Source organism: Nonomuraea sp. B1E8, assembly GCF_039871515.1.
Taxonomy (GTDB): Bacteria; Actinomycetota; Actinomycetes; order Streptosporangiales; family Streptosporangiaceae; genus Nonomuraea.
The window spans coordinates 111,700-169,370 of the sequence record NZ_JBDPLS010000012.1 but is presented as its reverse complement, the minus strand read 5'-3'; the positions used below and the strand labels follow the sequence as shown (position 1 = coordinate 169,370).

The 57,671-nt window shown below is 72.0% G+C and carries 47 protein-coding genes (2 of these 47 only partly in view); 25 read left to right on the top strand and 22 right to left on the bottom strand.

The genetic code is table 11. The features are described 5' to 3' along the window. Window positions 1–532 carry the 5' end (the start) of a beta-L-arabinofuranosidase domain-containing protein gene (locus ABGA98_RS33770; RefSeq protein ID WP_347622475.1) on the bottom strand. Its footprint begins 1,346 nt before the window's first position, so 532 of the gene's 1,878 nt are visible here — the first part of the coding sequence; the start codon lies at window positions 530–532; its stop codon lies beyond the left edge, outside the window. Window positions 533–670: 138 nt separating this feature from the next. Here ABGA98_RS33770 and ABGA98_RS33765 point away from each other — a divergent pair, with 138 nt between their 5' ends. From ABGA98_RS33765 to ABGA98_RS33755, 3 genes are read left to right on the top strand one after another with little or no spacing between them, the layout of a single operon-like run. Next, window positions 671–2,389, top strand: coding sequence for a hypothetical protein (locus ABGA98_RS33765; protein WP_347622474.1), 1,719 nt, complete (start codon window positions 671–673; stop codon window positions 2,387–2,389). A 5-nt stretch (window positions 2,390–2,394) separates the two neighbouring features. Then, window positions 2,395–5,094: a family 78 glycoside hydrolase catalytic domain gene (locus ABGA98_RS33760; protein ID WP_347622473.1), complete on the top strand. Its 2,700-nt coding sequence runs from the start codon at window positions 2,395–2,397 to the stop codon at window positions 5,092–5,094. Next, a complete protein-coding gene (locus ABGA98_RS33755; protein WP_347622472.1) occupies window positions 5,091–6,311 on the top strand; it encodes a GDSL-type esterase/lipase family protein in 1,221 nt (406 codons plus the stop codon). The genes ABGA98_RS33760 and ABGA98_RS33755 overlap by 4 nt, the downstream gene beginning before the upstream one ends. A gap of 139 nt (window positions 6,312–6,450) precedes the next feature. Here the strand turns inward: ABGA98_RS33755 and ABGA98_RS33750 are convergent, their stop codons facing one another. Beyond that, window positions 6,451–7,359, bottom strand: a complete 909-nt coding sequence (locus tag ABGA98_RS33750; protein ID WP_347622471.1) for a DUF3800 domain-containing protein — start codon at window positions 7,357–7,359, stop codon at window positions 6,451–6,453. Between the two features lie 283 nt (window positions 7,360–7,642). Here ABGA98_RS33750 and ABGA98_RS33745 point away from each other — a divergent pair, with 283 nt between their 5' ends. Beyond that, a complete protein-coding gene (locus ABGA98_RS33745) occupies window positions 7,643–8,377 on the top strand; it encodes a hypothetical protein (RefSeq protein ID WP_347622470.1) in 735 nt (244 codons plus the stop codon). Between the two features lie 30 nt (window positions 8,378–8,407). On the opposite strand, the gene ABGA98_RS33740 is transcribed toward ABGA98_RS33745, so the two are convergent. Both ABGA98_RS33740 and ABGA98_RS33735 read right to left on the bottom strand, forming a co-directional pair. Next, window positions 8,408–8,935 (bottom strand): hypothetical protein, encoded by a 528-nt coding sequence (locus ABGA98_RS33740; RefSeq protein WP_347622469.1) that lies wholly within the window; start codon window positions 8,933–8,935, stop codon window positions 8,408–8,410. Window positions 8,936–9,106: 171 nt separating this feature from the next. After that, window positions 9,107–10,312, bottom strand: a complete 1,206-nt coding sequence (locus ABGA98_RS33735; RefSeq protein ID WP_347622468.1) for a helix-turn-helix domain-containing protein — start codon at window positions 10,310–10,312, stop codon at window positions 9,107–9,109. Between the two features lie 100 nt (window positions 10,313–10,412). On the opposite strand from ABGA98_RS33735, the gene ABGA98_RS33730 reads away from it, so the two are divergent. From ABGA98_RS33730 to ABGA98_RS33720, 3 genes are read left to right on the top strand one after another with little or no spacing between them, the layout of a single operon-like run. Further along, complete coding sequence (locus tag ABGA98_RS33730) at window positions 10,413–11,579, top strand: Xaa-Pro peptidase family protein (RefSeq protein WP_347622467.1); 1,167 nt, start codon at window positions 10,413–10,415, stop codon at window positions 11,577–11,579. After that, a complete protein-coding gene (locus ABGA98_RS33725; RefSeq protein ID WP_347622466.1) occupies window positions 11,576–12,793 on the top strand; it encodes a pyridoxal-phosphate dependent enzyme in 1,218 nt (405 codons plus the stop codon). Before ABGA98_RS33730 ends, ABGA98_RS33725 begins: the two co-directional genes overlap by 4 nt. Beyond that, on the top strand, window positions 12,790–14,109 hold the full coding sequence (locus tag ABGA98_RS33720) for an MFS transporter (RefSeq protein WP_347622465.1): 1,320 nt from the start codon (window positions 12,790–12,792) through the stop codon (window positions 14,107–14,109). Before ABGA98_RS33725 ends, ABGA98_RS33720 begins: the two co-directional genes overlap by 4 nt. Before the next feature lie 29 nt (window positions 14,110–14,138). Here ABGA98_RS33720 and ABGA98_RS33715 read toward each other — a convergent pair whose 3' ends face one another. Beyond that, complete coding sequence (locus ABGA98_RS33715) at window positions 14,139–15,788, bottom strand: acyltransferase (protein ID WP_347622464.1); 1,650 nt, start codon at window positions 15,786–15,788, stop codon at window positions 14,139–14,141. Beyond that, on the bottom strand, window positions 15,785–18,745 hold the full coding sequence (locus ABGA98_RS33710; RefSeq protein ID WP_347622463.1) for a glycoside hydrolase family 2 TIM barrel-domain containing protein: 2,961 nt from the start codon (window positions 18,743–18,745) through the stop codon (window positions 15,785–15,787). The genes ABGA98_RS33715 and ABGA98_RS33710 overlap by 4 nt, the downstream gene beginning before the upstream one ends. Before the next feature lie 223 nt (window positions 18,746–18,968). Between ABGA98_RS33710 and ABGA98_RS33705 the strand changes: the two genes are divergently transcribed. Genes ABGA98_RS33705 through ABGA98_RS33685 form a run of 5 tightly spaced genes read left to right on the top strand, consistent with a single transcriptional unit; the run spans window position 18,969 to window position 27,572 of the window. Continuing rightward, the gene (locus tag ABGA98_RS33705; protein ID WP_347622462.1) at window positions 18,969–21,044 is read left to right on the top strand and encodes a beta-galactosidase; all 2,076 of its coding nucleotides are present in this window, start codon (window positions 18,969–18,971) and stop codon (window positions 21,042–21,044) included. Next, window positions 21,041–22,537, top strand: coding sequence for an alpha-L-fucosidase (locus ABGA98_RS33700; protein ID WP_347622461.1), 1,497 nt, complete (start codon window positions 21,041–21,043; stop codon window positions 22,535–22,537). The genes ABGA98_RS33705 and ABGA98_RS33700 overlap by 4 nt, the downstream gene beginning before the upstream one ends. A 15-nt stretch (window positions 22,538–22,552) precedes the next feature. After that, window positions 22,553–25,105, top strand: coding sequence for a family 78 glycoside hydrolase catalytic domain (locus tag ABGA98_RS33695; protein ID WP_347622460.1), 2,553 nt, complete (start codon window positions 22,553–22,555; stop codon window positions 25,103–25,105). An 8-nt stretch (window positions 25,106–25,113) separates the two neighbouring features. Then, complete coding sequence (locus tag ABGA98_RS33690; RefSeq protein WP_347622459.1) at window positions 25,114–26,142, top strand: hypothetical protein; 1,029 nt, start codon at window positions 25,114–25,116, stop codon at window positions 26,140–26,142. 29 nt (window positions 26,143–26,171) lie between these two features. Next, window positions 26,172–27,572: a glycoside hydrolase family 28 protein gene (locus tag ABGA98_RS33685; RefSeq protein ID WP_347622458.1), complete on the top strand. Its 1,401-nt coding sequence runs from the start codon at window positions 26,172–26,174 to the stop codon at window positions 27,570–27,572. Here the strand turns inward: ABGA98_RS33685 and ABGA98_RS33680 are convergent. After that, window positions 27,569–28,204: a hypothetical protein gene (locus ABGA98_RS33680; RefSeq protein ID WP_347622457.1), complete on the bottom strand. Its 636-nt coding sequence runs from the start codon at window positions 28,202–28,204 to the stop codon at window positions 27,569–27,571. The two genes, ABGA98_RS33685 and ABGA98_RS33680, sit on opposite strands and share 4 nt — an antisense overlap. A gap of 114 nt (window positions 28,205–28,318) precedes the next feature. Between ABGA98_RS33680 and ABGA98_RS33675 the strand changes: the two genes are divergently transcribed. Beyond that, entirely contained in the window at window positions 28,319–28,474 is a 156-nt protein-coding gene (locus tag ABGA98_RS33675; RefSeq protein WP_347622644.1) for a LuxR C-terminal-related transcriptional regulator, read from the top strand. An 89-nt stretch (window positions 28,475–28,563) separates the two neighbouring features. On the opposite strand, the gene ABGA98_RS33670 is transcribed toward ABGA98_RS33675, so the two are convergent. Then, window positions 28,564–29,670 carry an FAD-dependent oxidoreductase gene (locus ABGA98_RS33670; protein ID WP_347622456.1) on the bottom strand — a complete coding sequence of 369 codons (1,107 nt, stop codon included), beginning with the start codon at window positions 29,668–29,670 and terminating at the stop codon, window positions 28,564–28,566. A 91-nt stretch (window positions 29,671–29,761) separates the two neighbouring features. Between ABGA98_RS33670 and ABGA98_RS33665 the strand changes: the two genes are divergently transcribed. The 3 genes from ABGA98_RS33665 (at window position 29,762) to ABGA98_RS33655 (ending at window position 31,586) form a co-directional block, all read left to right on the top strand. After that, window positions 29,762–30,112, top strand: coding sequence for a helix-turn-helix domain-containing protein (locus ABGA98_RS33665; protein ID WP_347622455.1), 351 nt, complete (start codon window positions 29,762–29,764; stop codon window positions 30,110–30,112). Window positions 30,113–30,133: 21 nt separating this feature from the next. After that, window positions 30,134–30,718 (top strand): hypothetical protein, encoded by a 585-nt coding sequence (locus ABGA98_RS33660; RefSeq protein ID WP_347622454.1) that lies wholly within the window; start codon window positions 30,134–30,136, stop codon window positions 30,716–30,718. Between the two features lie 76 nt (window positions 30,719–30,794). Continuing rightward, window positions 30,795–31,586: an alpha/beta hydrolase gene (locus tag ABGA98_RS33655; protein WP_347622453.1), complete on the top strand. Its 792-nt coding sequence runs from the start codon at window positions 30,795–30,797 to the stop codon at window positions 31,584–31,586. 38 nt (window positions 31,587–31,624) lie between these two features. On the opposite strand, the gene ABGA98_RS33650 is transcribed toward ABGA98_RS33655, so the two are convergent. After that, window positions 31,625–33,622 (bottom strand): endo-1,3-alpha-glucanase family glycosylhydrolase, encoded by a 1,998-nt coding sequence (locus ABGA98_RS33650; RefSeq protein WP_347622452.1) that lies wholly within the window; start codon window positions 33,620–33,622, stop codon window positions 31,625–31,627. Window positions 33,623–33,870: 248 nt separating this feature from the next. Between ABGA98_RS33650 and ABGA98_RS33645 the strand changes: the two genes are divergently transcribed. From ABGA98_RS33645 to ABGA98_RS33635, 3 genes are all read left to right on the top strand, one after another. Beyond that, a complete protein-coding gene (locus tag ABGA98_RS33645) occupies window positions 33,871–35,679 on the top strand; it encodes an ABC transporter ATP-binding protein (RefSeq protein WP_347622451.1) in 1,809 nt (602 codons plus the stop codon). After that, window positions 35,664–37,421, top strand: coding sequence for an ABC transporter ATP-binding protein (locus ABGA98_RS33640; protein ID WP_347622450.1), 1,758 nt, complete (start codon window positions 35,664–35,666; stop codon window positions 37,419–37,421). The genes ABGA98_RS33645 and ABGA98_RS33640 overlap by 16 nt, the downstream gene beginning before the upstream one ends. Before the next feature lie 72 nt (window positions 37,422–37,493). Next, entirely contained in the window at window positions 37,494–38,177 is a 684-nt protein-coding gene (locus ABGA98_RS33635; protein ID WP_347622449.1) for a TetR/AcrR family transcriptional regulator C-terminal domain-containing protein, read from the top strand. Window positions 38,178–38,269: 92 nt separating this feature from the next. Here the strand turns inward: ABGA98_RS33635 and ABGA98_RS33630 are convergent, their stop codons facing one another. From ABGA98_RS33630 to ABGA98_RS33620, 3 genes are read right to left on the bottom strand one after another with little or no spacing between them, the layout of a single operon-like run. Beyond that, the gene (locus ABGA98_RS33630) at window positions 38,270–38,938 is read right to left on the bottom strand and encodes a GntR family transcriptional regulator (RefSeq protein ID WP_347622448.1); all 669 of its coding nucleotides are present in this window, start codon (window positions 38,936–38,938) and stop codon (window positions 38,270–38,272) included. Further along, entirely contained in the window at window positions 38,935–40,182 is a 1,248-nt protein-coding gene (locus ABGA98_RS33625) for a CoA transferase (protein ID WP_347622447.1), read from the bottom strand. The genes ABGA98_RS33630 and ABGA98_RS33625 overlap by 4 nt, the downstream gene beginning before the upstream one ends. Further along, window positions 40,179–41,612: an aldehyde dehydrogenase family protein gene (locus ABGA98_RS33620; protein ID WP_347622446.1), complete on the bottom strand. Its 1,434-nt coding sequence runs from the start codon at window positions 41,610–41,612 to the stop codon at window positions 40,179–40,181. The genes ABGA98_RS33625 and ABGA98_RS33620 overlap by 4 nt, the downstream gene beginning before the upstream one ends. 64 nt (window positions 41,613–41,676) lie before the next feature. Between ABGA98_RS33620 and ABGA98_RS33615 the strand changes: the two genes are divergently transcribed. Then, a complete protein-coding gene (locus ABGA98_RS33615) occupies window positions 41,677–42,840 on the top strand; it encodes an acyl-CoA dehydrogenase family protein (RefSeq protein ID WP_347622445.1) in 1,164 nt (387 codons plus the stop codon). Window positions 42,841–42,851: 11 nt separating this feature from the next. On the opposite strand, the gene ABGA98_RS33610 is transcribed toward ABGA98_RS33615, so the two are convergent. The 6 genes from ABGA98_RS33610 to ABGA98_RS33585 all read right to left on the bottom strand — a co-directional run bounded on the left by ABGA98_RS33610 (window position 42,852) and on the right by ABGA98_RS33585 (window position 47,959). Further along, complete coding sequence (locus ABGA98_RS33610) at window positions 42,852–43,919, bottom strand: C45 family peptidase (protein WP_347622444.1); 1,068 nt, start codon at window positions 43,917–43,919, stop codon at window positions 42,852–42,854. Between the two features lie 126 nt (window positions 43,920–44,045). Then, a complete protein-coding gene (locus tag ABGA98_RS33605; RefSeq protein ID WP_347622443.1) occupies window positions 44,046–44,207 on the bottom strand; it encodes a lytic polysaccharide monooxygenase in 162 nt (53 codons plus the stop codon). A gap of 272 nt (window positions 44,208–44,479) precedes the next feature. Further along, window positions 44,480–46,186, bottom strand: coding sequence for a CocE/NonD family hydrolase (locus ABGA98_RS33600; RefSeq protein ID WP_347622442.1), 1,707 nt, complete (start codon window positions 46,184–46,186; stop codon window positions 44,480–44,482). A 226-nt stretch (window positions 46,187–46,412) separates the two neighbouring features. Then, window positions 46,413–46,709, bottom strand: a complete 297-nt coding sequence (locus ABGA98_RS33595) for an SDR family NAD(P)-dependent oxidoreductase (RefSeq protein WP_347622441.1) — start codon at window positions 46,707–46,709, stop codon at window positions 46,413–46,415. Between the two features lie 67 nt (window positions 46,710–46,776). After that, window positions 46,777–47,556 carry a glucose 1-dehydrogenase gene (locus ABGA98_RS33590; RefSeq protein WP_347622440.1) on the bottom strand — a complete coding sequence of 260 codons (780 nt, stop codon included), beginning with the start codon at window positions 47,554–47,556 and terminating at the stop codon, window positions 46,777–46,779. 166 nt (window positions 47,557–47,722) lie between these two features. Beyond that, entirely contained in the window at window positions 47,723–47,959 is a 237-nt protein-coding gene (locus ABGA98_RS33585) for a hypothetical protein (RefSeq protein ID WP_347622439.1), read from the bottom strand. 376 nt (window positions 47,960–48,335) lie between these two features. On the opposite strand from ABGA98_RS33585, the gene ABGA98_RS33580 reads away from it, so the two are divergent. Then, window positions 48,336–48,998 carry a helix-turn-helix domain-containing protein gene (locus ABGA98_RS33580; protein ID WP_347622438.1) on the top strand — a complete coding sequence of 221 codons (663 nt, stop codon included), beginning with the start codon at window positions 48,336–48,338 and terminating at the stop codon, window positions 48,996–48,998. A 488-nt stretch (window positions 48,999–49,486) separates the two neighbouring features. Here ABGA98_RS33580 and ABGA98_RS33575 read toward each other — a convergent pair whose 3' ends face one another. From ABGA98_RS33575 to ABGA98_RS33565, 3 genes are read right to left on the bottom strand one after another with little or no spacing between them, the layout of a single operon-like run. After that, window positions 49,487–50,194, bottom strand: a complete 708-nt coding sequence (locus tag ABGA98_RS33575) for a response regulator (protein WP_347622437.1) — start codon at window positions 50,192–50,194, stop codon at window positions 49,487–49,489. After that, window positions 50,155–51,282, bottom strand: coding sequence for a hypothetical protein (locus ABGA98_RS33570; protein ID WP_347622436.1), 1,128 nt, complete (start codon window positions 51,280–51,282; stop codon window positions 50,155–50,157). Before ABGA98_RS33570 ends, ABGA98_RS33575 begins: the two co-directional genes overlap by 40 nt. After that, on the bottom strand, window positions 51,279–52,433 hold the full coding sequence (locus tag ABGA98_RS33565) for an ATP-binding protein (RefSeq protein WP_347622435.1): 1,155 nt from the start codon (window positions 52,431–52,433) through the stop codon (window positions 51,279–51,281). Before ABGA98_RS33565 ends, ABGA98_RS33570 begins: the two co-directional genes overlap by 4 nt. Window positions 52,434–52,736: 303 nt before the next feature. Between ABGA98_RS33565 and ABGA98_RS33560 the strand changes: the two genes are divergently transcribed. Both ABGA98_RS33560 and ABGA98_RS33555 read left to right on the top strand, forming a co-directional pair. Then, window positions 52,737–53,540 (top strand): protein phosphatase 2C domain-containing protein, encoded by an 804-nt coding sequence (locus ABGA98_RS33560; RefSeq protein ID WP_347622434.1) that lies wholly within the window; start codon window positions 52,737–52,739, stop codon window positions 53,538–53,540. 320 nt (window positions 53,541–53,860) lie between these two features. Then, window positions 53,861–54,853 carry an endonuclease/exonuclease/phosphatase family protein gene (locus ABGA98_RS33555; RefSeq protein ID WP_347622433.1) on the top strand — a complete coding sequence of 331 codons (993 nt, stop codon included), beginning with the start codon at window positions 53,861–53,863 and terminating at the stop codon, window positions 54,851–54,853. A gap of 66 nt (window positions 54,854–54,919) precedes the next feature. Here the strand turns inward: ABGA98_RS33555 and ABGA98_RS33550 are convergent, their stop codons facing one another. Further along, complete coding sequence (locus ABGA98_RS33550) at window positions 54,920–55,108, bottom strand: hypothetical protein (protein WP_132503917.1); 189 nt, start codon at window positions 55,106–55,108, stop codon at window positions 54,920–54,922. Window positions 55,109–55,442: 334 nt separating this feature from the next. Here ABGA98_RS33550 and ABGA98_RS33545 point away from each other — a divergent pair, with 334 nt between their 5' ends. After that, complete coding sequence (locus ABGA98_RS33545; protein ID WP_347622432.1) at window positions 55,443–56,375, top strand: helix-turn-helix domain-containing protein; 933 nt, start codon at window positions 55,443–55,445, stop codon at window positions 56,373–56,375. A 307-nt stretch (window positions 56,376–56,682) separates the two neighbouring features. Beyond that, window positions 56,683–57,671, top strand: partial view of a winged helix-turn-helix domain-containing protein gene (locus ABGA98_RS33540; protein WP_347622431.1) — the 5' portion only. It continues 13 nt past the right edge of the window; only the first 989 of its 1,002 coding nucleotides appear in the window; the start codon lies at window positions 56,683–56,685; the stop codon falls past the right edge of the window.

The window sequence follows — 57,671 nt, the reverse complement described above, 5'->3', positions numbered from 1 at the left end:
CGGGGAGGTCCTTGGCCAGGTGGTCGGCGAAGCGGGCGGCGACCCGCAGCAACGTCTCGTCGCCGGTGGCGCGCCGGCCCGCGACGGCGGCCTGCATGAGGTGGCCCGCGCAGTAGAGCTCATGGCTGGAGGCCAGGTCGGAATAGCGTCGCCGGCCGGTGAGCTGGGTGTGCGTGTGGAGGTAGCCGTCGGCGCACTGCGCGGCGGCGACCAGCTCCGACGCCTGCGCGTACGACCGGGCGAGGCCGTCGTCCTCGTGCCTGCCCCGCTCCCAGGCCAGGGCCTCCAGCCACTTGTAGACGTCGGAGTCGGCGAAGATCTTCCCCCGGTGTTCTCCGGCGCCGCGGGCGGCCTGCCGCAGGTTGTCGAAGGCGCCGGACTCGCGCACCCGCTCGCCGCCCAGCGGGATCGTCACCTCGCGGTTGACCCGCTGCCTCGCCCCCCAGAACCCGTCCTGGAGGCGGGCTCCCGTCACGGGCCGCAGGGTCACCGCCGCACCAGCACCTGGCCGCACCACCGGATCAACGTTCATGCCACCATCCTCCCTCAGCGCTACATATCCAACAAGAGACGAATATTTATGCACACCTTGACGCGAGTCAACCGGCGAAGCAGGCTGAATGTGACATATATGCACACTTGAATATTTATGTGCGACGAAGGGATGGCCATGTCAGAGATCCCCGACACCGTGCTGCTCGAAGAGCGGGCCGAGCTGGCGATGAACGCGGTGGCCGGACTGCCCGACACGGACCCGGACACGGGCATGGACGGCATTCCGTACTTCAGCGCCGACCTGCTCGCCCGGCCCGCGGCACTGCGGCACGGCGACTGGGACTACGGCTCCAGCCACGGCCGGCTGCTCGACGCGTGCCTGCTCGCCAGGCACATGACGGGCAAGGACACCTGGCGGGAGGTCGAGGACGGCTTCAGGCGGCGGCTGACGAGCTTCTTCGGCCCCGACGGGCTGAGCTACCGGCGGGCCCGCCCCGACGCGGGCTGGGCCCCGAACGCCAACCTCATCGACCAGCGGGCCGTCCTCCTGTCACTCACCACGTGGTACGTCTCCGACGGCGACCCCAGGGCCAAGGAACTGGCCGACCGGCACGTGGCCGCGCTCAAACGGATCGCGATCAAGGAGCGGGACGTCTGGTTCTACCCCGCCTCCGAGTACACCCCCGACGGCTGGCCGTCCCCGAACGCCATCGCGCTGCACCTGGCCCCCGACCCGGCGTCGTTCAGCGGCCGGCTGATCATGCCGCTGCTCCGCTACCACCAGGCGACCGGCAACGAGGACGCGCTGGAGTTGTGCGGCTGGTTCGCCCGGCTGATCGTGCACAAGAGCGGCGTCTACCACGAGGACGGCAGCTTCAACGCCGCCCGCGCCTACCGCAGCGGCCACTTCCACACCCGCCTCGGCACCCTCGAAGGGCTGGCCCGCTACGCCCGCCACACCGGCGACCACGAGCTGACCGCGTTCGTACGCCGCTCCTACGACTGGGCGCTCACCCAGGCCACCCGGTTCGGCTGGACGCCCGGCGACCTCGAAGGCCAGCGCTACGAGCACGAGAGCTGCTCCCTGGTCGACCTGATCGGCACCGGCGTCACGCTCGCCCGGTCCGGGCACACCGCCTACTGGGGCGTGGTGGAGCGGTTCCTGCGCAACCACCTCGTCGAGTCCCAGCTGCTCGACCTGAGCTGGGTCGAGTCGGCCCCCGACACCTCGGGCGACGAGCCCGGCTGGGTGACGCACGTGCGGGTGGGCGAGCGGGTGCGCGGCGCCTTCGCCGGGTACGGCGCGCCCAACGACTACGTCTGCGACATCGAGCTGGGCCGCGGGCACACCGCCGACGTGCAGGCGTGCTGCGTCGGCTCCGGCCTGCGCGGGCTGTTCTGGGGGTGGAACTCCATCGTCACCGGCGACGACCGTGACGTGCGGGTCAACCTGCTGCTCACCCGGGCCACCGAGCGGGTCACCGTGCTCAGCCACCTCCCCCACGAGGGCCGCGTCGACCTCGACGTGCACCAGGACCTGCGCGAGCTGCGGATGCGGGTGCCCGAATGGGCCGGGTACGCCAAGGTGCGCGTGACCCGCGACGGCGACGGGTTCGGCGGCACGGAGACGGGGGCGTGGGCGCCCGACGGCTACCTGTCCGTCCGCGCGCCCAGGCGGGGCGAGCGGATCACCGTCACGTTCCCCGTGCCCGAGTCGACGAGCACGGAGGTCGCCTCCGGCCGGGAGTTCCAGGTGCGCTGGCGCGGCGACGACGTGATCGGCATCAGCCCCGAGGGCACCGCCCGGCCGATGTACAGCGGGCGCAAGATCCACCCCACCGCGCCACGGCGCGACTACACGCTGGCCCGGCCGGCCACGGAATGGGCCTGGTGAGCGCCATGAGCGGATGGTCCCTTCCCCCCGCTCCCGCCGGGGGCGCGCTGCACCCGTACGACCTGCGCTGCGAGCACCTCGCCACCCCGCAGGGCATCGCCATCCGCGCGCCCAGGCTGAGCTGGCGGCTGGCCTCCGACCGGCGCGGCGACGCGCAGGCCGCGTACCGGATCACGGTCCGCGCCGACGGCGCTCCGGCCTGGGACAGCGGCTGGATCGACGGCGAGGACACCAGCACCTGCTACGGAGGCGCACCACTGACGTCGTTCGCCCGTTACACCTGGCAGGTCCAGGTCCGCTCCGCGGATGGTGAGACGGCGGCGGCCGAGTCGTGGTTCGGCACCGGCGTGCTGCACCCGGACGAGTGGGCGGCCGCCTGGATCGGCCACGACCCGGAGACCCTGCCCCCGTTCGAACCGCCCGCCGACGACCGCGAGCCCCGCAGCGTACGCACCGGGTCGCTGCCCGCGCCCCGCTACTTCCGGCGCGTCGTCGACCTGTCGCCGGTGACCGCCGTACGCGTCGCGTGCACCGCCCGCGGCCTGTACGAGCTGCGCGTCAACGGCCACCGCGTGGGCGACGGCGAGCTGACCCCCGGCTGGACCGACTACCGCTACCGCGTCCCGTACCAGGTGTACGACGTCACCGGCCTGATCGGCGACGGGCCCGCCTGCGTGGGGGCGGTGCTCGCGGACGGCTGGTGGTCGGGCAGCCTCGGCTGGGACGGCCGGCAGCAGGCCCAGCGCTACGGCAGACGTCCCGAGCTGCTCGTCCAGCTCGTGGCCGACCACGCCGACGGCTCGCGCACGGTCGTCGGCACCGACGGGAGCTGGCGGGAGAGCACCGGGCCGCTGCGCTACGCCGACCTGCTGATGGGCGAGTGGTACGACGCCCGCCTGGAGCAGCCCGGCTGGGACCTGCCCGGCTTCGACGACTCGTCGTGGGCCCCCGCCCGCGTCGTCGACACCCGCCACGACGTCCTCGTGCCCGCCGCGGCCGAGCCCGTGCGCGTCACCGAGGACCTCGTGCCCGTCGAGACCCGGCGGAACGGCGACGGCCGTACCATCGTCGACCTGGGGCAGAACATCGCCGGCCGGGTGCGGCTGACACTGCGCGGCGCCCCGGCCGGCACCCGCGTCACGCTGCGCCACGGCGAGACGCTCGACGACGGCGGCGGCCTCTACACCGCCAACCTGCGCTCGGCCGAGGCGACCGACCACTACGTGGCCGCGGGGCGGCCCGAGGAGACGTTCGAGCCGCGCTTCACCGTCCACGGCTTCCGCTACGTGGAGGTCACCGGGCACGCCGACGTCGACCTGGTCGGCCGGGCCATGCACTCGGACACGCCGGTCGCCGGCGAGTTCTCCTGCTCCGACGACATGGCGCGGCGGCTGACGAGCAACATCCGGTGGAGCCAGCGGGGCAACTTCGTGTCCGTGCCGACCGACTGCCCGCAGCGGGACGAGCGGCTCGGCTGGACCGCCGACGCGCAGGTGTTCCTGCCCACCGCCTGCTACAACGCCGACGTGGCCGCGTTCTTCACCGGCTGGCTGGCCGACCTGCGCTGCGCGCAGACCGCCGAGGGCGCGGTGCCCGACGTGGTGCCGCACGTGATGACGGAGCGGCACGGCGCCCCCGGCTGGGGCGACGCCGCCACCGTCGTGCCGTGGCACCTCTACCGCGTCTACGGCGACGAGCGGATCCTGCGCGACAGCCTGCCCAGCATGCGCCGGTGGGTCGACCACGTCGAACGCCACAACCCCGACCTGATCTGGCGCAACCGGGTGGGCAGCCACTACGGCGACTGGCTGCAGGCGGGCGTGCGGACCTCCCGCGACGTGATGGCCACCGCGTACTTCGCGCTGAGCGCCGGCCTCACCGCCCGGGCCGCCTCCGTGCTGGGTCACGCGGACGTCGCCGAACGGTACGCGGGGCTGCGGGCGCGGATCGGGGAGGCGTTCGCAGGCGAGTTCGTCTCCGCCGACGGGCGGGTCTCGGGCGACACGCAGACGGGATACCTGCTGGCGCTCGCGCACGGGCTCGTCCCCGACGACCTGGTTCCCGCGGCCGTGGGGCACCTGGTGGCCGACCTGGAGCGGCGGGGGCGGCGGCTGACCACCGGGTTCGCCGGCGTGGGGCTGCTGGGGCCCGTCCTGTCCGCGTACGGGCACCACGACCTCGCCTACGACCTGCTGCACGACGACCGCTACCCGTCCTGGGGCTACTCCATCAAGCGCGGGGCCACCACGATCTGGGAGCGGTGGGACGGCTGGACGGAGGAGAACGGCTTCGGGCCCGTCGCCATGAACTCCTTCAACCACTACGCGCTCGGCTCGGTGGGCGAGTGGCTGTACAGCGGGGTGGCGGGGATCGGGCAGGAGGAGGACTCGGTGGGATACCGGCGGCCGCTCATCCGGCCGCTGCCCGGGGGCCGGCTGCGGTGGGCGGCCGCGGCGTACGACACGCCGCTGGGGCGCCTGAGCAGCCGGTGGGAGATCTCCGGCGGCGAGCTGACGCTGGAGGTGCGCGTCCCGCCGGGCGCGCTCGCCACCGTCCACGTGCCCACCACGGACCCGTCGTCGGTCCGCGAGTCCGGCACGCCGCTTGCCACCGCGGGGATCGACGTGATCGAGTCGACCGGGGCCGCTTCGGTGTGCCGGGTCGGCTCCGGCCGGTACACGTTCACCGCGTCGTGGGGACGGTGACGTACCGGCCGGTGACCACGTGGGCCGCCGCCGCGGAACGCCTCGGCGGCGGCCTGCGTGACCTGACCGTGCGCAACATCGTGCGGACCACCGTGGGCGGGAGCGGCCTGCGCGTCCGGCTGACCAACGCCTTCGGGGACCGGCCCGTGACGTTCGGGCACGTCCACGTGGGCGTCCCGCTGGCCGGGGCGGCGCTGGAGCCGGGGTCGAACCGGATGCTGACGTTCGGCGGGAGCCCCGAGGCGACGGTGGCGCCGGGCGCGACGGCCCTCAGCGACCCGCTCCCCGTACGGGTGCGCGCCCGTCGGCGCCTCGCCATCAGCCTCCATGTACGCGGCGAGGCGGGCACCCTGACGGGCCGCAACCGCGCCACCGCCCCCGCGTACCCGCCGCCCGGCTTCGCTCTGGAGCGGCTGACGGGCGGTGCGCTGAAACCCGCCACCACGTGCGCGCACCAATCACCGTGCGCCGAGCGGGAACCCGCCACCGCCCCCGCTTACCGGTCGGTCCCCGGTGATCACGCCGCCGACGAGGGCTTGGGGGCGTTCACCGAGGAGGTGGCGGTCTGGCACTGGCTGGACGCGCTGACGGTCACCGCGCCCACCCCCGTGTCGACCGTGGCGGTGCTGGGAGACTCGATCGCCACCGGTGTCGGCTCCGAGACCGGCCACGGCTGGGTGGACCTCCTCGCCGACCTGGCTGTACCAGGGTCTCCCGCGCTGGCCGTGGTCAACGAGGGCGTCTCCGGCGGGCGCGTGCTGGCGGCGGGCACCGGACGTCCCGCCGAGGCCCGCCTGACCGCCGAGGTCCTGACCAAACCCGGCATCGCCGCCGTGATCCTGCTCGCCGGGCTCAACGACCTCGGGGCGGGCGCGCGGGCGGACGACCTCATCGCCGCGTACGCCCGCATCGCCGCGACAGCCCGCGCCGCCGGGGTCCGCGTGATCGGCGGCACGCTCACGCCGTACGCGGGCGCGGAATACCACACCGAGCAGGGGGAACGGGCCCGGCAGCAGGTCAACGCGTACGTCCGGCACGGGGGCGCGTTCGACGGCGTGGCCGACTTCGACACCGCCCTCCGAGACCCCGCCGACCCTGCCCGCCTGCTCCCCTGCCACGACTGCGGCGACCATCTCCACCCGAGCGCGGCCGGCCACCGGGCGATGGCCGCCGCGGCTGAGGCGCCGCTGAAAAGAGTCCACGGCACGTCCTGCTGATCGGCCTGGACGGCCGTAGTCCGCTGGACGCTCACTCTCGACATGGCGACGGCCGCCATCCTGCTTGTTCGGGGTGACCAGGGCCAAGCTTTCGAAGGCGGCCGCGATACCGACGTGGGGCAGGTGCGGCGTTATCGGATCAAGGCTGATGTGCCGAGCTCGTCAGCGCCTGTCCGGCGACCGCAGGCGGTTGAGCCTGCGTGCTCGTGGCCACCTCCTGCGGCCTGAACAGCAGCGATCCCGGACGACGCCCGATCGGATCGCTGACCACTAAACCTCCTCGCCAGCGTCCGACCTCGTTCTTGTACCTGTATTGGAGGTTCTGAAGCCTGCCTCCGAAGTGGTTTCGTACGTCGTTGTAGAGGCCTGAGGAGTGTGGGTTCGCGGGCTGCCGCGGACAGTAGGCCGAGGCCGCCATGGGGAATATCAGCGTGGATGCGATCAGGTCGGCGATCTGCAGCCCAGCATGGTTGTCGCTGGCAGCGAAGAGAGGTACATCACGAAGGGCGGGATAGGGATCGCCGCCAGTGCGCCACTTCTGCGTGAAGATTGAATGAGCCACATTGCGATTGGTGTGGTGATTCCGTCCATCCGCGATGACGATGCCAACACTGTTCTGCGCCGCCAGGAATTGGGCGAAGTGCGTGCTTATGTCTTGGACGGCGTAGCAGTAGCTCCCTTCTGGCCTCAGGGCCTTTCCTGGCTCTTTGATCCAGATTCTCCCTATGAGGCGGCATCTGTGTGCTTCGACTAGGTCCAAGAGTTCCGAACGGAAGCGATGAGCTTGGCGGCGTTTATTACGCGACTGCGCTCTCGTCATCTGCAGGATCTCGCTGCCCTTGACCTCTATCAAGATGTGGTCCAGGGCACGCCCAGCAGCGAAGCGACCTGGGAAGTGCAGCCGTTTCAGCGCAAGGAAGTCTCGCGTGAGAGCTGGGATCGAGGCGGCATCCACAACGAGCCCGGAGATCACCATGACGGGTGTTGCTGAGCCGTTTCTATCAGGTGCCTCGCAGCCGCCCGCTTCGTCAAGGTAGCAGATCTGCATGGGGGCACCATAGCGCTAAGGCCGCCCCATGGGGACGGCCTTAGGATGTGGTGTTCGGGGCCAAGCCCCTAGGCACCTGTAGAAGATTTCTGCCCACAGTTAAGCACAGCAACCCGTCACGGGCAAAGGGACTGACGCTTTGCTTACTCCAGTTCGCTTGGTGCTCACTTGACATCACACTCGGCAGGGCGAGCTGCCGCCGCGGGGCCTGACCTGCAGCCGCCGGTCAAAGCGCTCGAAAAACGCCTCGACCATGCAGAGGTGATCAATATAGGGATGGAGTATGACGCTCCGTCGATGGCCCCGCCGCATATCGTTGTCCCGGCGCTCAGCCGGGCGGTGGATCGTGGTCGCCTTCGGTCTGGGCGTGCTCGTGACGGCGCTCGTCGGCGCTGCCGGCCCGTATCGGCAGACCCGGGAGTTCCGCGAGGTCGTGACGTGCGAGCGGGGCGTCGGCGACTGTTTCGGTAACGAGCCGGGCTCCATTGCCGGCCGGCGCACCTACACCACCACCACGACGACGACGCACACCGACGCCAACGGTCACACGTATACGACCACGTCCACGACCACCCACTACGAGGTGACCTGGCAGCGGGCCGACGGTTCCCGGAAAGCCCGCGAGGTGTCCCGCAGCTTCTACTCCAAGGCCAAGCAGGGACAACCGGCCACACTGCGGCTCTGGCGCGGGGAGGTCGTCGGCGTGGAGGTGATGGGCGGCGCGCAGTGGTTCCTGCCGAAGTCCGGCACAATGCTGGGCGGCTGGCTGTACCTGGCCTTCTTCGGCCTCGGAGTCCTGCTGTGGGGAGCGCTGTTCGGCTGGTGGGACGGGTTCTTCATGCTCGCCTTCCGGACCTTCGCCTGGATGTTCATGGGTCTCCTACCGGTGGACATGGCGACGGATGCCTTGGCCTACGGCCTGCCCACCGGAGCTGATCTCGTCGTCCAGGTCGTGTTGGCCCTCTTCTTCACCGGGATCGCCGGCGGGATGCTGCTCGGCTCGCTCGACCGCTGGTGATCAGGAAGCTGCCCGGAAACGGGGCTCCCATCAGGCGGCGGGCATGACGCCGAGGGCGGTCAGGAGCATCGGCATGGCCAGCAGGATCAGCCCCAGCGCGACGGGCCCGCCCAGGACGCCGAGGGCGATGACGCCCTTGCGGAGCTGCAGGCGCCGCGAGTAGGAGATCGCCAGGGCGCCGAATCCGATCGCCATCAGCGTGAAGAACAGCACGTAACCGACTCCGGCCAGGGTGATCTGATCGGCCGAGCCCATCAGGCCCAGCGCCATGCCGAACGCCTGACCGATCGCGCCGAGAGCGTAGATGGACAGCAGGGCGAACGCGCTCCACAACACCACGCCGAGAACCGCCGGGGGAAGCACCGTGGGACGGTTGGCGATCGACGACAGCGCCGCGCCCGCGCCCACCAGCTTCAGGACGACGACGAGCCAGTTCATCACGAGAAGGCCTGATGCGTACGCGGCGTAGGGGCCGCCGTCGAAACGACCGGTCAGCTCGAAGATGACGTTGACGACGGCGAATCCGGCGCAGCACAAGGCCACCAGCAGGCCGGTCACGACGATACGAGTGCCAGGTCGCACGGGAGCCGCGGCACGATCAGGAGAAAACACGGGGGAACCCATGTGACCAGTCGACATGCGTCCCGCACGCCGCGTCCTCCCCTGTGAGGGTGAATTCCGGGGGCAGGTCTCCCCCTTCGGTGGGAGCGCGCCGTGGTTCGCGGGGCCTCAGCAGGGGCCGGCATGCGCGGGTGCGGATTCCGTGTCGAGGTGGTGCAGGGCGATGAGGAGGTCGGTGAGGCCGGTGACGTCGGAGAGGCTGCGGCCGAGCAGCTGCTCGATGGTGCGCAGCCGGTAGGGGACGGTGTTCGGGTGGACGTAGAGGGCGCGGGCGGTGGCACGGGCCGACATTCCGTGACGAAGGTATTCGCGCAGGGTGGTGAGAAGCTCGGGACGTCCGAGCAGGGGATCGAGCGTCGCCGCGAGTACGGCGGTCGCGTCCGGGTTGCGGGCGAGCATGACGTCGAGGCAGACGTCCTCGAACGTGACGACGCGATCGGTCCAGCCGCGGCGGGAGCCGATCTGCGCCGCTTCCCTGGCCTTCGCGCACACGTCCGTGATGTCGTCGAGAGGGGCGCTGTCGCGGCTGGTGGCGAGCAGGAAGGAACCGGGCTTGTGCGGGTCGGCGGCGGCACGTCTGAGCAGCCGGTCCAGCAGGTCGTCACCCTCGTCCGGCATCGGGCACAGCAGGACGAGATGCTGGTCGAGGCGGCCGAGAAGGATGCGCCCCGTCGTGTGGCCGGCCAGGAGCGCGAGCAGGTGCCGCTCGATGCGCAGGCTGGGGCCGGCCTCCGCGGCGGCGACCACGACGACGATCGCGGCGTGGGGCTGGGCGGGGTCGCTGCCGACGGCGTGCGCCTGCTGGCGGATCTCGTCCGGTGTCGTCTGCTGCTCGCCGACCAGGCGGGCGACCAGGTCGGTGCTCAGCCTGTCGTAGTAGGCGGTGACCTCGCTCTGGGTGCGCCGGTACTCGGCGGCCGACAGCCGGGCCACCTCGCCGAAGATCACGTTGAGCTGGGTGATGACCTGCCGGATCTCGGAGCCCGGGAACGCGTCGGCGTGCCGGAGCACGTGCTGCACGCAGACCCGCTCCGAGGTGTTCCAGGACTGGAGCATGGCTTCGAGCGGCACCCCTGACAGCGCGCGGCTGGTGCCGATCTCCTTGGCCGACCGCCGCGCCGTCTCGGTGAGCCTGGCCCCGTTCTCCAGGGAGGCCAGCAGCGCGTGGATGGAGATGGGGATGCGCCCGGCGAGGTCGTCCCTCGACATGTGGGCGATGTCGTACCCGGGGATGCCCCAGACGCTCTGCAGCACCTCGTTGTTGATGTCCTCGGCGGATTCGGCGAGGAGGCGCCGGATTTGTGCTGTTGACACAAAGGCAGCCTAGCGTGACCTGGTCTTTTGCCCATATGACTCCATGGGGCCGCGGAGAATCCTGTGTAAGACACTGAACCCCACGAGAAGGAGTCGTCTGGTGTCTGTGGGAACCGGCCAACCGGCGGACGCCGGGCCGGCCGCCCGGCGCGGGGAGAGACTGCGCGCCGAACTCGCCGCCGCCCGCCTGGAATGCGTGGTACTGAGCACGCCGGAATCGGTGCACTACGCCACCGGTCATCGCAGCCTCACCGCGTCCCTCAGCCGGGGCGCCCAGATCGCGGCGGTGGTCACCCCCTCGCGTACGGTGCTGATCGTGCCGGCCGGAGAGGCCGCCGCGGCCGAGGAGGGCGGGCGGGAGGCCGACGAGCTCGTCACCTTCGGGGAGTTCTACTTCACGCACGCCGACGGCTCGGCCACCAGCGGCGACCACCCCGACCTCTCCTCCGCGCTGGAAGCGGTGCTCGCCGCCCCGGGGCGCTCGCGCCCGGCCGCGGAGTGGGCCGGGTTCGCCAGGACCGGCCGGCCCGCCGCGCTCGCGGACGCGAGCGGCGCGGACGGGTGGATCGCGGCGGTGCGCTCCGTCAAGCTGCCCGGTGAGCAGGAGCTGCTGCGGACCGCCGCGCGCCTCGCCGAGCAGGGGATCGAGGCCGCGCTCGGCCAGGCGGCCGCGGGCGTGACCGAGCGCGAGCTCGCCGCCGCGGTGGCAGGGGCCATGGTGGCGGGAGGGGGCGAGCCGAGGTTCGTCGTCGTGACGTCGGGAGAGCGGTCGGCGCTGTCCGACGCCTTTCCCACCGACCGTGCCTGCCGGCCGGGCGACCTGGTGCGCTTCGACGTGGGTTGCACGTACCAGGGCTACTGGTCGGACGTCGCCCGTACGGCGGTGGTCGGTGAGCCGACCGGCCGCCAGCAGCGCTTCTACGACGCGCTGGCGACGGGCCAGGACGCGGAGTTCGCCACGGCCACACCGGGCGCCCGCGCCGGCGACGTGTTCGCGGCGGCGGTGCGCGGCGTCGAGGCGAACGGCGGGCCGCTCCCCTACCGGCGCCAGCACGCGGGCCACGCGATCGGGCTGTCGGTCTACGAGACCCCGCTGATCGCATCGGGGATCGAGACCGTGCTGCGGCCCGGCATGGTGTTCTGCCTGGAGACGCCGTACTACGAGCTCGGGTGGGGCGGGATGATGGTCGAGGACACCGGTGTGGTCACCGAGCACGGGTTCGAGCTCTTCACGACGATGGATCGCGGCCTGCGGGTGATCCCATGAGCATCGCCTACGCCGGCGAGCTGGTGTGCCCGCGCTGCGCCGCCCGCTATCGGGAAGCCCTCGCCTTCGGCGGCTGTCCCGGCTGCGCGGACCAGGGCGTGCCGGTCGCGTTGCGTCCCGGCTACGCCGTCGCCCGCGACGACGCGCCCTGGCAGTGGCGGGACGCGCTGCCGCTCACGGCCGACCAGCCGCTGCTGTCGCTCGGCGAGGGCGGCACGCCCCTCCTGCCGCTGCGCAGACTGGGGCGCGAGCTGGGGATCGGCAGGCTGCTCCTCAAGGACGAGTCCCGCAACCCCACGTGGTCGTGGAAGGACCGGCTGGCCTGCGTCGCGGTGAGCAAGGCGGCCGCCTCCGGCGCCGACACCGTGATCGTGTCCACCTCGGGCAACCACGGGGCCGCCGTGGCCGCCTACGCCGCCGCTGCGGGCCTGAGATGCGTGGTGCTCATGATGCGCTCCGCCCCTCTGACGATGCGCACCATGATGCAGGCGTACGGCGCCGCCGTCGTCGCCTACGAGCACGGACCCGACCGCTGGGCGGTGATGGCGCAGGCCGTTCGCACGCACGGCTGGGTGCCGATGTCCAACTTCACCGACCCGCCTCTGGGGTCCAATCCCTTCGGCGTGGACGGATACAAGCTGATCGCCTTCGAGATCCTGCGCGATCTCGGGGAGGTGCCCGACGTCGTCATCGTCCCGGCCTCCTACGCCGACGGCCTGGCCGGCATCCACCGGGGTTTCGCCGACCTGCTCGCCCTCGGCCTGGCCGAACGCGTGCCCAGGCTCGTGGCCGGCGAGGTGTTCGGCCCCTACAGCCAGGCGCTCGCGGCAGGCGGCGACCTCGCGGGCCCCGTTCCCGCCACGGACACCAAGGCGTTCTCGATCGCCACCCCGGTGGGCACCTACCAGGGGCTGGACGCCCTGCGCCGCAGCGGCGGGCGGGCGGTCGTCACGCGGGACGACCGCGCACTCATGGCCATGCAGCACCAGGTCGCCGCCACAGAGGGCCTGTACCTGGAAGCCACAGGGGTGGTGCCGCTGCTGGCGGCGCGCGAGCTCGCCGGAGGAGGCGCGCTGCGCGGGCAGACCGTGGTCGCGGTGGGCACCTCGACGGGCCTGAAGGACATCCCGTCCACCGCGGAACGATTTCCGGATCCGCCGGCACCACCCCCCACTCTCGCGGCACTCGACAAGGCACTGGAGGACCTGACGTGAGGCAGACCCAGGACAAACTCAGGATCCGCGCGCTCGGCGCGAGCCTGGCCGGCAGCACGCTCGAGTGGTACGACTACATGATCTTCGGTCAGGCCGCCGCTCTGGTGTTCCCGCAGCTGTTCTTCCCCAACAGTTCGCCGGTCGCGGGAGCGCTGAGCTCCTTCGCCGCCTTCGCGGCCGGTTTCGTCGCCCGGCCGGTCGGCGCCGTCATCGCCGGGCACTACGGCGACCGTTTCGGCCGCAGGGGCGTGCTCCTGATCACCATCGTCATGATGGGGGTGGCCACCTGCGCGATCGGGTTGCTGCCGACCCATGCGCAGATCGGCGTCTGGGCCCCCATCCTGCTGACGGTGTGCCGGATCGTCCAGGGGCTCGCGCTCGGCGGCGAGTGGGGAGGCTCGGTGCTGCTGGCCGTCGAACAACTGCCGGGAGGCAGGCGCAAGGGTTTTCTCGGCAGCATCCCGCAGGCCGGCGACCCGCTGGGGCTCCTGCTCGCCGGCGGCTCGTTCGCCCTGATGACGAGCCTGGCCGACGAGGAGGCGTTCCTCGCGTGGGGATGGCGGGTGCCCTTCCTGCTCGGGGCGTCGATCCTGCTCGTGGGGCTCTGGCTGCGGCTGCGGATCACCGAGACCCCCGAGTTCGTGGAGAACATGAAGAACGCCGAGCCCGAGAAGGCGCCGCTGGTCTCGGTGCTGCGCACCCACCCGCGCAACTTCGTGCTGTCCGTCGGCTGCCGGCTCGGGGTGGACGTCGGCTTCTACATCTTCACGGTCTTCGCGATCACGTACGTCACCAGTCTGGACCTCATGCCGAGCGGGGCCATCCTGACCGCCACGATGGTGGCGGCGGGCCTGGCGCTCGTCACCACGCCGGTGTTCGGGGCCATGGCCGACCGGGTGGGCAGCAAGAAGATGTTGCTGTACGGCCTCGGCGGCCTCCTGATCAGCGTGTTCCTCTTCTTCCCGCTCCTGGACACCGGCAGCCCGGTGCTGGCCTCGGTGGCCATGGTCCTCAGTTTCAGCATCGCGGGAATGGCGATCTGGGCGCCGTACGCCGGGCTCATCTCGTCGGTGTTCCCGCCGGCCACGCGCTACACGGGCACGTCGTTCAGCTTCCAGTTCTCCGGCATCATCGGCGGCGGCATCGCGCCCTTCGTCGCGACCGCGCTGTTCAACGGGATGGACTCGTGGCTGCCCGTCGCGGTGTACGGAGGGCTCGCGTCGGTCATCAGCATCGTGTGCGTGATCGCCGTCCGCACCCACGACCAGCTGGCTCCCCCTGCCAGGACCACCGCCACGCTGCCGAACCGGCAGTGAGACGGGGGACGAGCCGCCGGCATGATGTGTCAGCGCGCCGGGAGGTGGATCGCCGGTTCGGGGCGGTGGATGCCTCGGGGGCGGTAGCCGAGGGCGCCGGAGAGGCCCAGGTAGTCGGCGAGCAGCCAGATGATGGCGAGCCACATCTCCGTGCCCTGCAGGCCGGGCACGCGGGCCGCGCCGGTGCCGCCGGTGAGGGCGAAGCTGAGGCCCGCGCCGTCCTGCCAGCCGCCCAGCGCGCGGCGCAGGTGGCGCCGGGCCCACGCCTCGCCCTCCTCGCGGCGGTGCGCCGTCTGCCTGCCCGCCAGCCACAGCGGGTGGATGACGTCGAGCACGTTGCAGGCGTTGCCGGTGTCCCCGTGGAAGTAGCGGGGGTCGCGGGCGTGGGCGAGCACGGTGTCGACGGCCCGCTCCGGGTACGGCAGCGGCAATCCGAACTGCGCGTACGTCCCCCTCGTGAGCCGGTAGAAGCCGTTGACCACCATCAACCAGCCGGCGTCGGAGTCCGGTTCGCCCCACATGCCGTGACTCTGCCGGCAGCGGGTGAGCAGCCAGCCGTACAGGGTCTCGAGGTCGCCGCGCAGGCCGAAGCCGGCGAGGTTGCGGTAGAGGCCGGTGCCGACGGCGTCCACCACCGAGCCCGACGTCCAGGCCTCGCGGTCCCAGTCGAGGGCGTCGAGCGCGGCGGTCAGGTCCTTGCCGGCGAGGTCGTGGACGGCGTGGACGGGGTGCCGGAAGCCGGTGCCGAGCAGGTCGAGCGCGTAGCCGGCGCAGAGCACGTGGTACGCCGTGACACCCTCCAGCTCCGGCCCGCCGCCGCCCGGCTCCCCCGCGCGTTCCGGCGAGCCGGGGGCGCCGATCTCCGGGACCAGGCCGGTGGCGGGGTCCTGGCGGTCGCGCAGGAAGGCGACGATCTCCTCGCGCGCCGGCACCGGGGGCGGGCCGCCCAGGAGCAGGTCGGCGATCTCCACGGCGTCGCACCAGGCGCGTACGGTGGGCGGGGCGCCCGGGCGGTCGACGTACCGCTCGCCCGTCCAGCAGCGGGCCAGCACCGCCTCGGCCTGGTCCCTGGCCCGGTCGGCGAAGGCGCCGAGCTGCCCTTCCAGGTCGTCCCCTGGCCGTGACCCCGTGCGGCGGTCGCGGATGGGGCGGGCCGGGTTGCCGGCGACCATGGCCCAGGCGGGCACGTCCTTGGTGACGACCGCGCCCGCGCCGACGACGGCGTGGTCGCCGATGGTGACCCCGTCGAGGACGACGACGTTGGAGCCGATCCACACGTCGTCGCCGATGGTGATGCCCTTCGAGCTGATCGGCTGGCGGAACACCGGCCGGTCGGGCTCGACGCCGTGGTTGAAGCCGAGCAGGGAGGTGTGGGCGCCCACGCGTACGGCGTCGCCGAGCACGACGCGGCCCCGCGCCACGGCGTACGGGTTGAGCGTGCAGTCGGCTCCCATGACGAGGGTGTCGGTGACGTAGGCGTGGGCGGCGATGTAGCTGTGGTCGCCCATGCGCAGGCGGTCGGCGTGCACGGCCGCCAGCGGCGAGACGAAGACCTTCTCCGCGGCCTCCACGGTGATCCTGGCGCGCAGCCCGGCCAGGTGGCTCTCCTGGGCGCGGCGGTCCTCGTCGGTGGCGTGGTCCCAGTACAGCCACGGGCAGAAGTCGAACGTCGACGTCATCGGTAACTCCTTCGCGGGGGCTCCGGGGAGGACAGGGTCATCGACCAGGTGTGGCGGCGGACCGGCAGCCGGTACCGCTCGGGCAGCGCCGGGCCGCAGGAGGCGCTGCCGAGGCCCTGCTGCCCGTGGTCCAGGTTCAGCCAGACCCGGCCGGAGTCCGCCAGGTCGTGCGGGTGGAGCGCCGCGGCCAGCGCCTCGCTGGTCCACCGGCGGGCGGTGAAGTCGAGGTGCGGCTCGCCGTCCACACGCACCGCCGGCAGGCCGCCGCCCGACAGTTCCAGCCAGCGGGTCCCGACGTGGTTGCCGTTCTCCTGCGGGAAGACGTACGGGGTCTGCAGGTCGTCGATCGGCCGGGCGAAGCGGCCGACGCGGGCGGCGGCCAGGCTGTCGGCGTACGACTCGCCGGGGCCGCGGCCGAACCACGCGACGTCGGTGTAGCCGCCGGGGAGGGCGAACTTGGCGCCCATGCGCGGCGGGGTGACGTTGAGGTGGCCGTAGGCGGTGTCGTGCCAGTCGCCGACGGGTTCGGCCTCGATCGTCAGGTGGAGCGCGCCGCGCCGCCATCGCCAGGTGTACGTGGTGCGGAAGCCCAGGGTTCGGGTGGCCGGGCCGCTGCGGCCGCGCACCACGAGCGTGCGGTCGTCCGGGCGTTCGACGCTCGCGGTGCGGTGCAGGAACCGGTCGAGGCCGACGGCCTCCCAGTCGGCGGCGAGCGCGTTCCTGGGGCCCTGGCCGCGGTCGTTCTCGGTGGGTGCCCGCCACACCTCCAGCACCGGCCCGTCGAGCGCGGCGTCCCCCAGGCCGATCAGCCGCCCGGTCCTGGCGTCGAACGCCGCCGCGCCCAGGGCCACCACCCCGGCCGCGGAGGGAGAAACGCCCGCGGGCGGGGCGGTGTGCGGGCGGCGGCAGGTGCCGGTGCCGAGCCGGGCCTGGGTCCAGGCGACGACGTGGCCGGCGGGCGCCCAGCGGGCGGGGGCGGCCAGCGACGCCTCGACGGTGAGCCAGGTCTCGCCCTCCGCCGCCACCTCCACGGCGGGAAGCGGTACGCGCACCGTCTCGCGGGCCGGGCAGTGCGGCACGGAGAGCGTCCCGCTGTCCCGTGGTTCGCCGTCCACCTCCGTGGACCAGCGGAACGACAGGTGGTCGAGGTCGATCAGGTCGTGCTTGTTGGTGACGGCCACCTCGCCCGCTGCCCCCTCGCCCGCGGCCGTCTCCACCGCGATCCCCACGGGCGCGATGGCCGCGCCCAGCTCGGCCAGGCCCGGCGAGGGCGTGCGGTCGGGGAACAGCAGCCCGTCCAGGCAGTAGCGGCCGCCGTTCGGCTGGTAGTCGATGTCGCCGCCGTGCCGGTGGAAGGGGCGGCCGTGCTCGTCGGTCCCGGCCAGCCCGTGGTCGATCCACTCCCACACGAACGCGCCGCAGAACCTCTCGTACGACTCCAGGATCGCCTGGTAGTCCGCCAGCGAGCCGGGCCCGTTGCCCATGGCGTGGGCGTACTCGCACAGCAGGAACGGCAGCCCGCGCCGCCGCACGTCGTCGGGCGACTCCGCGCTGACCCCCTCCGGCGTCTCCTCCTTGCGCTGCCCGATGCGCTCCAGGTCGTCCAGCGACGGGTACATCAGGCTGTAGAAGTCGGAGTGGCGGTAACTCGGGTCGCGTTCGTAGTGCAGGGGCCTGCTCGGGTCGCGCTCGCGGATCCAGCGTTCGATGTCGCCGAACGCCTCCCCGCTCCCGCTCTCGTTGCCGAGCGACCAGACGACCACGCTGGGATGGTTCTTGTCGCGCTCGACCATCCGCCGGGCGCGGTCGAGCAGGGCGTCGCGCCACATCGGCTCGGCGGGCGGGTTGCCCTCCCAGCCGGAGTAGATGAAGCCGTGCGTCTCGATGTCGCACTCGTCGACGACCCACAGGCCGTACTCGTCGCACAGCCGCAGGAACTCGGGGTGCGGGGGGTAGTGGGCGGTGCGGACGGCGTTGACGTTGTGCCGCTTCATCAGCTCGATGTCGCGGATCATGGTGGCGCGGTCGAGCGAGCGGCCGCGTACGGGGTCGTGCTCGTGCCGGTTGACGCCGCGGAAGAGGACCGGCCTGCCGTTGACGAGCAGCCGGCCGCCGGCGATCTCGACGGTCCTGAAGCCGACGGGCAGGTCGATCGTCTCGCCGGCGGCGCGGAGGGTGCCGCGGTAGAGGCGGGGGTGTTCGGCGCTCCACGGCTCGACGTGCGCGACCGTCACCTCCTCGCCCGTGGGCGCGGCGATGCCGAGTTCGGGGATCTCGACGAGGCCCGGGGCGTCGGCGGTGACCAGGAGCGCGCCGGAGCCGGTGGCGGCGTCGTAGGAGGCCCGGACGGTGAGGTCGTCGATGCCTCCCTCGGGTCTGGCCAGCAGCTCCACGTCGCGGAAGATGCCGGGCAGCCACCACATGTCCTGGTCCTCCAGGTAGCTGCCGGACGACCAGCGCTGCACGCGTACGGCGAGCAGGTTGCCGCCGGCCCGCACGAGCCCCGTGACGTCGAACTCGAACGGCAGCCTGCTGCCTTTGGAGTGCCCGAGCAGTTCGCCGTTGAGCCACACCGTGCCGCAGGAGTCGACGCCCTGGAAGCGCAGCACGGTCCGGCCGCCGGGCCAGTCCGGGGGCAGGTCGAAGCGGAGCCGGTAGTCGCCGGTCGGGTTGTCGTCGGGCAGGTGGGGCGGGTCGATGGGGAACGGGTAGGCGGTGTTGGTGTAGAGGGGCCGGTCGTGCCCTTCCAGCACCCAGTGCGACGGCACCCTGATCGTGTCCCAGCCGTCGTCGTCGAGCGCCGGGTCGGGCAGCGCGGGCCCCGTTCCGGCGGCGGTGCCCGAGAGGCGGAAGCGCCACAGGCCGTTGAGCGACAGGCGCGGCGCGTCGGAGACGAAGTCCGCGCGCGCCGCCCGCCGCCCGGAACCGGGCCCGGGGTCCTCGTGGAAGTCGACCATCCGAACGTCCCTCTCGTGAGACAAAACGTTTTAAGCCTATACGCGGTGTTCCGCCGACACCATCCCTCTGTCGCCTCCGGCGATCGGCCGCCCAGGGACGGGGCACAGGAAACGGGACAGCCACGAAGCACCCCAAGGGCATTGACATGAGGGTGTGAATAAATATATCATCTGGTAAATCGTTTTAACATCGCCATTGGTCCGTCACGACCTCGGGGAGCTCATGACTCCACCGCCCCCCACCCGCAGCCCCGGCATCCGATTCGGCACGGCCTACTATCCCGAATACCTCCGCGCCCCCGATCCCAAGCGCGACCTGGACCTGATGGCCCAGGCGAAGATCGACACCATCCGCGTCGGCGAATCCGTCTGGTCCACCTGGGAGCCCCGCGACGGCGAGTTCGACCTCGACTGGCTGACGCCGGTCCTGGACGCGGCGCACGAGCGCGGCATCGGCGTGCTGCTGGGCACCCCGACGTACGCCATCCCGCCCTGGCTGCAGCGCAAGCACCCCGAGCTGGCCGTCGTGCGCGCCGGCGGGGCCCGCATCCCGTGGGGCGCGCGCCAGGAGGTCGACTTCACCTCGCCGGCCTTCCTGCGCCACGCCGAGCGCGTCATCCGCGCCGTCGTCGGCCGGCACGGCGGCCACCCCGCCGTGATCGGGATCCAGCTCGACAACGAGCCGGGGCTGCACCTCATCCACAACGAGCCGGTGTTCGAGCGGTTCACGGCCTGGCTCGCCGAACGGTACGGCGACGTCGGACGGCTGAACGAGGAATGGGGACTGGCGTACTGGTCGCACCGCCTGGGCGACTGGGCCGAGCTCTGGCGCCCCGACGGCAACACCACCCCTTCGTACGACCTCGCGTGGCGGCGCTTCCAGGCCGAGCTCACCACCCGGTTCATCGCCTGGCAGGCCGATCTCGTGCGGGAGCTGGTGCCCGGCGACCGCGCGCTCACCACGTGCCTGGCCTACCAGCGGCCGGCCCTGGACGACGTACGGCTGTCCGAGCACCTGACCGTCACCAGCGGGAACGCCTACTACCTGGCGCAGGACGCGCTGACCCGCGACGCCGGGGACCGGCCCGCCGAGATCGGCTGGTTCGCCGCCGGGCCCGACGCGCTGTTCCAGGCGGCCGACCGCATGTACGGCTCCAAGCAGCGCCGCTACTGGGTGACCGAGACGAACGCCTCGTCGATCGCCGGATCCCAGCTCAACGTCACGCCCTACGACGGCCAGCTCCGCCAGGCGGCCTGGGCGCTGGTCGCGCGCGGCGCGGAGATGATCTCGTACTGGCACTGGAACACGCTGCACGACGGCGCCGAGACGTACTGGGGCGGCATCCTCGGGCACGCCATGACGCCGGGCCGGGTCTACGACGAGATCGCGGCGCTGGGCGCGGAGCTCGACCGGGCGGGCGACGACCTCGCCGGGCTCACCCCCGACGCCGACGCCGGATTCGTCTGCTCCCACGACAGCAGGTGGGCGCTGGCGTTCCAGCCGCCGCTCACGCTCGACGGGCGCGACCCCGACCGCGACTCCTACGAGCGGATCGTCGCGGCGTTCTACCAGGGGGCCAGCGACGCGGGGCTGCAGGCGGGGTTCGTGACGCCCGAGCAGTTCGGGGCCCGGCGCTTCCCCGTCGTGGTGGCGCCCGCCCTCTACTGCCTGTCCGCCGCGACGGCGGAAGCGCTGACCGCATACGTGCGCGACGGCGGGCACCTGGTGCTGACCTTCCGCACCGGGTACGCGGACGAGGAAGCGCGGGCGCGGGCGGAGGTGGCGCCTGGGCCGCTGCGCGAGCTGGCCGGGGTGCGCTACCTGGAGTACTCGACGTTGCCCGGCCCCGTCCCCGTGCGCGGGCTCGGGGAGCACGGGGTGGCCCGCCATTGGGCGGACGCGCTGGAGCTGGAGGGGGCCGAGGAGCTGGCCCGCTACGAGCACCACCACTTCGGCCGCTGGCCCGCCGTCACCGAGCACCGCACCGGGCGCGGCACGGTGACCTATGTCGGCACCCTGCCCGGGAGGGAACTGGCGGCGGCCCTGTTCCAGCGCATCGCCGCGCGGGTCACCGCCGGGGCGGCCCCCGCCCTCGTCTCCGCCGGCGCGCAGCCGCAGGTCACCGTGCGCTCCGCGGTCAACGCGCGCGGGCAGCGCCTCTGGTTCGTGCACAACTGGTCCGACCGCGAGCAGGCGGTGACCGTGACCCGGCCGGCCGTCGAGATCACCGGGCGGCGGCGGCCCCTCGACCGGGGCCCGCTCCGGCTGGCCCCCTTCGACGTACGGGTGATCACTTGAGCGGTTTCCGGCCGGACTGGCAGTCGTTGCGCCGGCACAGCGTGCCCGCGTGGTTCGGTGAGGCGAAGTTCGGCATCTGGTCGCACTGGGGCCCGCAGTCCGTGGCCCGCTCCGGCGACTGGTACGCCCGCCACCTCTACGGCATGCAACCCTGGTCGGAGCCGTGGGAGCGCGAGCGCGCCGGGCGCCAGCACGCCCACCACCGCGCCCACTTCGGTGCGGGCGGCGCCAAGGAGCTGTTCCACCGGTGGCGCGCCGAGCGCTTCGACCCGGACGAGCTGATCGACCTGTACGTCTCCAGCGGCGCCCGCTACTTCGTCGCCCTGGCCACCCACTGCGACAACTTCGACCTGTGGGACTCCCGGCAGCACGACTGGACCGCCGCCCGCGTCGGCCCCCGCCGTGACATCGTCGGCGCGTGGGAGCGGGCGGCCCGCGCCGCCGGGCTGCCCTTCGGCCTCAGCTTCCACCACAACTGGACGTGGCGCTGGCTCGACGTGGCGCACGGCCGCGACCCCGAGACGGGCGAGCCGTACGACGGGGCGCTGACCAGGGCCGACGGCGCCGGCACCTGGTGGGACGGCCTCGATCCCGCGACCCTCTACCCGCAGCGGCACGACCCGGGAGCCCGGCCGCCCGCGCACGTCGCCGAGCGCTTCTACGCCCGGGTCGGCGAGGCTCTCGACCGCTACCGTCCCGACCTGGTCTACCTCGACGACGGCCGGCTGCCGTTCGACGCGGGCAGCGTGGTGGAGTCGGAGCCGGTCAGCACGGCCGGGCTGGAGCTGCTGGCCCGCTACTACAACACGTGCCCGACCGGCGGCATCGTGACGATCAAGGACGTGCCGGACGCCGACCGCACCGCGGTGGTCATGGACTGCGAGCGCCGCCAGCTCGACGAGGCCCAGCCTCACCCGTGGCAGTTCGACACCAGCGACGGCGAGTGGTTCGACTGCGCCGACGACGGCCCGATGTTCCATCCGCGCAAGACCCCGCAGCAGATCATCCACACGCTGATCGACGTGGTCAGCAAGAACGGCTGCCTGCTGCTGAACATCCCCCAGCACGCCGACGGCACCGTCGACGCCCGCGCCCGCGCGCTGCTGGCCGAGGTGGGCGGCTGGTTGCGGGTCTGCGGCGAGGGCGTCTACGGCACCACGCCCTGGCTGCGCGCGAGCGAGGGCACGACGGGACTGGGCGAGGTCAAGGGCTACGAGGGCTACAACGAGGCCGAGCGCGCGTACCGGCCGGGCGACATCCGCTTCACCCGCAAGGGCGAGGCCGTGTACGCCACCCTGCTCGCCTGGCCGGACGACCGCACGGCCAGGATCACCAGCCTGGGCACGGCGGCGGGGCTGCTGGAGCGCCGCCCCGCCGCCGTGGAGCTGCTCGGCCACGGCCCCGTCGGCTGGCGGCTGGCCCCCGACGCTCTCTACGCCGACCTGCCGCCGGAGCCGCCCACCACGGCCGCGTACATGATCAAAGTCACCTGAGGAGCCCCTGTCTTGGTGAGCAACCTGCGAACGTGCGACCTGACCGACCCGCTTGGCATCGAGATCACCCGGCCCCCGCTGAGCTGGCGGCTGACCGGCGGCCTCGCGCAGACCGGCTACCACGTGCAGGCGGGCACCGCGGAGGGAGCGGCCGACCTGTGGGACACCGGCGAGGTCGAGTCCGCCGCGCAGCGCGTGACGTACGGCGGCGCCGAGCCGCCGAGCCGGGCCGTCGTGCACTGGCGGGTGCGGGTCCGCGACGCCGGCGGCGCGTGGTCCGCGTGGAGCCCCGGCGCGCGGTTCGAGACGGGGCTGCTCGACGCGGACGACTGGACGGCCTCCTGGATCACCCACCCCGGCTGGCACGACCCGGGCAACCCGCGCGCCGGCGAGGGGCTCCCGCTGCCGCTGCTGGCCGGCGAGTTCACCGTGGCGGGGCCGGTCGCGCGGGCCCGGCTGCACGTCGCGGGGCTCGGCGTCTACGTGGCCTCGGTGAACGGCCGGCCGGTGACGGACGCCGTGCTGGAGCCGGCGTACACCGACTTCACCCGGCGGGTGGCGTATGCGACGCACGACGTGACGGCGCTGCTGCGCGAGGGCGCGAACGCGGTCGGGATCGCGCTGGGCCCCGGCATCGCGCACGTGTACCCGCACCAGGACCGCTACATGAAGTTCTACGGCTCCAAGGGCGCGCCGAAGGCGATCGCGCAGCTGGAGGTGGCCTACGCCGACGGGTCGTCGCGCACGTTCGGCACCGGGCCTGACTGGCTGGCCACCGAGGGCCCGACGACGCGCTCGCACTGGTTCGGCGGCGAGGACCACGACGCCCGCCTGGCCGTCGCCGGGTGGGACGCGCCGGGCGCCGACCGCTCGGGCTGGCGGCCGGTGACGGTGCCGGACGAGCCGGGCGTCTCGCTGCGCGCGCGGGCCTGCCCGCCCATCCGGGTCACGGAGACGCTGCCCGCCGTGGAGAAGCTGGTCGCCAAGGACGGCACGGCGGTGTTCGACGTCGGCACGGTCGTCGCCGGCTGGGCCGAGCTCCGGCTCGACCTCCCGGCCGGGCGCTACCTGCGCCTGCTGCCCGGCGACCAGCTCGACGACTTCGGCCGCGTGATCCAGTCGAAGCCCACGACGGGCGCGCCGATCTTCAACACGTACGTCACCAAGGACGGCCCGCAGACCTGGCACCCGAGCTTCCGCTACGACGGCTTCCGCTACGTCGAGGTGCAGGGCCTGCCCGAGCATGTCGGCGCCGAGGCGGTGGCGGCGCTGGTGCTGCGCGCGGACAACACGCCCACCGGGGTGTTCGAGACGTCCGACCCGCTGGTCAACGACATCCACCGGATCATCGACCGCGCGGTGCGGGGCAACATGTACAGCGTCCTGACCGACTGCCCGCACCGGGAGAAGCTGGGCTGGCTGGAGCAGACCCACCTGCTCTTCGACGTCGTGGCCTACAACTACGACGTGGCCGCCTACTATCGCGAGCTGCTGGTCACGATGGCCGAGGCGCAGACCGGCGACGGGCTGGTGCCGGACATCGCGCCCGAGTACGTCGTGTTCGACGGCCCGTTCAGGGACGACCCCAACTGGGGCGGCGCGATGGTGCGCGTGCCGTGGCAGCTCTACCGCTGGTACGGCGACACGTCGGCGATGGAGCGCCACTACGACGCGATGCGCCGCTACGTGGACTATCTCACCGGGCGGTCGGAGGACGGCATCCTCGGCCACGGGCTCGGCGACTGGCTCGCCCCCGACTCCGGCACACCGGTGCCGCTGGTGTCGACGTGGGGCTACTGGCAGGCCGCCCGCACGATGGCGCGCGCCGCCGGCGTGCTCGGCCGCGACGACGACGCCGCGCGTTACGGCGCGCTGGCGGAGGGGATCGCGGCGGCGTTCACCCGTGCCTTCTCCGGCGGGTTCGGCAAGGCCACCCAGGCGTCGGAGGTCCTGGCGCTCGACATGGGCGTCGTGCCCGGCGACCTCGTCCCTCAGCTGCTCGACCAGGTGAGCGAGGCCGTGCGCGTTGGCGGCATCACGGTCGGCGAGGTCGTGCTGCCCGCGCTGTTCCGGGTGTTGTCCCGGGCGGGACGGCACGACGCGCTGTGGGAGTTCGCCGTCTCCACGAGCAACCCGAGCTACGGCTACCAGGTCAGGCACGGCGCCACGGCGCTCACCGAGGCGTGGGACGGTCCGACGCGCGGGCTGTCGCAGAACCACTACATGCTCGGCGCGATCGACTCCTGGTTCTACCGGGGGCTCGGCGGCATCGGGCAGGCGCCCGGCTCGAACGGCTTCCGCCGGCTGCTGATCGAGCCGGCCGCGCCCGGCGACCTGAAGGCGGTGCGGGCGGCCACCGCGACGCCCTACGGGAGGGTCGCGGTGTCGTGGGAGCGGCGCGACGGCGGGTTCGCGCTCGACGTGGAGGTCCCGCCCGGCTCGTCGGCCGAGGTGCGGCTGCCGGACCTCGGCCTGCCCCGGCACGCCGCCCCCGGCGGGGCGGTCGCGCTCGGCGGCCGCGCCTACGAGGTGCCCGCCGGACGCTGGACGTTCGGGGCGAGCCGATGAGCGGGCCGATGAGCGGGCCGGTGAACGAGGCGGTGAACGAGGCGGCGAACGCGTACGACCCGGCGCGTGTCAGGACCCCGTACAAGGCCGGCCGGCTGCTGGTCGAGCCGTCGCGCGAGCCCGGCCGCTTCGACAGCCTCTTCGTGGACTGCCCGTTCGTGTGCTCCGACGGCGGCGAATACCTGATGACGTACGTCGGCTTCGACGGGACCGGCTACCAGACCGCGCTGAGCCGCTCACCGGACCTGGAGTCGTGGAGCCCCGGCGAGGTGATCCTGCCGCGCGACCCCGCGCACCCCCACCGGCGTCACAACGCGGCGCTCACGTCGATCGTGCGCGACAACCGGCTGGGCTCGGCCGGCCAGGTGACCTGGCTGGACGGCCGGGCGTTCGCCACCTACCACGCCTACCCGGAGGCCGGCATGGAGGTGGGCGCCGGCGTCATCGGCTTCCTGACCAGCGACGACCTGCGTACCTGGAAGGACACCGGCGCGGTGCTGCGCCCGCAGGACGGCGGCGCCTGGGAGCGCGGCGGCCTGTACAAGTCGTGGCTGCTGCGCCACGACGTCCTCTTCTACTGCTTCTACAACGCCAAGAACCGCACCTACGGCGGCTGGCGCGAGCAGATCGGCTACGCCGTCTCCCCCGACCTCGAACGCTGGGAGCGGCCCGGTCCCGAGCCGGTCGTGCCGCACGGCGGCGAGGGAGCCTTCGACGAACGGTTCGCCTCCGACCCGTGCGTGCTGCGCGACGGCGACTGGTGGGTGATGTTCTACTTCGGGCTCTCCTTCGACGGGCACGCCCGCGAGAGCTACGCGGTCTCCCGCGACCTGCGCACCTGGCACAAGAGCGGCGAGATCCTCGTCGACGTGGGCCCGCCCGGGTCGGTGGACGAGACGTACGCGCACAAACCCGCGGTCGTCTCGCGGGACGGACGGCCGTACCACTTCTACACGGCGGCGCGGCGCTGCGAGCCGTACCAGGTCGGCGAGCACACCCAAGTGGAAAGGCGGGGCATCTCGATGGCCCGCGGCTGAAGAACCCCTAGCGCAGACGGAGGACTTCGATGGACCAGTTACGGAGAAGGTTGCTGGCGGGCGCCGTGGGCGGCGTACTGGCCGCCGGGGTGGCGGGCCGTGCGGACGCCGCCCTGGCCACCGGCACCGACCCCGCCGCCGCGGCGTGGAGCCGGGTGCCGCGGATCAGGCGGCGCATCAAGCCGCCGCGCTTCCCCGGCCGCACCTTCCCGATCACCGACCACGGCGCCGCCGGTGACGGGGACACCATGTGCACCCAGGCGTTCCGTGACGCGATCGCGGCCTGCTCGGCGGCGGGCGGCGGGCGTGTGCTGGTGCCGGGGGGCACGTACCTGACGGGCGCGATCCACCTGGCCGACGACGTCGAGCTGCACCTGGAGGCGGGGGCGACGATCAAGTTCAGCCGCGACCCCGCCGACTACCTGCCCGTCGTGCACACCCGGTACGAGGGCATCGAGCTGATGAACTACTCCCCGTTCATCTACGCCCACGGCAGGACCAACGTCGCGATCACCGGCGACGGCGTCATCGACGGCCAGGCCGACGCCGAGCACTGGTGGGACTGGTCGAACGACCCGCCCCCCACGGAGGGCCCGGACAAGAAGCTGCTCGCGAGCATGGCCGAGGAGGGCGTTCCGGTCGCTGAGCGGATGTTCGGGGAGGGCCACCACCTGCGGCCGAACCTGATCCAGCTCTACCAGTGCCGCAACGTGCTCATCGAGGGCGTCGCCGTCAAGGACTCCCCCATGTGGAACATCCACCCGGTCCTGTGCACGAACGTGACCGTCCGCGGCGTCACCGTGGACAGCCCGCACGGCCCGAACAACGACGGCTGCGACCCCGAGTCCTGCGTGGACGTGCTCATCGAGCGGTGCGAATTCAACACGGGCGACGACTGCGTGGCGATCAAGGCGGGCAAGAACGCCGACGGCCGCCGGGTGGACGCGCCGTCCACGAACGTGCTCGTGGACTCGTGCGTGATGCGCGACGGCAACGGCGGAGTGACCATCGGCAGCGAGACCACCGGCGGGGTGAGCTGGGTGTTCGCGTGGAACTGCACGATGAGCAGCGCCCGCCTGGAGCGGGCGGTGCGCATCAAGACCAACCCCGAGCGCGGCGGGTACGTCAGGGACGTCTACGTCAAGGACATCACCGTGGGGCAGGCGGCCGACGCGGTCATCGAGGTGGCGCTCAACTACGAGAACAAGCACACCGGCCCCTACTTCCCCGACGTCGGCCGGATCGACATCCGGCGGCTGCGGGCCGGGCGGGCGCCCAGGGCGTTCGCCCTCATCGGCAACCCGGGCAACCCGATCAGGGGCTTGCGGGTGACGAACAGCGTGTTCGAGGAGATGGCGGAGGACGACGTGGTGACCGACGTGACGGGCCTGGTGCTGCGCAACGTGTGGGTCAACGGCCGGCGCGTCTAGGCGACGGGCCTCATGAGCGGGGCGCGGCCCTGCTCATGAGGGCCGCGGCCGAGGAGCAGCACGCCGAGCCAGATGAGCGCCATGCCCACCGCCACCAGCGCCGAGTCGCGGCCCGTCTGGAACGTCGCCATCGCCATCACGGCCACCCCGACGACGGTGACGCCCGCGCCCACGGGGGTGACCCGGCGCAGCACGGCCAGGATGAGGGCCAGCGCCACGAGGGCGGCGTAGAACAGCTGCGCGCCCGCCGAGTAGACCAGCACCTCGACCCCGGGATAGCTCTTCACCTGCTCGAAGACCGCCCGCATGGCCGCTTCGTCCACGGCGGTGAAGCCCGCGTACAGGTCGATGGCCAGGTGGACGACGTTGGCGGCGACGCCGAGCAGGGCCGCCGCCACAGCCGCGTCCACCGCCGCGCGCCGCCCGCCCGTCACGGGCCCGGCCACGCCGCGCAGCGCCGCCGCCATGACGCCGAACATCGCGAAGCCGCCCAGCCAGACCGCGTGGGCGGCCGTCCACCAGGGGCCTGGCACGAGGTCACCGTCGATGGGACGCATGAGGAGCCAGCCGCCGAGCAGGGCGGCCGGCCCGGCGGTGAAGGACGCCTGGGCCAGGCGGTTCGCAGGGTTCATGGGGATCACGATGCCCCTTCCCGCCTGCCCGGCCCATCAGTGATCGTCCCTGATTTCACCCTGGCCCGTCCTCGGGGGCGGGCTCAGGCGAATTGACGCGCTCCCCGGCGTGAACTGAGGGGCAACTCGGCGAAGGACATCGCCGAGACGCTGGTCGTCAGCGTGAAGACCGTCGACCGGCACCGCGCGAACATCCTGCAGAAGCTCGGCATGCGCGACCGGCTCGAACTGACCCGCTACGCCATCAGGGCCGGCCTCGTCGAGCCATGACGCCGGCCGCGCGGGGCGGGCGGCCCCGGGCGGAGGCGCGGCCCCGGGCGGAGCGGGCTCTCGGGGCGGGCGTCGGCGAGCCCCGCCCGTCAGGCGGAGCGGGCGTCGAACAGTGCGGCGGCCCGCTCGACGAGCATGGTGCGCCCCTTGATCTCGGAGGCCGTCTCGGCTCCGACGATGCCGCCCTGCCCGGGCAGCTGCCCGGCGCCGCCCTCGGGCCCGAGCGGAACGAGGATCACGCTCGGCTGCTTCTCGTAGGCGGCCCGCTCGCCCTCACCGGTGATCAGCGTACGGAGGTTAGCCGCGAGGAGCTCGCCCTGGGCGCCGGCGAACGCGGCCATGTCGCGGTCGGCGTCGGAGATGTCGCCGATCGCGAAGACCCGGTCGTGGCCCTGGACGCGCAGGTGCTCGTCCACCCGCACCTGTCCCCGCCCGTCACGGGCGAGCGCGAGTGAGCCGCGCAGGTAGTCCGTGCGCGGCGTCGCGCCGAAGCAGCGGAACCAGATGTCGGCGGTCATCTTGTCCCCCGCCTCCGTGGCGATCGCGACGGGCGCGGCGGTGGCGGGGGCCACGTCCGGGAGCTCGCGCAACCTGCTTCCGAGCTTCAGCTCGACGCCGAGGGCGTCCAGCTGCCTGCGCAGCTCGTCGCGGAGCTCCTGGCCGAACGGGCCCGGCAGGATGTCGGGCGCCGCGTCGGCGAGGGTCACGTGCTTGCCGGGGAAGAACGCCTTGATCTCCCCCGCGAGTTCGAGGCCGGCGGCTCCCGCGCCGATCAGAAGCACGCGTTCCGCGCTCCGCAGGGCCTCGTGCGCGTCGCGCACCCGGGCCTTGGCCGCCTCCGTGCCGGGCTCGTCCATCTTGGCGGGGAACGGGTACGACGTGCCCGTCGCGAGGACGAGGTAGTCGGGCTCCAGGGTGCGGCCCGAGGCGAGCGTCACGCGGCGGCCGTCCGCCGCCACGGCGCGATCACGCAGGTGGCGCCCGTGGACCAGCAGGCGGCTGTAGGGCAGGAAGATCTGGTCCAGCCACTGCGGATCGACCAGCGCCCGCCATGACGCGAGGTTGTGCACGAACGACTCCGACGGGTCGACCAGGGTCACGTCGGCCACGTCGTCGAGCAGCTTGGCCACCTTGTGGCCGCCGTAACCACCGCCGAGGACCACGACGCTCGGGCGCGTGACGGCACTCTCCACCATGACATCTCCTCTGCTAGGAATCGAGATGTCGCTACAGTATTCATACTTGCTAGGAAAATCAAAGCACCATTCGATGCGCTAGTTTGGAGGCATGGCGACGGCACCCACGCACGACACGCACGAGTGCGTCCGGAGCGACGCCGCGCTGACCCGCGCGTTCACGATCCTGGGCAAACGCTGGAGCGCCGTCGTGCTCGGGAGCCTGCGCGCCGGCCCCGCCGGGTTCCGCGAGCTGTCCCGGGCGATCGACGGGCTCAGCGACTCCGTGCTCTCCGACCGGCTGTCCGAGCTGACCAAGGAGGGCCTGGTCGCGCGCACCGTCGACGAGGGCCCGCCCGTCACGGTCTCCTACGAGCTGACCGAGTGCGGCAAGGCGCTGATGCCCGCGCTGCACCAGATCTCCCAGTGGGCCGACGAGCACCTGAAGCCCGAGGGCGGCTAACCTCCGCGCACGACGGGTACGGTGATCGGAGAGCCCTCAGGACACCGGCGTGAGGAGTGGTTCCCCGTGCTCTACCTCTTCGGCTTCGATCGGATCGGCGTGGCCGTCAGCGACATCTACTTCGTCGACCCCAACCCCATGAAAGGCCAGGAGGGAGCCGAGCGCGGCGTGCGCCTGGAACTGCGCAGGCTCGAATCAGGCGAGCTGCAGGGGTCGATCTACTCCGCCAGGCCCATCACCATCGACCGGCCGATCTGGCGGGTCGACCTGCTGGAGTCGGTCGACGGCACGCCCGGCAGCTTCGACCGCACCCACCACCACCCCGGCACCAGCGGGTGGGAGCCCGGGGAGCGGGTGTTCGACCGGCACCTGTCCGCCGAGCCGCTGAAGTGGCTGGCCGAGCGCCTCGCCGACCTCGAAGACGTCCTCGACCGGGCCGGCGCCGACCGGGACGAGGCGAGCCCCGCGGACGTTGCCGGGCTGCGCGAGCGGGCGCCGGAGATCGTGGAGACGGTCGGCCGGATGCTCGACGACGTGCGTGCCGGCCGGCTCGGCACCCCACCCGGCACGGAACCGGCGACCAGCGTCCGCGCCAGCTGGCTGTAGGGCGTCACCGCGCGGGCGGTCGGTGCGTGATCGCCTGACCCGGCGCCGGGTGCGTACCGTGGGCAGGGTGACGACGATGGCGCGCACCGCTCTGGTGATCGTCGCGGTGCTGGTCCTGCTCCTCGGGCTGCTCTGGATCTTCCAGCGGCGGCTGATCTACCTGCCGGACGGCGCGCGGGTGCCGCCCGCGGGCCAGGTCATCCCCGGGGCGCGCGACGTCTCGTTCACGACGGGCGACGGGCTCACGCTCGGAGCCTGGTACGTGCCCGGCGACCACGAGGTGACCGTGCTGGTCGCCGGCGGCAACGCGGGCAACAGGCTGCACCGGGCGCCGCTGGCCAGGGCGCTGGCGGCGCGCGGCCTGCCGGTGCTGCTGATGGACTACCGCGGCTACGGCGGCAACCCCGGCACGCCCACGGAGGAGGGCCTGCGCCTCGACGCGCTCGCCGCGCGGGCCTTCCTGGGCGACGCGCCGGTGGTCTACTTCGGTGAGAGCCTGGGCGCGGGGGTGGTGACCCGGCTGGCGCGCGAGCGCCCGCCCGCGGGGCTGGTGCTGCGCTCGCCGTTCACCGACCTGGCCGCGGCGGGCCAGGAGGCCTATCCGTTCCTGCCGGTCGGGGCGCTGCTGCGGGACCGCTTCCCGGTCGCGGAGCACATCGCGGGCGTGCGGGCGCCCGTCGTGGTCGTGTACGGCACGGCCGACACGATCGTGCCGCCCCGCCTGAGCAAGGCCGTCGCCGATGCGGCGGCGGGAAACGTCAGGACCGTCGAGGTGCCCGGAGCCGGCCACAACGACCTGGCCCTGCTGTCCGGCCAGGAGCTGATCGGCGCCGTGGTGGACCTGGCCGGGCGGGTCCGCGGGGCGTAGTCCTGGCGCGGCCCGCGGCGCCAGGACTACGGTGCGTGCTAGCCGGAGCAGCCGGTGCCGCCGCCGGCGTGGTAGATCATGTCCTGGTACGTGACGCTGGTCCTGATCGGCGTCTTGCTCGTCAGGGTCTGGACGGTCTCGCCGTCGCGCCGGAGCTCGAAGACCGGCGTCGTGCCCGGGACCATCGGCGCCTTGAACGACACCCCGCCCGCGCTGGTGACCTCCTTGGTCTTCACGTCGGAGCCCTGCTTGATGACCAGCGTGCCCGGCTCCTTGACGAAGGCCAGCAGCTCGACGTCATCGACCGGCCCGGGACCCGCCGGGATGGTGAACTTGCCGGCCGTCTGCTTGCTCGTGTCGTAGGGGGCGTTCGCCTTGTGGCTGCGGTGGAAGTAGTAGAGGCCGTCGCGGACGATCTCAGGAGCCTTGCCCGTCTTGAACCACGTCGTGTAGTACGTGTTCACGTCGGCGAGCACCTTGCCGCGCACCTTGGACGGCGCCTGCTGCGTCTCGCCGTAGTCGTTCCAGGTGACGAGCTGCACCCAATCGGCCTTGCCGTCGATCGCGGCCTTCCACGAGCCGCGCAGGGTGCTGCTGTTCTGCGCCTCCCAGTAGTGCAGTTCCTTGGCCCTGGTGTCCTCGAACCCGATCGGGGCCATGTACGTCAGGCCCCGCGCGTGCGTGGCCTCGGAGGCGCGACGGAACGCGTCCGTCACCTCGGGCCGGTTGGCTCCCCAGGACGAGTAGCCGTGGACGTGGTCGTCCCACTCGGTCTTGCCGCTGCCGCTCCAGTAGTTGAACGACATCATCAGCGACGTCTTCATGCCCTCGGCGGCCAGCTCGTCCCGCACCTTCTGCCACCAGGAAGGCGGCTGGCGGTCGCCGTGGTAGGGCGTGAGCAGCACGCTGCCGTCCGGCAGCGTGAAGAGCGACGGATGCCCCTTGACCAGCAGGATGTCGGAGACCACCTTCGAGACGGACGCGCCTGACTCGGTCGGGAAGTCCGGGCTCAGCATGATCTTGAAGCCGGGGTCGACGTTCCTGGCCGCGTCCAGCAGCTCGGGCAGGTGGTTCCAGCGCTGGTCGCTGGAGGTGTGGTGCTCGTAGACGAACCCGTCGAGACCCTGTGCGATCGCCTGGCGTACCTCCATCTCGAAGTCGAGCCGGCGCCAGTGCGACTCCGGCCGCACGGCGCGGGTCACCGGGCGGTCCCTGAGGTAGCCGCCCCGGTCCTTGTAGGCGCCGCCGGAGCCGTCCGGGTCGAGCCAGGAGGCGTACTGGTCCTTCGCGGGGTCCTTGTTGTCGATGGACACGGGGAAGGGCGGGAAGTAGAACGCGAACGCCTTCTTGGCGGAGGCGCGCAGCGCGGCGACCGAGGGTTTGTCGAAGGGCAGCGCGGCGCAGGGCGCGGGCGTTCCCGTGGTGTAGGTGACGGTCAGCTTGGGACCGCGGTCGCCTGTCTCGCGCGAGGAGAACAGGACCGTCGTCGTCTCGTCGGTCCCGGTGAGGGCGAAGGAGTAGGTGCCGTTGCCGGTGACGGCGGACGAGACGTCCAGCTCGGCCTTCTTGCCCTCGGTGAAGCCGCTGTGTGAGGCGATCACGCCGCCGGTCTCCGGCCGGTCCTTCCAGACGGTGCCGGTCTCCGTCCAGTCGCCGGTGACCGGGCGGGCGGACACCTTCGTGCCGGTCGTTCTGGCTGAGGTGACCTCGAGGGTGGCCTTGACGTTCGTGGCGTCACCGGGAATGCCGGAGACCTTGAACCTGGTGAGCGCGAGCCGCTGCGCGGAGGTCTTGCCTCCGCAGGTCGTGCCGCACACGGACATCCACGTGGCGGTGCCGAAGCTCTTGGTGGGCTCGGCCTGGCTGACGAACACGTCGGCCGTGGCGGGGATGGTGACGCGTTCCGCGGATAACGCGGTCGACGACGTACGCGTTGGTAACGGGCGAGCGGACGCGGGCGCTGCCGCGGCCGTCATGCCGAGTGACAGGACGACGGCGATCAACGTGGATCTCACCCGCCGGTGCCGGGGGAACATGACCCTCCTATGGGTTCGTGCCGAAGATCACCGTCAAGCTAAAGGGGCGGGTGGGCGTCGCGCGGTGACTTCAGGAAATGGAACGGGGCAAGTCACCATAAATCACGCCCAGTCAGTACATGATCACGAAGCGACGGTCCCCTGCAACACCCCTGTGCGCGTGAAAGTTTCTTAGGCGACCCTTGCCTATTAAAGACACCTTGTAACAAAATAGTGGGCACCCCCGCACAACGCTGGAGGCCCATCCCATGACCATCACCGCCGAGGCGGCCGTCCCCGTGGCGCCGGCGCCGGACGGCGACCACCCGCCCGCCCCCGGCCGCGCCGCGCTCATCGCGCTGCTCGCCCCCATCAGGCCACGGCTCATCGCCGCCGCCGCGTTCCAGGTCGTGTACGCGATCTCGGCGCTCGTGCCCTTCGTGTGCGTGGCGGAGCTGGCCCGCGTGCTGCTCAGCCCGGGAGCCGGCGGCCCCGGCCGGGTCTGGCCGATCGCCGCACTCGCCGTCGCGGGCCTGCTGGTCAGGTTCGTCTCCTTCGGGGTGGCCGGCGCGATCACCCACTTCGCGGACGCCGACCTGCAGCTCCACCTGCGTCGCCGGATGGCCGCGCACCTGTCGCGGGTGCCGCTGGGCTGGTTCGGCGAGCGCAACTCCGGCCACGTCAAGAAGGTGCTCCAGGACGACGTCAGGGAGATGCACCACCTGGTCGCGCACGCGGCGCTCGACCTGCTCGCAGCCGTGGTGACCCCGCTGGCCGCGCTGGCCTACCTGCTGTACGCCGACTGGCGGCTCACGCTCGTCGTCCTCATCCCGGTGCCGCTGTTCGCCGCCGCGTTCGCGATCATGATGCGCGGCTACGACGAGCAGATGCGGCGCTGGAGCGAGGCGAACAGCCGGATCAGCTCGGCCGTGGTCGAGTTCGTGCAGGGCATCGCCGTGATCAAGACGTTCGGCCAGACCCGGCGTTCCTACCGGCGCTTCGCCGAAGCGGCCGACGACTTCGCCGGCTTCTTCGGCGCCTGGGTGCGCCCCATGCTCCGGCTCAGCGGCCTGTCCATGGCGTTCATCTCGCCGCCCGCCATGCTGCTGGTGTCCGCGGCCGGGGGTGCGCTGTTCGCCGCGAACGGCTGGATCGAGCCGGTCGACGTGCTGCCGTTCGTGCTGGTCGGCGTGGCGCTGACGGCGCCCTTCCTGGTCCTGGACATGGGCTCGATGCGGCTGCGGAGCGCCGCCGAGTCCGCGGGGCGGGTGGCCGCGCTGCTCGGCACGCCGCCACTGCCCGAGCCCGAGAACCCGGTGCGCCCGGTCGGCCACGCGGTCGACTTCCGCGACGTGTCGTTCTCCTACGACGGCACGACGCCGGTGCTGCGCGAGGTGAGCCTCTCGCTGGAGCCCGGCACCGTCACCGCGCTCGTCGGGCCGTCGGGCTCCGGCAAGTCCACGCTGGCCAAGCTGCTGCCCCGCTTCTACGACCCCGACGCGGGGGAGATCACGGTCGGCGGGGCCGCTGTCCGCGCCATCGGCTCCGCCGAGCTGTACCACCATGTCGGCTTCGTGCTGCAGGACGTGCACCTGCTGCGCACGTCCGTGGCGGACAACATCGCGCTCGGCCGCCCGGACGCGGGGCGCGAGGAGATCGAGCGCATGGCCCGCGCCGCGCAGATCCACGACCGGATCGCGGAGTTGCCGCGCGGCTACGACTCGGTGGTCGGCGAGGACGCCCACCTGTCCGGCGGCGAGGCGCAGCGCGTCGCGATCGCCCGCGCCCTGCTGGCCGACACGCCGATCCTGGTGCTGGACGAGGCCACCGCCTTCGCCGACCCCGAGTCGGAGTCGGCCATCCAGGACGCGCTGTCCACGCTGGTGGCCGGGCGCACGCTGCTGGTCATCGCGCACCGGCTGAGCACGATCACCGGCGCCGACCAGATCGCCGTGCTCGACGGCGGCCGGATCACCGAACGCGGCACCCACGACGAACTGCTCGCGGCGGGCGGGCTCTACGCCCGGATGTGGGCGGCGCACGTACGCGACGACGAGCGGGATTGGACGAGAAGTTGATCGGAGAGCTGGGGGCCGTGCTCGGCCCAGAACACGGCGCGCGCCTGCGCCGCAGCCTGCTCGCGATGGCCGTGTACGGCGTGCTGCAGGGCCTGTCGTTCGCCATGCTGGTGCCGGTGTTGCGGGCGCTGCTGTCGGGCGAGGCGGTCGGGCCGTGGCTGGCCGCGTTCGCCGCCGTGGTCGTGGCCACCGTCGTCGCCTCCTACGTGCAGGCCCAGTACGGATACGCGGTCGGCCTGGCCGCCCTGCGCACCCTCTACCACCGGCTCGGCGACCACGTGGCCGGGCTGCCGGTCGGCTGGTTCAGCGCCGACCGCGTGGGGCGGCTCGGGCAGCTCGTCGGCAAGGGCGTCATGGACGTGATGAGCGTGCCCGCCCACCTGCTGCAGGTCGTGGTGAGCGCGGTGGCGGCGCCGGCGACCGTGCTGGTGTGCATGTTCGTCTTCGACTGGCGGCTCGGGCTGGCGGCCCTGCTCACGGCGCCGTTCCTCTGGCTGGCCTTCCGGTGGACGCAGAGCCTGGTGCAGCGCAGCGACACCGCGATGGACGACGCCGGCGCCGAGGGGGCCGACCGGGTGGTGGAGTTCGCCAGGCAGCAGCCGTCGCTGCGGGCGTTCGGGCGCACCGCCGACGGCTACGACCTGCTCGACGACGCGCTGGTGCGGCAGCGCAGCACGCTGCGGCGGCTGCTGCGCACCACGCTGCCGGGGCTGGGCACGGTCGCGCTGACCGTGCAGCTCGCCTTCACCGCGATCCTGATCGCCGGCTGCGCGCTGGCGCTCGGCGGCGCGGTGGACGTACCGGAGCTGGTCGGGGTGCTGGTGCTGGCCGTGCGGTTCACCGAGCCGCTGCTCGCCGCCGCCGACGTCGGCGGCGAGCTGCGCATGGCGCGCGGCAGCCTGCGCCGCGTCAAGGCGGTGCTCGACACCCCGCCGCTGCCGGCCACCGGCCCGGCGACCGGCCCGGCGACCGGCAGGGCGCGGGCGGGCGAGCCGTCGATCGAGCTGGACGGCGTCGGCTTCGCCTACGCCGAGCGGCCGGTGCTGCGTGACGTGAGCTTCACCGTCGCGCCCCGCACCGTGACCGCCCTGGTCGGGCCGTCGGGCTCCGGCAAGACCACGCTCACCCGGCTCATCGCCCGCTTCTGGGACGCGGATTCGGGTGTGGTGCGGGTGTCGGGGAACGACGTGCGCGACTACGCGCCGGAGGATCTGATGGCGCAGTTGTCGATCGTGTTCCAGGACGTCTACCTGTTCGAGGGCACCCTGGAGGACAACATCAGGGTCGGCCGTCCCGAGGCCACCGGCGAGGAGGTGCGCGAGGCGGGCCGGCTGGCCCGGGTCGACGAGATCGCCGAGCGCCTGCCCGGCGGCTGGCAGGCCAGGATCGGCGAGGCCGGCGCCACGCTGTCGGGCGGCGAGCGGCAGCGGGTGTCCATCGCCCGCGCGATGCTCAAGGACGCCCCGATCGTGCTGCTCGACGAGGCCACCGCCGCGCTCGACCCGGAGAACGAGTCCGCCCTGATCGACGCGCTCGCCACGCTCGCCCGCGACCGCACCCTGCTCGTCATCGCGCACCGGCTGACCACGATCGCCGCCGCCGACCAGATCGTCATGCTGGAGGGCGGCGCCGTCGTGGAGCGCGGCACCCACCGGGAACTGCTCGACCTCGACGGCCGGTACGCTGCGTTCTGGACGGAACGAACGCGAGCCCGCGGCTGGCGATTGACCCAGCCGGCATGAGTCCGGCGAGTCGCCCCCGCCGCGACGTGCTCGCGCGGGAGGCGGGCGCATGAGCGGGGATCGGGGAGCGTGATGGGCGGCGAGCAGGCGGGCCCCGGGGTTTCCGGGCGGGAGTGGCGCGTGCGCGGCCGCCCGCGCGGCCGCCCCCCGCGCATCACCCGGCCCGCCATCGCCGACGCCGCCCTCGCGGTCGGCTTCGGCAACCTCACCCTGGCCACCGTCGCCGACCGGCTCCAGGTCGCCCACTCGGCGCTCTACCGCCACGTCGCCGACCGCGAGGAGCTGGTCATGGTGGCGATCGACAGGGCCGTCGCCGCCGCCCCGTGGCCGGAGCCGGCCGGCGAGTGGCGCACCGACCTGGAGGCGCAGGCCGCCGCGGTCTGGCAGGTGCTGGAACGGCATCCGGGGCTGGTCAAGGAGTTCCTCAGGCTCACCCGCTTCCCCGAGGAGGTGATGCTCCGCTTCGGCGCGGCGGTGCGCAGCCTGATCGGCTACGGCTTCACGGCCGAGAACGCCTTCCTCGCCGTCGACACCGTCTTCGACCTGACGATCGACGTGTTCAGCAGGGGCAAGCAGCTCGACGCGCCGGCCGGCGAGAGCGCCGTCCGCGACAGCACGGCCGACGCCTGGGCCGCGGCGGTGGGCGCGGAGCTCGCTCCGATCATGCGGCAGGCGCTCACGGACCCGGCCGCGACATGGTTCGACCGCAAGCTGAAACTGGTGCTCGACGGCGTCGCCGCGAGCCTCGCGCCCTGACCCGAGAGGGTGGTGTCCTGACCCGCGAGCCTCGCGCCGCCGTGAGCCGCGAGGGTGCCGTCAACGGGCCCGTGTGGACGGCGCGCGCCTGCTCAGGGTGAGGCGGGAAGCAGGGACTGCAGCTCGGTGACCGCGTGGTCGCGGTGGACGTCGAGGGTGGCGACGGCCTCGTCGGCGGAGCGGCGGCGGAGCGCGTCGAGGGTGGCCCGGTGCTCCTTGACGACCCGCTCGCGGTTGCCCCCGTCGCCGTAGTACATCGACCGGTAGGCGTCCGTCGTGTCCCACAAGGTCCTGATCAGCCGGGCCAGCCGGGGCATGCCCGCGCAGTCGAACAGCGTCATGTGGAACAGCCGGTTGGCCGTGGCCATGGCGAGCACGTCGCCCGCCGCGGCGGCCCGCTCGACGTCGCGCTGCGCGGCCTCCAACCGGTCGAGGTCGGCGTCGGTGAGAAGGGGCACGGCACGGCGCACGGCCTCCTCCTCCAGCAGCTCGCGGATGCGGTAGACCTCGCGCAGGTCGTCGAGCGAGAGCATCGCGACGCAGTAGCCCTTGTGCGCCTGGTGGGTGACCAGCCCTTCGCCCTCGAGCGTCTTGAGCGCCTCGCGCAGCGGCACCCGGCTGACCTGGAGCTCCTCCGCCAGCGCGTCCTGCCGGATGGGGGCTCCGGGGCGCAGGCGGCCGGTCGTGATGGCGCGGCGCAACTCGGCCAGCACGAACTGCTGGGCCGTCGGTGGCCTGCGCCCTGCCCCGTCCGAACTCACGGCCCCAATATCTCACGAACCCAGGCGTCGTCCTGCCCGAGCTCAGGCGGCGGACGGCGGTAGGAGGGCGGGGTGGCGCTGAGGCGTACGGGGGCGGTGACCTGCCCGACCCCGTCGAGCCGTACGGACGGCTCCAGGCCGAGCTCCTCGGCGAGCGCGAACGCGGCGGCCAGGTCGTTGATCGGGCCGCACGGCACCCCGGCGGCGGTGAGCCGCCCGAACCACTCGTCCGCCGGGCGTTCCCGCAGGGCGTCGTCGAGCGCGGCGACGAGCCCGTCGCGGCCGGCGACCCTGCCCGCGTTGGTGGCGTACCGGGGGTCCGTGGCGAGGTCGGGCCGGTCGAGCACCGCGCAGAGGGCCTGGAACTGCCGGTCGTTCCCGGCCGCGATCACCAGCGGGCGGTCGGCCGCGTGGAACACCTCGTACGGGACGATGCTGGGATGCCGGTTGCCCATGGCCTTCGGCACCACGCCGGCGGCGGCGTAGGCGGAGGAGTGGTTGGTCAGCGCCGACAGGAGGGAGGAGAGCAACGACACCTCGACCCGCTGCCCCGCCCCGGGGCCCCGCTCGCCACCGCCGTGCTCGCGGACGTCCGGCTCCGGCGTGGCGCCCTCGGGGTGCGTCCCGCCCGCACCCTGCCGGCCGGTTCCGGTGAGGTGGCCGCCTTCGCCGGTGTGGTCGCGGTGGCGGAGCGCGGCGAGGATGCCGAGGGCGGCGTGCAGGCCGGTGATGACGTCCACGAGGGCCACGCCCGCCTTGGTGCCGGGCCCGTCCGGTTCGCCCGTGACGCTCATCAGGCCGCCCACGGCCTGCACGATCAGGTCGTAGCCCGGCAGTCCCGCCCCGGCGCCCGACCCGAACCCGGTGATCGAGCAGTACACCAGCCCCGGATTGAGCGCGCGCAGCGCGTCATAGCCGAGCCCGAGCCGGTCCATCGTGCCCGGCCGGAAGTTCTCCACCAGCACGTCGGCCCGGGTGGCCAGCGCCCGCGCGACCTCCAGGTCCGCCGTGTCGCCGAGGTCGAGGGCGATCGAGCGTTTGTTGCGGTTGACGCCGAGGAAGTAGGTCGCCTGCCCGCCGGGCGCGTACGGCGGCCCCCAGGCGCGGGTGTCGTCCCCCGTGCCCGGCCGCTCCACCTTGACGACCTCGGCGCCCAGGTCGGCCAGCAGCATCGTGGCGTAGGGCCCGGCCAGCACCCGGCTGAAGTCGGCCACCAGCAGCCCGGACAGCGCCCCGTCGCTCACGCCGGCGCCCCGAGGTAGACGGTCACCGTCCGGGTGAAGAAGTCCCTGGCCGCCCGGCCCTGCTCCTTGGGCCCGAATCCGCTCTGCTTGTGCCCGCCGAACGGCACGTACGGGAACGTCCCCGCGGACTCGGAGTTGATGTGCAGCACGCCGACCTCCACCCGGTCGACGGCCGACAGCGCCACCCCCAGGTCGCGGGTGAAGATCGCGGCGGACAGCCCGTGGTCGCTGAGGTTCGCCAGGCCCAGCGCCTCCTCCGCGCCGGACGCCCGCACGGCTCCGACGACGGGCCCGAACAGTTCGGTACGCCAGAAGTCCACGCCTGTGCCCGGCAGGTCGAGCACGGTCGGCGGCACGAACCATCCTTCGCCGGGGTGCGGTTCCTCGCCGGCCAGCGCCCTGGCGCCCTCGCCGACGGCCCGCGTCACCCCGGCGCTCACCCGGTCGCGGGCGGCCGCGCTGACGAGGGGGCCCATGTCGACGCCCGCCTCCAGGGGGTCGCCGACGACCAGCCGCGCCGCGCGTTCCGCCACCCGTTCGAGCAGGTCGTCGGCCACGCCGGAGTCGACGATGAGCCGCGAGGTGGCCGTGCACTTCTGCCCGGTGGACCGGAACGCGCCCAGGCACACCTGCTCGGCGGCGTGGTCGAGGTCGGCGTCGGCGAGCACGATGGAGGCGTTCTTGCCGCCCATCTCCGTCTGCACGGGTTTGCCCAGTTCGCCGCAGCGGGCGATGACCGCCCGGCCGACCGCCGTGGAACCGGTGAACGACACGGCGTCCACGCCGGGGTGGTCGACGATGGCGGAGCCCGCGGCGGCCTCGCCGTAGACGAGGTTGAGCACGCCGTCGGGCAGGCCGGCCTCGGTCAGCGCCCGCGCCAGCCGGTAGGCCAGCAGCGGCACCAGCGAGGACGGCTTCCACACGACGGTGTTGCCGTGGCTGAGCGCGGGGCCGATCTTCCAGGCGGGGATGATGATGGGGAAGTTGAAGGGCGTGATCAGGCCGGCGACGCCGACCGGCCTGCGGACGACGAGCACGTTCTCGCCGGGGCGCGGGGAGGCGTAGACCTCGCCGTTCTCGCGGTCGGCCTCGGCGGCGTGGTAGCGCAGGATGCGGGCCGCGCCGCGCACCTCGGCGACCGCCTCGGGCAGTGTCTTGCCCTCCTCGCGGGCCAGCTCGGCGCCCCACGCCTCGGCCTCGGCGTCCACGAGGCCGGCGGCGGCGGTGAGCACTTCCGCGCGGGCGTGGTGGGGGGTGGCCGCCCAGCCGGGCGCGGCCTTCCTGGCGGCGGCCACGGCCCGCTGCACTTCGGGGCCGGAGGCGAAGCGCCCGCGTGCCACCACTTCGCCCGGTCGTGCGGGGTTGGTGTCGGCGAACTCCTCGCCGTCCCCCTCGACCCACCGGCCGTCGATGAGATTGAGAACGTCCATGGTCACCGCACCCTAACCGTGGCATATTGGATTTTCAATATTGGATCCAAAATATGGAGGAGTCATGATCTCACCCACCGCGCTGTTCGCCCTCGACACGCTGCTGACCGAGGAGGAACGCGAGATCAGGAGCACGGTCAGGCGCGTATGCGACCGGGAGATCCGGCCGCACGTCGCCGGCTGGTTCGAGGACGGCGAGCTGCCCGCACGCGACCTCGCTCGCACGCTCGGCTCGGTCGGCGTGCTCGGCATGCACCTCGACGGCTACGGCTGCGCGGGCATGGGCGCGGTCTCGTACGGGCTGGCCTGCCTGGAACTGGAGGCGGCCGACTCCGGGCTGCGCAGCCTGGTGTCGGTGCAGGGGTCGCTGGCCATGTACGCCATCTGGAAGTACGGCAGCGAGAACCAGAAGCAGGAGTGGCTGCCCGCGATGGCGGCCGGCGAGCGCATCGGCTGCTTCGGCCTGACCGAGCCCGACTTCGGCTCCGATCCCGGGGGCATGCGCACCACGGCCAAACGCGAGGGCGGCGACTGGGTGCTGAACGGCACCAAAATGTGGATCACCAACGGCTCGGTGTCGGACGTCGCGGTGGTGTGGGCCCGCACGGACGAGGGCGTCAGGGGGTTCCTGGTCCCCACGGGCACGCCGGGCTTCACCGTGAACGACGTCAAGCACAAGATCTCGCTGCGCGCCAGCGTGACCAGCGAGCTGGTGCTCGACGGGGTGCGACTGCCCGGCGAGGCGATGTTGCCGGGCGCCAGGGGCCTGTCCGGGCCGCTGGGCTGCCTCAACGAGGCGCGGTTCGGGATCGTGTTCGGGTCGATGGGGGCGGCGCTCGACTGCCTGGAGACCGCGATCGCGTACGCGGGCGACCGCCAGGTGTTCGCCAGGCCGCTCGCCTCCTACCAGCTCACCCAGGAGAAGCTCGCCGACATGGCGCTGGAGCTGGGCAAGGGCCTGCTGCTCGCGGTGCACCTCGGGCGGCTGAAGGAGGCCGGCACGATCACCCCCGAGCAGGTGAGCGCCGGCAAGCTGAACAACGTGCGCGAGGCCCTGGAGATCGCCAGGAAGTGCCGCACGCTGCTCGGCGCGAGCGGCGTCACCCTGGAATACCCGGTGATCAGGCACTCCGTGAACCTGGAGTCCGTGCTGACCTACGAGGGGACGTCGGAGATCCACACGCTGGTGCTGGGCAAGGCGCTCACCGGGATCGGCGCGTTCAGCTGACGGGCCGCCGATCAGAACGCCTGCCAGGTCCCCTCGGCGACCCGGCAGGGCCCGCCCTGGTGCACCAGAAGCCGCCCGGCCCGCACGTCGAGCCCGATCGTGGCCAGCGTCTCCCACCGCTGGTCGATCGGCTGCGACAGGTCGGGGTGGGCGCACACGGGAGCCCCGTCGGGGCCGTGGCTGAGCAGGGCGAGCGCACGTTTCGTCAGGTCGTCACCGCTGAGCTCGCCGGCGTGGTCGCGCAGGTGCCGCAGGCGGGCGTACGTGCCAGGCCGCTCGGTGGCGTGCCGCTCCCCCGCGGCCAGCGCGGGGTCGAGGAAGTGGTTGCAGTGCATCAGGACGCCGCCGGGATCGGGCGGGATGACGGCCACGCCGGCCGGGGAGATCTCGATCGCGCCCGCGCCGCCCGCGGTCACGGCGGTGATGACGGTGGAGGCCGAGACCGTGGCCGAGCGGGCGATGCCGGCGGCCTCCTCGACGGTGGCCGCCTCGTCCAGGATGCGGCGGGCGATCAGGTGCACGGGCACGCCGACCTCGGCGGTGTCGGCGTCGTGGCGCAGGATGTTGAAGTGCACGCCCAGGCCCGCCGTGTTCACCCCGATCTTGGCCAGCGCCCCCGACTCGGTGAACGTGCGCACGACGTGCCCGGGGCTGGGCTCCAGCTCCCACAACATGGGGGCCTCGCGCAGGTGGTCGTGCCAGTCCCAGGTCTGCACCGTACGCGGCGGCAGGCCGGGGCCCGGCAGCACGACGGACGTCGAGCACTCCCCCTCGCCGCTCGCGTGGAGGGCGGCCAGGATCTCGGTCCTGGCGTTGACCACGGCGACCTGCCACGGCTCCAGCCCGGCCCCGGACGCGATCCCGGCGATCTCGTCGGCCAGCCGGGGCGCCCATGCGGCGCCGCGGTCGAGCGCCTGCTCGCCCCACGCGCGGACCTGCGCGGGGGTGGCGCCGGCGACCCTGAACAGGTCGCTGTAGCCGGCGAGATTGGCGGCGATGGCCGCGCGGCGGTGGGCGCCGAGCTCCTCGCCGCGGGCTCGGGGTTCACCCTGGCTGGACGTGAAAGCAGGAAATGTCATGACTCGACCCTCAACCCTGCCCTTCCGTCCTGTCCATCAGCCCTGTCCATCAGCCCTGTCCATCAGCCCTGTCCATCAGCGCCGTCCATCAGCGCCGTCCATCAGCGCCGGGCGCGGGTGCGCGGCTCAGCCGAAGTTGACGTCGCTGCAGATGTAGTACGTCTGGTCCATGTGCGAGGCCTTCCAGATCGTGTAGACCACGTGACGGCCGGTGCGCGAACCCTTGCTGATGCCGTTGCTCATGTACGTCTCGCCGGGCGCGTAACGCGGGGCCTCCCTGACGAGCACCAGGTGGGTGGTTCCAGCCCAGCGGCGTGGTGGTGGCGTTGTAGCCCTGGCGGGTGATGTAGACCCTGAGTGGGGGTTTAGGGATGACTCGAAACCTGTGGATTCCATGTCGTCAAACGCCGATGGGTCGTCGAACGCAGCTTGGGCTGGCTCATGCTGTATCGCGAGCCGCGCCCGAAGCCTCTGTCAGGCAGCCCGTGGCAAATGCATGATGCACGGAGTTAGGGATGGTCCGGTGTTTCGCCGGGCCATCCCTAACCCGTGCACCTCGATTATCGCTGGATCAATGGCAACGTCACCCGGCTCGGATGATCCGGTCCGGTGAGGATGGCGTTATGGGCGACCACGGCGTCGTTGATGGCTTCCCGGCTGATAAAACCACCGGTGTTCGTGTTCCGGTCGAATCGTGGGAAGTTGCTGCTGGAGATATCGATGCGGATCCGGTGGCCGGCCAGGAACACCATGGAGGTCACCGACATGTCCACCTCGATCTCATACACCTGGCCGGGGTTGATCAGGGTGGGCGTTTCGAGCCCGTCGCGATAGCGCATGCGAAGGATGCCGTCGCATACGTGGCGGGCGCTGCCGTCGGGGTGGACGTCGACCAGTTTGGCTGTGAAGTCGGTGTCAGGAGCGCTGGACTGCACGAACAGTGTGGCCCGTACGTGGCCTGTCACCTCGGTGTTCTGCGTCAGCAACTCCGTGGTGAACGACAGCACGTCGGCTCGTTCCTCGATGTCTCGCTGGTCTACTGGTCCATCCGTGCGATAAGACCCGCCGTAGTTGCCCCCGCGGCTCGGGACAGGGTTCTTCGGGTCATAGTCATATTCGGCAGAGTTCTGGCTCGCCGCGGGGGACCTGCGAAGCGAGCCGTCACGCCCGCAAGCGGCGCCGTCCAGGTAGAGGTCGGTGTAAGTGGTGTCCGGTAGCGGCCAGTCCTGCTCCTCACGCCACTCGTTGACACCCATGACGAAAATCTTGACGGGAGCCGCCGTCCGAGGGACCGCGTCACCGAAAGGCAGACACTGTGCGTAATGGCGAAGGTGCTCTCCGGTGAGATCGGCTCCCTTCGCACTCGCCGCCATCCCGAAATCGGCATCGGGGAAATTGTTCTCCAGCGGCCAGTGGGTCCAGGGACCGATGATGATCCGTGTCCCTCGGCGTGCTTGCGGACTCGCCGCGGTCGCGCGGTAACGCGCGAAATCGCGAATCTGCCCGTTGATAAAGTAATCGAACCAGCCGGCGATCATCAGGATCGGCTGCGTCATGTCGGAGAAGGCCTGCGACCTGTCGAGGGCCTTCCAGTAGTCATTGTTTTCCGGGTTGTCGAGGATCTTTTGCAGCCGCTCATCGCCGGCGACCAGCGATTGCCGATGGAGCGGAACATTGTCATAGGTGTGCGGACCGCTCATTAGCTGGGCGCCGAGGTCGGCCACGAGCGCGGGGTCGCCGCCGCCCAAGGCCATCGAACGGATTTCCTCCTGCATCCGCATGCCGAAGTGCCACGTGAGGGCGATCTGATGGAACATCGCCCCCCCGGGGTGATACCAGAAGCCTGTGTACCAGTCGGCGGCCGACATCGCGACGGCGAGTGCTTTGACGGCCGGGTGCCGGGAAGCCGCGATCGCCCATTGCGTCTGTCCGGCGTATGACGGCCCATAGGTTGCGACCCTGCCATCGCTCCACGGCTGACGCACGAGCCAGTCGACGGTGTCGTAGCCATCGTCGAGTTCTTCCTCGATGCTGTGGAAGTCCCCATCGGAGCCGTAGGTTCCCCGGCACTCCATCCACGCGACGTTGTATCCCGCCTTGAGGAGGTACAGATACTCCGGCACGTTGATCATGTTCATGTTGTCGGCGCCGTAAGGCGTCCGCACGAGAAGCGCCGGTCGCGGCTCGTCCTGGCTGCGGTACAGCAGCCCCTCGACCTTGACACCGTCGCGGAGGGGGACGGTGACACGTTCGAAGATAAAGGCCATGTCGGTTTGTTCCTTTGCTTGAAGGTGCTGAGCCGTGGTCAGGGTGGTCAGGTCCCGGTCTGCGCCGCCCGGATGGGCAGGCGATGTTCGCGCGGATGGTCGGGGTACGCCACTCGTGACGGAGCACCAGCAGCTCGAATCCGTGTTTTCGAGCGGGACAGGCACCCACGTCGATGCAGTGTTCATGGGTCTCACCTCCTCGGGCGTTGTCACTGTCGGCTGCCGGCTACCACTGGCCTGGCTGGTAGGAGCCCGGGGCCGGCTGCGCGGTGATGATGTTCACGCGGTTGAAGGCGTTCATCACGGCGGTGAGCGCCACCAGGGCGGCGAGCTGGTCCGCGTCGTAGTGCTTGGCCGCCGCGGCTGCCAAGTCAGCGGTGAAGGCGGCAGCCTCGATGCCCTCTCCTGCGAGTTGCTCGACGGGTGCGTCCAGCCGGTCTTTACGGCGGGCCACCAGGGCCAGACGGAAGCCTTCGCGCCCGAAGCGCCGGGCCACGGAGACGCCGAGCCCCGGTACCAGCACCGAGAACGCCGATTACTTTGGACATGAGATCACTCGTTGCTCAAGGGAATGGACTTGAACCCAAGGGTCAGGGGGCGGTCCTGTCGGTGGGGTCGGGGTGCTGCGTCATCATGGCCTGCCCGGATGTCCAGCCGCCGTCCACCGTGATCTCCGCGCCGGTCACGTACGAGGCCGCGTCCGAGGTGAGGAAGGACACGGCCTCGCCGATCTCCTCCGGGACGCCGATCCGGCCCAGCGCGGCCAGGGGGAAGTTGCCTTCTCCCAACTGCGCATTACGCTCCATGGTCAGCGGGGTGTAGATCACGCCCGGGTTCACGGCGTTGACTCGAATCCGGTGGCGGCCGAGCTCCGCTGCGGCGATCTTGGTCAGGCCGCGGACGCCCCACTTGGACACCCCGTACCCCGAGGCCCCAGGAAGCCCAATCAGTCCCGAAATGGAAGCGATGTTGACGATCGAGCCGCCGCCGGCCGCCCGCATCGCTTCGATGACCGCCTTCAGCCCGAGGAACACCCCGGTCAGGTTGACCTTCAGCACCCGTTCGAACTGCTCCAGCGTCTCGCTCTCGAGAGGTGCCCCCGCGGCGATCCCGGCGTTGTTGACCAGGCCGTCCACCCGGCCGTAGCGCTCGACGGTCGCCTCCACCACGCTCTTCCAGTCATCCTCGCTGGTCACGTCGTGACGGAGGAACAGGCACCGGATCTCGGAGGCGGTCTTCGCACCCTGTTCGTCGAGCAGGTCGGTGACCACCACCTTGGCTCCGTCCCGAGCCATGCGGGCGGCCACGGCCGCACCGATCCCGCGGGCGCCACCCGTCACGATCACTACCTTGTCCTGCAGACCAGACATGCTCGTCCCTTCCTATTGTTCGTCGACTCGATGAGCTGACTAGGCGGAAAACGCTGCGGTCAGGCGTTCCAGACGCCGTTGGCTGCGGTTTCGCGGGCGTAGTCGGAGAAATCGGGTGTCGTTAACCAACGTGACACCAGCTTCCAATAGGTCCTGAGCTGCGGAATCAGCTTCCCGCTTCCAGCCGGCTCGTACCGTTCACTGTTCGACGGCAGGGCGGCTCGTTGGCCGTCGAGCGGGTCGCGTCGGTGATCTTGCGGTATCCGCAGCCAACCACCAGCACCTGGATGAGCTTGTCGAACACGACCCGGTCGGCGACCGGTCGCCGCATCGTCTTGATGCGCTTGAGGGTGAACTCCTGGATGAGCATGCGCCGGTAGAAGCTGTGCTGTGGCGGGTCCATTCGGATGAACGGCGGGCGCTGCAGGACCTGCGCCTGCCCCGGGAGGAGCGTGGGGAAGCCGGAGCGGGTGCCGTCGGTGCTGAAAACGCGCGGCTGCTCAGCACGGTCCGGACATCCTCATACCGGATCACCAGCCAGGCGGTGTCGCCGGTGGGCAGCCGCACTTCAAAGACGGGTTCCTCGGCGCGCAGCCGGGCGTACTCCGGCGGTGGGGCGAACGTGCACTGCCGCGGGAGCGGGAAGCTCCGGCTTTCAGGAGTCGTGGTCTGGGACATCAGCCGCCCCTCAATAACCGGAGGATAATCCTTCGCTTGCTGCTGGCGCTAAGCTAGCACAACCGACGGGAGTCCCTCCACATCAAGGAGATGGGTACCGGTTGACCGAGAACACGACCCGACTGCGGGCCGACGCCCGTCGCAACCGCGAGCAGATCATCATCGCGGCCCGCGAGGTCTTCCTCGAGCAGGGCATCCACGCGCCGCTGGAGGAGATCGCCCGCCGCGCCAGCGTCGGCATCGCCACCCTCTACCGCCGCTTCCCCGACCGCCACACGCTCGTCCAGCAGGTCGCCCTGGAAAACCTGACCCTGGTCGGTGAGGAGCTGGACCGCGCCACCGCCGCGCACTCCGACGCCTGGGGTGCGCTGGCGCAGCTCATACGCCGCCTGGTGGAGTTGCGGCTCAGCGTCATCATGCCGGTGCTGCTCCCCGTCCTGGTGGAGGACGCGCGCGGTGGAGGCGGAACGCTGAAGGCGCGACGCGACCAGCTCTTCGAGCAGATGGAGCAGCTCACCCGCGCCGCTCAGCAGGAGGGGCGGCTTCGCCAAGGCATCAACCCCATCGACATCTGGCTCGGCGTCATCAAGCTGTCCCGCCCGCTGCCCGTCCTCGGAGCCGAGCTGAACGAGTTGAGCACCGGCCGGCAGTTGGAGCTGTTCCTCGGCGGCCTCCACGCCACGGCGTTGGATGCGTTCAAGCCGCTGCGCCAGCAGCCGCTGACCCTCGACAAGCTGGACCGCTACCTCAAGATGGCGGATTGACGCGCTCCCCGGCGTGAACTGAACGCCGAGGATTCAGCCTGTGCCGCGTAATATCACGCGACACTTCTGCGGCTTCCTGTTTCATCGACCGGTTCCAGCAGCCAGTCCGGGGAAGTACGAGCGTTCGCGCATGTTCCACCGATCGACCGCCGGCACCGGCCCGGCGACCGAGAGCCAAGCGGTCTAGCCTCCAACTTTGCCGGGGCGGTCCAGCCCCAGCGCAGCCAGCAGCCGTAGTTGCGGGACGCTGGGTCGATGACCGAGCCGTGCGCGGAGGCCGTACTGGTCATGGGGCCGTACAGGGCCATGGCGCAGATCGTCACCACGGACAGCAGCAGCGCGAGGGCGCGCCGCGCACCTGACGACGCCGTTCCCGGTCGGTTTCGATCCCGCCGAGCTCGTTCGCGGGCGGCGCTGAGCGCTCGCCCGCCTTGACCTGGTCCTCGGCCCTGCCGGCCCCCTCCTGCCAGGAGGACCGAGGCCAGGCGTTATCCCCGATCGGGTGGTGTGCGGGCGGCCAGCGACGTGTAGACGGTCACCTCGTCGGGCTGGAGCAGACCGTCCTGGATGGCGCAGATGAGCAGCTTCTCCTTGGTGGGCGCGGGCCGCCCGGCCGCCGCGTACTTGACCCTGGCCCGGTCGATGTACTGCCGCACCGTCCGTTCCTTGATCCCCATCCGCGCCGCCACCGAGGCCTTCGACATCGACTGGAACCAGAACAGCAGCGCCGCCCGCTCCTTGTCGGACAGCTGCGGCCGGTGCGGCCCCTCGTCCGTGGCGATGGCCTGGGCCATCGGCGGTGTCATGCTCGGCCGGTCGGCGGCCACCTCCAGGATCGTCTCCAGACACGAGTCACGGGTCGCCCGCCCCTTGCCGATGAAGGCCGAGGCGCCCGCGTCGAGCACCGCGCGCACCGTCTCGGGCTCCTCGTGCTCGGAGAAGACGATGACCCGCTGCCCGCCCGCGCACAACTCCGCGACCCGGTCGATGACCATGGTGCCGTTGAGGTTGAGGTCGAGCAGCAGCACGTCGGCCGGCGTGCCGCGGACCGACTCGATGGTGGGCCCCTGCGCCACCAGCTCCACCTGGCTGTGCGGCCCGAACCACGAGCGCACGCCGTCAACCACGACCTGGTGGTCCTCCACCAGCGCGACCGTCACGGGCCCTGCGGGCGCTGCCAGATGCTGTTGACCCATACCTCGCCTCCCTGCCGCTGATAGGTGACGACGACCCCGCTGGGCTCTCGCACCGGAGCGGGGTTGACCGGCAGGTCGTCGTTGTCCGCGACGACCGCCACGCTCACCATGGCCGACATCGCGGACACGGTCACCCTCGCCCTCGTCCTGGCCCCGTCCAGGGCCGCGACGGGTGCCCTGAGGAGGTCCTCGCGCACGCCGTCGGGCAGCGCGGGCAGGCGCTCGCCGAACGGCGGCGCCGTCACCAGGACCTGCCGCCGCTCCGCCGCGTCGATGTGCTCGCGCAGCGCCGACACCAGCTCGTCCGGCACCTCCTCGCGCTCCGCGACGAGCCGCCGCAGCCGCATGGCGCCCGCCGTGCAGTCGTCGCGCACCCGGGGATCGCCGGGGTCGGCACCGTCGGCGAGCTGCTTGAGCATCGACTCCGCGACCTCGCGGATGGCTTCGTAGCGGCGGAGCCGGTCGGCGTGGATGCGCTGGGCGGACTCGCGCCACGCGTCGTCGGCGGCCAGCCGGCGGGCCAGCAGCGCGGCGTCCTCCGCGCGTACGCGCAGGGTGTGGCAGCCCGCCATGTAGCCGAGCTGGAGCGTGACGCTGCCGACGATGACCATCAGGTATTTGGCGAGGGAGACGCGGTCGAGCGTGCCCGTGGCGATCATCGCCACCAGCATGATGCCGGCGTTGGCCGACAGGAACACGATGGCCTCGGCCCGCCAGCGCGGCCGGTTCCACAACACCATGACGCCGAGCCAGCCCACCGACCCCCATCCCCAGTCGATGGGGCCGATCAGGTCCTGCGACCGGCAGGCCACGATCACCGCGACGTCCAGGACGAGCACGGCGACGGCCAGCTCGCGGGCCCTGGCCGGGCCGGTGAACGTGCGTAACAGCGACAGGGCGGCGACGACGCCGATCGCGGTGTAGGCGATCCAGGCGGCGGCCGCGAGCAGGGGCCAGCGGAAGGACTCCCAGCCGGTGATGGTGACGGTGAGGTCGTAGCCCGTGTGCCAGACCGTGGCGATCACGACGGCGCCGATCGCGGTGTAGCGCGTGTAGCGGTGCGCCACCTCCTCGATGTCGCCGGTCATGGCCGCCACCACAGGCTCACCCGGGTGCCGCCGGTCCCCGAGCTGATGTCGGCGCCGGCGTTCGGCAGGGAGCGCATCGTGCCGAGGATCGAGCCGCGCACGCCGAACCGGTCGGGCGGCACCCGTTCGACGTCGAAGCCGGCGCCCGCGTCGGCGACCTCCACCCTGATCTCGCCGTCGCGGGTGCTGGAGACCAGCTCGGCCTCGCGTACGCCGGCGTGCCGGGCGATGTTCGCCAGCGCCTCGTTGACGGCGCGGGCGAACCGCTCGCCCACGTCTCCCGGCACCGTCTCCGGCGTCAGGCTCCTGCGTACCTCCAGGCCCGTGGCCCGGCCGGCCACCTCGTCGAGCAGGGCGTCGAGGGCGATGGCCGCGGCGCCCGCGTGCGGCCTGTCGCGCAGCCGTTCCAGCGCCGCCAGATCGGTCACGGCCTGGCGGCGCAGCGTGTCGGACGGCCGGTCGTAGGTGCCCAGGCCGACCATGGTCAGCGTGTGCAGCGACGTCTCGTGGACGCTGCCGACCTGGCGCAGCTCGTCCTCGCGGCGCAGCCGCTCGACCATGAGCGTGACCTCGGCGCGCGCGCTGCGGCGCAGGAAGGCGTCGGCCGAGGCGGCGGAGCGGCGCAGCAGCGTCATCAGCAGCGCGATGGCCAGGATCTGCACGAGGTGGATCGCCAGGGTGCTCACGACGTCCTGATGCGGCACCGCGAACCGGGCCCCCACCAGGTACGACGCCGCCACGGCCAGCCCGGCGGGCACGGCGATCGCAGGCCGCCAGGCGACGCCGGCGACGATCACGCTCATGGTGACCAGCCCGGAGATCCAGCTCGCGTTCGCGGCGAGCGCGTCCACCGCCACGAGGTGGCGCTGCGCGAGGCAGAGCATGACGGTGACGGCCACATCACCGGCCGCCAGCCAGATCGGCAGCGGCTCCCTGCGCCAGGCCACCCGCAGGAAAAGAACGGTCCAGAGCAGGTGGACCGCCAGGGCGGGCGCCAGCCACCACACCGAGACGGGCGGCACGGCGCCGAGGACCGCCGCGACGACCGCCACCAGGCCGATCACGGCCCGGGAACCGGCCCCGATGCGCGCGGCGGCCTGCTCCAGTTGCCTGGCCGCCGAGTCGTACCTCGTGGAACCGCGGTGAGACATGCGCCGCCCGCTCGCAGTGAGAGCACAAGACGGATCTCAGATTAACGCACGCCTCAGGGGTGGGCGGGAAGATCGCGCCAGCCGTGGCGGCGGATGGGGAGATGGGTCGCATGGTCGTTTCCTCGGGCCGGCACTGCTGCGGTCGATCACCGTCCTCCCCCGACCCTGATCCGCCGCTCCCCCTGCGGCATGACGGCTGTTCGGCCGTCATCCCCACGACGGCCGAACAGCCGTCAATCGTGTCTCCTTGTACACGCGTGTACTCATGCGCGGCCGCTGGGAACGCGAAAGAGAGGGAACCTGATGTTCTTCGTGGTGATCCCCATCCTGGTGGGCTGCCTGTCCGTCATGACGGTCCGCGGCCGCAGGGAAGGCCGGCCGGCCGGCCCGCCAGTGGCGCGGCCGAGGCTGGTGGCGGCGGGCGGCACGTACGACGGCTCGCGCGGCCGGCCTTCGGACGCGTACGTCATCCAGGAACGGCTCATCGCGGCGGCGCACGGCGCGGGCAGCGCGGAACACACCCACACCGCCGCGGCCCTCGCCCTGGCGTCGGTGGTGGCCGCCCGGCCGCAGCGCGCGGGGACACGGGAGAAGGACCTCGGCGAGTGCGCCCGGGCGGCCCACCGCGCAGCACGCGCCGCGGCCCTGCCCCACGCCACCGGCCCCGCCGCATCGGGCTCCACCCCGGCCGGCTCCGCCGGAACAGGGCCGGTCAGCTCGCTGGATCTGGCCGTCCTCGACCAGGATCAGCAACCGCGCCTGCGCTACGCCCACGTCGGCGACGGCGCCATCTGGCACTGTGCGAAGGGTGAGGAGCCGCGGCCGCTCACGACGGCCCACGGTTTCGACGGCGGCCTGACGACGCGCGGGTCCGGCCTGCCGGCGGCGCTCACCCCGGAGACCGGGACGCTGCCCCTGCGCTCAGGCGACCGCGTGGCCATCGTCACGGAGGGCGTGGCCCGCGCCCTCGGCGCCGCCCGGCTGAAGGCGCTGCTCGCGAGCGGCTCGTCACCTGCCGCCTGCCTGGACCGTCTGTACGATGAGATGTCCGCCCTGGAGCCGGAGGGCGACGCCACGGTGATCATCGCTGACGTGGTCACCGCGTGAACGTACCCGCTGAACTGCACCATCCCTTCTGCATATGACCTCTTGACGGCCGCTACCGGCGCAGATCTGTGGTTCCGCAACGCCGGTGGAGTCGGTCAGGCCGCCGGGATCCGGCATCGCTCGCGCGACTCTCCGGGGCCCGATCGTCCTGCCCTGCCTGCGATCACCCAACACGAGGTCCCGTTTCCTCGGTGTTGGCAAGGCGCCCGACCGCGACGCCGGGATGCGGCGGCGCGCGGTGGAACCGTCCGCGTCGCGCCGTGTCGTTCCACAGCCGTTTAGGGTTCAACTGTGAAACGGTTCGGGGACAGGACGGCGAAGTGAGCACGGCAGTCGGCGTCGGGCGGGCCACGACGGATGATCCGCCGCCGACCCGGAAGAGACGTCGCAGGCGGTGGCTGTCCTGGACGGTCGTCACGCTGCTGGCCGCCTGGGCCGTCATCCGCGCCGGCGGCCTGGAGCAGGGCTCTTTCCTCACCCAGCTCATGACGGTGACGCCCATCGGGGCGGGGCTCGCGGCGCTGACCGCCCTGCTGTCGCTGCTGCGGCGCAACCGCCCGGCCGCGCTCGCCGCCGCCGTGGTGTGCGCGGTGATGGTCTCCGTCGTGGCGCCGCGCGCGGTCGCCGCCGAGCAGCCTCCGGCGCAGGGCGCGCCGCTGCGGGTGCTGGCGATCAACCTGTTCACCCGGGCCGACGCCGAGACCGTGGTCGATCTGGTGCGCGAGCACGACGTCGACGTGTTCAGCGCCCTGGAGCTCAGCTACGCCGAGGTGGAGCGGCTGGACGCGGCCGGGCTCGCGCGGCTCCTGCCGCACCGCGTGCTGCAGCCCTCCTCCGGCGCCACCGGCAGCGGCATCTTCTCCAAACATCCGGTGAGGGAGCTGGCGGGCCTGTTCACCCCGGTCGGGCACAACATGCCGGCCGCGACCGTGACGCTGCCGGGCGGTGGCACGGTCGAGTTCGTGGCGGTGCATCCGAATCCGCCGCTCGGCCGCTTGACGGAGGAGTGGAACGCCGCCCTGAGCGCCTTTCCCCCGGCCACCTCCTCGACGATCCGGGTGCTGGCCGGCGACTTCAACGCCAGCCTCGACCACCGGGCCATGCGCGACCTGCTCGACCGCGGCTACGTGGACGCCGCCGACCAGGTGGGCAAGGGCCTGGTGCCGACCTGGCCGAGCTTCAGGAAGTTCCCGCCCATCATCTCCATCGACCACATCCTGGCCGACCGGAGGGTGAGCGTGCGCCGGGTGGAGATCTTCGACGTGCCGGGCACCGACCACCGCGGCGTCTTCGCCGACCTGCGCCTGCCCTGAACGGACGCGGGGAGGCGGGGAGGCGCCCGCTCGCCGGCGGGCGGGCGGGCGCCGGCGGTGCCGCGGTCAGGCCACGTTCTCTTCCCGCGCCCGCTCGAGGGTTTCGAGGTCGAACGCACCCGACTTGACGGCCGCGGTGAAGGACTCCCAGTCGCGGCGGGGCACTTCCAGCACCGTGTCCGGGTGGTCGACGTGGATGACCTCCACGTGATCATTGATCCGCTTCGCCGCGACGCGGCCGGCGTCGTACGTCATCTGCAGCACTCCTTTCACTAGCCTGCGGAGATTCCGCCCCGGCCATCCGTTCGCAGGAGGTCCGGGGCGGCTGCGGGGAAGCCTTCCATCCGAGTGGTCGCGCCGGCCACCGGCGCCGGGTCGAACGTGGATGGGAAATCCCACTCGCGGGCTTCGATCTTTGGGTCCCGGTGCAAAGATGTCCTCTCCGCCCGAGCCGGCGTCCGCGGGCGGTCGCTCGTGTGCGGGCCCCCGGAACAGGCACGTTGTGCCAAGCGACCCGGGCTTTCGCTGCGCTCATCCCGGCCGGCCCTGTGGCCGCTCGCGCCGCGCCTGATCGGCATAGGCTTGCGGTATGCCGTTGGCCGAGCCATGGGACGAAGACCGCGTCAGAGACGGCGAGCCCCTGTACGAGCCGGCGGTCGAGGCGCGCGACACCAGCGCGCAGTTCGGTGCCGTGACCGTGGCGAGGAGGAGCTTCGATCCGCAGCGCCTGTGGCTGGCGGCGGAGCACCCCGTGGAGCCCGAGCTGGAGGAGACCTGGCAGCTGCTGGTGCCCCTGGCCGGGGCGCTGCAGGTCATCTGGTCCGACGGCCACGCGACGTCGGGCGCCGGCGACCTGCTGGTGCACGACATGACGCGCGTCCTGGCCGCGCGTTTCCGCGCACCGCGGCAGGGCCTGCGGTTCGAGGCGGCCATGGTCACCGTGCCCCGGTCTCTGGTCTCCCTGCCCACGCACCAGGTGGACGCGATGCTGGGCAGCAGGATGTCGGCCACCGACGGCATCGGCGCCCTGCTGGCGAGCTTCGTCACCGGCCTGGCGGAAAAGCCGGGCGCCTACCGGCCCGCCGACGGCCCGCGGCTCGGCATGGTGGTGCTCGATCTGGTCTCCGCGCTCCTCGCGCACGCCATCGAGACCAGCCCCGTCATCCCGCCCTCCAACCGTGACGCGCTCCTCCTGCGTGTCCAGGCGTTCGTCCAGGAGCACCTGCGCGACCCCGGCCTGGGCCCTCGCGCGCTGGCCCTCGAGCACCACATCTCCACCAGCTATCTGCACCGGCTCTTCCAGAAGGAGGGCAGCACGGTCGGCGGCTACATCAGGGCGCAGCGGCTCGACCGCGCCCGGCGTGATCTGGCCGATCCCGCGCTGCACGAGGTGCCGATCCACAGCATCGCGGCCAAGTGGGGTTTCTCGCACGCCGCCGACTTCAGCCGGGCCTTCCGCCGGGCCTACGGAGTGTCGCCCCGCGACTTCCGGCGCGAGGCGGTCCACACCGCACCGCGCTGACGAGGCTCCCGTCCTGGAGATCAGGCCGGTGCAGGGGCGCGTCCCCTGAGCGTGTTTCCGCCGGTCAGGCGACTGTGGGGAGCCTTTTTAAGTGAGAAGTTAGCGGAGGAGCGTACGTTTGCGAACCCAATCACGACACGACCTGACACAGAGGACATGTCATGCAGGTGACCCCGAAGCAGACGGACAACCACGCGACCGTCCGGAGTGTTCGCATCACGTAGGGCTGGATCGTCCGACCTATGGACGTTTCTAGCTTCGTTGAAGCATTGCTCCAGTGATGACTGCGCTGCCTACAGTCCAACCCGTGGGGGCTCACGTAATCAGCACCGAGGCGTGGAGCGAGCTGCGTTTCAGCTCCACGCCACAGATCTCGATCTCCATCGCGCCGAACCTGACCGTCCTCGCCATGATCGCCGACGCGCTCGCGGGCCGCCGTCGCGGCCTGCCCGAGCTCTGGCGGAGGGCGATCAGCGCGCGCGTCCGCCCGTACGGGCACGAGGCCGTACGCCCGCTGGCCGCGCCGGGCCGCACGGTCGCGCCCGACAGTCTCGTGGCCAGATCCCCGATCGACGGGGACGTCACCGTGCAGAGCCAGATCAGCGCGCTCCAGGACATCGCGCCGGACGCCCTGCTCAAGGACATGGAGCAGGCGTTCGGGCCGGGGGCGCCGCCCGCGCACTGGCGTGCGGCCGCCGAACATCCGCGCCGCTGGCTGCGCGGCTACGCCAGCGCCGTGACCGACGTCTGGAACACCACGGAACCCCTGTGGAAGCGGGCCCGCCCGCTGCTGGACAGGGAGATCGAGCGGGTGGGCGTGGCGGCCGTACGTGGCCGCCCCGAGCTGCTGTTCGGCTCGCTCAGCGACCGCATCGTCTGCACCGAGCGCGGCCTGCTCATCTCCGACCCGGAACCCATCGCGCACGATCTGGGCGACCGCAGGATCGTCCTGGTGCCGACGCTGGCCGGCAAGGACTCCGTGATCGTCAGCCTGGACGACCCCGAGGCGGTGTGGATCGCCTATCCGGTCCGCGGCGCCGACTCGCTGTGGCGCAAGCCGGTCAGGCCTGCGGTGGACGAACTGTCCGCGCTCGTCGGTCCGATCCGGGCCGACCTGCTCTGCGCGCTCGACCAGCCCATGACCATGTCCATGCTGGCGACGGACATGAAGATCGCCCCGAGCGGCCTGACCTACCACTGCGACCGGCTGCGTGCCGGGCGGTTGATCACGCGGGAACGTCGCGGGCGTGAGATGTGGATCGCCCGCACCCGCCGGGCGGAGGAGCTGCTGGAGCT

Bases quoted from the DNA above. Each gene is read 5' to 3' on its own strand.
- ABGA98_RS33765 (WP_347622474.1), top strand. From the start codon at position 671: ATGTCAGAGATCCCCGACACCGTGCTGCTCGAAGAGCGGGCCGAGCTG.
- ABGA98_RS33760 (WP_347622473.1), top strand. From the start codon at position 2,395: ATGAGCGGATGGTCCCTTCCCCCCGCTCCCGCCGGGGGCGCGCTGCAC.
- ABGA98_RS33750 (WP_347622471.1), bottom strand. From the start codon at position 7,359: ATGCAGATCTGCTACCTTGACGAAGCGGGCGGCTGCGAGGCACCTGAT.
- ABGA98_RS33745 (WP_347622470.1), top strand. From the start codon at position 7,643: ATGACGCTCCGTCGATGGCCCCGCCGCATATCGTTGTCCCGGCGCTCA.
- ABGA98_RS33725 (WP_347622466.1), top strand. From the start codon at position 11,576: ATGAGCATCGCCTACGCCGGCGAGCTGGTGTGCCCGCGCTGCGCCGCC.
- ABGA98_RS33715 (WP_347622464.1), bottom strand. From the start codon at position 15,788: ATGACGTCGACGTTCGACTTCTGCCCGTGGCTGTACTGGGACCACGCC.
- ABGA98_RS33710 (WP_347622463.1), bottom strand. From the start codon at position 18,745: ATGGTCGACTTCCACGAGGACCCCGGGCCCGGTTCCGGGCGGCGGGCG.
- ABGA98_RS33705 (WP_347622462.1), top strand. From the start codon at position 18,969: ATGACTCCACCGCCCCCCACCCGCAGCCCCGGCATCCGATTCGGCACG.
- ABGA98_RS33690 (WP_347622459.1), top strand. From the start codon at position 25,114: ATGAGCGGGCCGGTGAACGAGGCGGTGAACGAGGCGGCGAACGCGTAC.
- ABGA98_RS33685 (WP_347622458.1), top strand. From the start codon at position 26,172: ATGGACCAGTTACGGAGAAGGTTGCTGGCGGGCGCCGTGGGCGGCGTA.
- ABGA98_RS33680 (WP_347622457.1), bottom strand. From the start codon at position 28,204: ATGAACCCTGCGAACCGCCTGGCCCAGGCGTCCTTCACCGCCGGGCCG.
- ABGA98_RS33670 (WP_347622456.1), bottom strand. From the start codon at position 29,670: ATGGTGGAGAGTGCCGTCACGCGCCCGAGCGTCGTGGTCCTCGGCGGT.
- ABGA98_RS33665 (WP_347622455.1), top strand. From the start codon at position 29,762: ATGGCGACGGCACCCACGCACGACACGCACGAGTGCGTCCGGAGCGAC.
- ABGA98_RS33655 (WP_347622453.1), top strand. From the start codon at position 30,795: ATGGCGCGCACCGCTCTGGTGATCGTCGCGGTGCTGGTCCTGCTCCTC.
- ABGA98_RS33650 (WP_347622452.1), bottom strand. From the start codon at position 33,622: ATGTTCCCCCGGCACCGGCGGGTGAGATCCACGTTGATCGCCGTCGTC.
- ABGA98_RS33645 (WP_347622451.1), top strand. From the start codon at position 33,871: ATGACCATCACCGCCGAGGCGGCCGTCCCCGTGGCGCCGGCGCCGGAC.
- ABGA98_RS33635 (WP_347622449.1), top strand. From the start codon at position 37,494: ATGGGCGGCGAGCAGGCGGGCCCCGGGGTTTCCGGGCGGGAGTGGCGC.
- ABGA98_RS33620 (WP_347622446.1), bottom strand. From the start codon at position 41,612: ATGGACGTTCTCAATCTCATCGACGGCCGGTGGGTCGAGGGGGACGGC.
- ABGA98_RS33615 (WP_347622445.1), top strand. From the start codon at position 41,677: ATGATCTCACCCACCGCGCTGTTCGCCCTCGACACGCTGCTGACCGAG.
- ABGA98_RS33610 (WP_347622444.1), bottom strand. From the start codon at position 43,919: ATGACATTTCCTGCTTTCACGTCCAGCCAGGGTGAACCCCGAGCCCGC.
- ABGA98_RS33600 (WP_347622442.1), bottom strand. From the start codon at position 46,186: ATGGCCTTTATCTTCGAACGTGTCACCGTCCCCCTCCGCGACGGTGTC.
- ABGA98_RS33590 (WP_347622440.1), bottom strand. From the start codon at position 47,556: ATGTCTGGTCTGCAGGACAAGGTAGTGATCGTGACGGGTGGCGCCCGC.
- ABGA98_RS33585 (WP_347622439.1), bottom strand. From the start codon at position 47,959: ATGGACCCGCCACAGCACAGCTTCTACCGGCGCATGCTCATCCAGGAG.
- ABGA98_RS33575 (WP_347622437.1), bottom strand. From the start codon at position 50,194: ATGGGTCAACAGCATCTGGCAGCGCCCGCAGGGCCCGTGACGGTCGCG.
- ABGA98_RS33570 (WP_347622436.1), bottom strand. From the start codon at position 51,282: ATGACCGGCGACATCGAGGAGGTGGCGCACCGCTACACGCGCTACACC.
- ABGA98_RS33565 (WP_347622435.1), bottom strand. From the start codon at position 52,433: ATGTCTCACCGCGGTTCCACGAGGTACGACTCGGCGGCCAGGCAACTG.
- ABGA98_RS33560 (WP_347622434.1), top strand. From the start codon at position 52,737: ATGTTCTTCGTGGTGATCCCCATCCTGGTGGGCTGCCTGTCCGTCATG.
- ABGA98_RS33550 (WP_132503917.1), bottom strand. From the start codon at position 55,108: ATGACGTACGACGCCGGCCGCGTCGCGGCGAAGCGGATCAATGATCAC.
- ABGA98_RS33545 (WP_347622432.1), top strand. From the start codon at position 55,443: ATGCCGTTGGCCGAGCCATGGGACGAAGACCGCGTCAGAGACGGCGAG.